Origin of the sequence: Micromonospora radicis (assembly GCF_003583405.1) — a bacterium.
GTDB classification, from domain to species: domain Bacteria; phylum Actinomycetota; class Actinomycetes; order Mycobacteriales; family Micromonosporaceae; genus Micromonospora; species Micromonospora radicis.
In genome coordinates, this window is sequence record NZ_QXEC01000015.1 from 56,249 (window position 1) to 112,135 (window position 55,887).

Here is a 55,887-nt window from a genome sequence, read left to right on the forward strand (position 1 = left end):
GAACGACTTCCTGTGGCCGTACGCGGTCCTCAACGACCCGGAGAATCCCACCGTGCAGCTCTCCCTGCGGGCCCTGTCCGACGGCTACTACCAGGACATGTCCCAGGTGTTCACCGGTACGGCCATCGCCACGCTGCCGCTGTTGCTGGTGTTCGTACTGTTCGGACGGCAGATCATCGGCGGAATCATGGAAGGTGCGGTCAAGTCATGAGCGAGCGAATCATCGGGGTGCCGGCATGAGCGAGCGTTTACGGTTTCCGGAGAACTTCCTCTGGGGGGCCGCTACGGCCGCTTACCAGATCGAGGGGGCGGCCCGCGACGACGGACGCGGCGAGTCGATCTGGGACAACTTCAGCCGCACCCCGGGCAAGGTGCACGCCGGGCACACCGGCGACGTCGCCTGCGACCACTACCACCGCTACGCCGAGGACGTGGCGATGATGGCGGAGCTGGGGCTGCAGGCGTACCGCTTCTCGGTGTCCTGGCCCCGCATCCAGCCCGACGGCAGCGGCCCGGTCAACCCGCGTGGCCTGGACTTCTACGACCGGTTGACGGACGCGCTGCTGGGCCGTGGGATCGACCCGATCGTCACCCTGTACCACTGGGACCTGCCGCAGACGTTGCAGGACCGGGGCGGTTGGACCGCCCGGGAGACCGCCGAACACTTCGCCACCTACGCCGCCGCGGTGTACGCCCGTCTCGGTGACCGGGTCGGCACCTGGACCACGCTCAACGAGCCGTGGTGCTCGGCGTACCTGGGTTACGGCAACGGGGTGCACGCCCCGGGGGTGCAGGATCCGGGCGCCGCCTTCAGTGCCGTACACCATCTGCTGCTCGCGCACGGCCTGGCCACGCAGGCGCTACGGGCCGGCGGAGCCGGGCGGGTCGGCATCACCCTCAACCCCGCCGACGTACGCCCCGCCGACACGGACAGCGCGGCGGACGCCGCCGCGGTACGCCTGGTCGACGGCCTGCACAACCGGATCTTCCTGGATCCGCTGCTGGTCGGCGGCTACCCCGACGACGTCCGCGAGCACGTCGCCCGGCTGGTCGAGCCGGCGTTCGTGCAGGACGGCGACGAGAAGATCATCGCGGCGCCGATCGACCTGCTCGGGATCAACTACTACGCGCCGACCTACGTCGCCGGGCGACCGGACGGCGCCGGTGGCGGCGGCGCGTACCCGGGCACGGCGGGAGCGGTGGAGTTCCTGCCACCGGTGGGTCCGCTGACCGACATGGGTTGGATGATCGAACCGGCCGGGCTGACCCGGTTGCTGGAGCGGATCGCCAACGACTACCCGCCGGTGCCGTTGTTGATCACCGAGAACGGGGCGGCGTTCCCGGACAAGGGCACCCCGGACGCGACCAGCCCGACCCAGGACGACGACCGGATCGCCTACCTCGACGGTCACCTGCGTGCGGCACACGAGGCCATCGCCCGGGGCGTCGACCTGCGCGGCTATCTCGTATGGTCATTGCTGGACAACTTCGAGTGGGCCGAGGGGTACCGGAAGCGATTCGGAATCGTGCACGTCGACTACCTCACCCAGCGGCGTACACCGAAGTCCAGCGCCCGGTGGTACCAGGAGGTGATCTCCCGGAACGGGCTGTGACGAGGTGGTGGTAGTGCCGATGACGGGGGCGCAACGGCCCACACTGGAAGCGGTGGCGCGACGGGCCGGGGTGTCCCGGGCCACCGTCTCCCGGGTGGTGAACGGTTCGACCACGGTCGCCGAGCCGATCCGGGCGGCGGTCCGCGAGGCGGTGGCCGAGCTGGGGTACGTGCCGAACCTGGCCGCGCGCACCCTGGTCACCCAACGGACCGACTCGATCGCCCTGGTGATGCCGGAGGAGGCCACCCGGGTCTTCTCCGACGACCAGGTCTTCCCCGGCATCATCCGGGGCGCCGCACAGGAACTGGAGGCCGCCGACAAGCAGCTGGTGCTGATGCTGGCCGGCTCGCCGGCCGGGCACGAGCGGGTCGAGCGGTACACCACCGGCCGCCACGTCGACGGGGTGCTCTTCGCCTCGCTGCACGGCGCCGACCCGCTGCCCGCCAAGCTGGCCGCGTTGGGCATCCCGGTGGTGTGCAGCGGCCGACCGCTCGACGGCGCGGACGTGCCGTACGTCGACGTCGACCAGGTCGGCGGGGTCACCCGGGCGGTCCGGCACCTGATCGACGGCGGGCGCCGCCGGATCGCCACCATCGCCGGACCACAGGACATGGTCGCCGGGATCGAGCGGTTGGCCGGCTACCGGGAGACGGTGGCCGCCGCCGGGCTGCCGGAGTTGGTGGCGATCGGCGACTTCACCCGGGAGTCCGGCGCGGCGGCGATGCGTGAACTGCTCGCCGCCCATCCCGACCTGGACGCCGTCTTCGCCGCGTCGGACCTGATGGCGCACGCCGCCCTGCGTACGCTCCGCGAGGCGGGACGGCGGGTGCCGGCGGACGTCGCGGTGATCGGCTTCGACGACATCGAGACCGCCGCGTACACCGACCCGCCGCTGACCACCGTGCGGCAGCCGATAGTCGAGCTGGGCCGGCAGGGCACCCGCCTGCTGCTGCGGCTGGCCGCCGGGGAGGACGTCGAGCCAGCGCTGATCCTGCCCACCGAGCTGATCATCCGCGAGTCCGCCTGAGGGTGCCTGTCCAGCACCCGAGGGTGGGTGGATCTGTTGTCGTTGGGACGACAACAGATCCACCCACCGCACGGTTCAATCGATTCATGCGGATGCCCCGAGATGACGCCGACCCGTCGCAGTGGTTGCTGTTCGAGCAGGCGGCGATCGTCACCTGGGCGCAGGCCACCGCCGAACTGAGCCCGTCGCGGGTACGCCACCTGCTGGCCACCGCGCGATGGAGCCGGGTGTGCCGGGGCATCCTCCGGGCCGAACCGCCCGGCGGGCCGTACTCCCGGACACAGGCATGGTGGGTGGCGGTGCTCGCGGCCGGGGAGGGCGCGCTCCTCGCCGGGCTGGCGGCGGCGACAGCGGGCGGGCTGCGCGGCACCTATCGTTACGACACCGTCGACGTGCTGATCCCGCACGATCGGCAGCGCGCCGACCTGCTGCGCCGGCTACCACTCGGCCTGCCCGCGGTCCGGGTACGCCGGGCTCGGCACCTGCCCGACACCGACCGCCAGCGGGGCCGCCCCGACCGTACGTCGATGGCACGATCCCTGGTGGACGCGGCGCAGTGGGTGCGTACCGACGACGAGGCGCAACTGATCCTCGCGGCCGGCTGCCAACAGCGGCGGACGACCCCGGCGGAGATCGGGGCGGTGTTGGACAGGATGCCCCAGGCCCGCCGGGGCGCCCTGATCCGGGAGACGCTGCACGACATCGCGGGCGGCGCGGAGGCGCTCTCCGAGATCGACCTGGTCCGGTTGTGCCGTCGCCACGGGCTGCCGCCGCCGCAGGGACAACATCGGCGGCGGGACACCGACGGGCGGGTGCGTTACCTGGATGCCTACTGGCCGCGCTGGCGGCTGCATGTGGAGGTCGACGGCGGGCACCACATGGAAGCCCGGCACTGGGCCGCTGACCTGCACCGACAGAACAAGATCTGGATCGAGGGCGACCGCATCCTCCGCTTCACCGCGTTCGACGTCCGACACCGCCCGGCCGAGGTGGCAACCCAGCTCCGCGCGGCCCTGAAGGCCGCCGGCTGGCAGGGCTGAGCTGGGGTACGCGCACGCCGCCCCCGGGGCGGCCAGGGATCCGGCTCGTCTCTGATGCCCGGCCCGCCGCCTCTCAGCGGTCGCCGTGCGACCGCCATCGCCCGCCTCACCCGGGCCCGTGCCTCTTTCCCCGCCACCACGCCCCAGCGACGCGCCACCGGAGGCCCGCTTCCCTGCGGGCCGCCGATTTGGCAAGGCCGCCGGGTGAGGTGGGGAGAGTTGTTGTCGCTGGGACGACAACAACTCTCCCCACCTTCCGCGATAACCAGAGGCGGAGCCGGCGGTGGACCGGCTAGCCTCCGCCGGATGCCTGAACCACAGTTCCTCCTGCGCCAGGCCCGCCCCGACGATGCCCCGGCGGTGGTGGCGCTGCGGCGACTCGTCTTCCCGTTCCTGCTGCGGGGCGTCGCGTCCACCCGGCAGTTGATCGCCACACCGCCGCCGGGTCTGCACTGGACCGGCTTCGTCGCCGAGGTCGACGGGCAGATCGTGGGCTGGGTGTGCGCGTCCCGCAACGAGCACACCGCCGAGGCGGTCGGCGAGGTGTCGCTGCTGCACGTACATCCCGACCAGCGGCGACGCGGGATCGGCGGCGCGCTGCTGGCCGAGGCGCTGACGCACCTCGCCCCGCTCGACCTGACCCGGCTGCACGGGCGTGCGCTGCCCGAGGCGCTGCCGTTCGCCCGTCGGCACGGCTTCGCCCCGAGCCGCCGGGAGCACTACTCGGCCCTGGACCTGCGCACGCTGCCACCGCTGCCGACGCCTCCCGACGGTGTGCGGCTGGTCCCGCTGGCGGGCGTCGACCCGCGCCACGTGCACCGGGTGGACGTACTGGCCAGTGCCGACGAGCCGGGCGACGTCGTGTCCGGCGCGATCGGCTACGCCGACTGGCTCGCCACCACCTGGGACAACGTCGGCCTGGACCGGGCCGCCAGCACCGGCGCCGAGGTCGACGGTGAGCTGGTCGCGATCAGCCTGGTGAAGCGGGACGGTACGCGGATGTGGTCCGACTACACCGGCACCGTGCCGCAGCACCGGGGACGCGGGCTGGCCCGGCTGGTCAAGCTGGCTGCGCTGCATCGCGCGGCGGAGGACGGCGTCACCACCGCGTACACCGGGAACGATGCGGCGAACGCGCCGATGCTGGCGGTCAACACCCGGCTCGGCTACCGACAGGTCGCGACCCAGTGGTCCTGCGTCCGAGAGTTGCGCACAGCAGCCCGCTGACGCCCGCCCGGGGCGTCAGCCGGTGGCGTGGACGCGCTCGGCGGTGGCGTACGTGTCGGCGCCGAACAGCACCAGCCGAGCCTCGGTGACGGTCGCCGGGGTGGCGGCGCGCAGCACGGCCAGCGCCTGCCGGACGGCATCGTCGACCGGCCAGCCGTAGATCCCGGCGGAGATCAGCGGGAAGGCGACGGTGGCGGCACCCAGTTCGTCGGCGACGGCCAGGCTGTTGGCGTAGCAGTCGCGCAGCAGCGGTGCACGGTCCTCGGTGGCCGACCAGACCGGGCCGACGGTGTGCACCACCCAGCGGGCCGGCAGGTCACCGGCGGTAGTCGCCACCGCCTGCCCGGTCGGCAGACCCCGGCCGTACCGGGACGCCCGCAGCGCCCGGCATTCGGCGAGGATGGCCGGGCCGCCCCGGCGGTGGATCGCGCCGTCGACTCCCCCGCCGCCCAGCAGCGACGAGTTCGCGGCGTTCACCACCACGTCCACCCGCGCCGCGGTGATGTCCCCCTCGACCAGGGTGATGTCCATGTCACGCCGCCGTGATGGGTTGGCCGAGGGAGCGGCGGGCCAGCAGCGCGGCACCGGCCACCGCCGCCGGCATCAGCAGGACGGCACCGAGCGGGATCAGGAAGCAGACGAAGACGGCCACGCCGAAGCCGAGCGCGGTGGGCCGATCGGCCTTCAACACGGCCCGGCGGTCCCGCAATCCCTTGCCCCGACGGTAGAACGGCGCGCCGACCAGCTCCACGGCGAGCAGCCAGCCGCCGACGGCCGCACCGATCACCGGCACGACGGTCTGCCCGACGATCGGGATGAAGCCGGCCGCGAAGAGCGGAATGCCGACCAGCACCGCCAGGGCCACCAGGCGGACCGAGTCGACGACGCTGCGGCGTAGCGAGGGCCAGAACGGCACCTCGACCGCGTCGGGCGCGCCGCCGTACCGCTGCTCCACCCGCTCGGAGATCTTCTCGTAGAAGGGGTCGCCGACGACCAGGGTGACGGCCGTGAAGGTGAGCACGGTGAGCAGGCCGCCGAGGCCGAGGAAGGCCAGCGCGGCGATCACCCGGACCGCGCCGCGGGTGGTCGCCGGCCAGTCGTCGGCGAAGGGTGTCACCGCGGCGGCCAGGTCACCGACGAAGAAGACCAGGGTGGCGTACGCGGCGAGAAAGATCCCGCCGGAGATCAGCGCCGGCACCACGCCGAGCAGCATCAGGCCGGGATTGCGTACGTACAGACCGATGCCGCGCAGCAGCAACGCGGCACCACCGGCGAACCGCCGTGCGGCACTCGTGGCGGTGCCGGGGATCCCGGAAACGTTCACACCGCCGAGCCTAGTGCGGCGCCCGCGACCGTCGGCGACCGTGGCGCGGTGCGGTGCGGTGCGGTGCGGTGTCCCGATACGGCCGGAACCCGGTGCGGCCGGAACCGGTGCGGCCCGGGCCGGATCAACCGGTTGACGGATCCCTGGGGTCAACCGCAGCCGATGAAGATCACCAACAGCCGGTCGATTCGCCGTCGGCCCGGCGCCGCGACGCTGGCGGGGTACCCGAGAACGCGACGGCGAAAGGCGACGGCATGCCGGTCATCGAGGTGACCAACCTGCACAAGCGGTACGGCCGGACGGTGGCGGTGGACGACGTGTCGTTCGACGTCGCGGCCGGCGAGATCTTCGGGGTGCTCGGCCCGAACGGCGCCGGCAAGACCACCACGGTGGAGATCGTCGCCGGGCTGCGCGTCCCCGACGGGGGCGAGGTGTCGGTCCTCGGGCTGGACCCTCGCCGGGACGCCGCCCGCCTCCGCCAGTCGGTCGGGGTGCAACTTCAGGAGAGCCAGTTGCCGGACCGGCTCCGGGTCGCCGAGGCGCTGGAGTTGTACGCGTCGTTCTACCGCGATCCGGCCGACCCGGCCCAGCTGATCGAGGAGCTGGGGCTCGGCGAGAAGCGGAAGACCCCGTACGACAAGCTCTCCGGCGGCCAGAAGCAGCGGCTCTCCATCGCGCTGGCGCTGGTCGGCAATCCGAGGATCGCCATCCTGGACGAGTTGACCACCGGGCTGGACCCGCAGGCCCGCCGGGACACCTGGGGGTTGGTCGAGCGGGTCCGGGAGCGCGGGGTGACCATCCTGCTGGTCACCCACTTCATGGAGGAGGCCGAGCGGCTCTGCGACCGGCTCGCCGTGATCGACAGGGGGCGGGTGGTGGCCCTGGACAGTCCGGCCGGGCTGGTCGCGGCCGTGGCGCCGGAGCAGCGGATCCGGTTCCGGCCGTCGGCACCGTTGGACGATCGGCTGCTCGGCGACCTGCCGCAGGTGACCGGGGTGAGTCGCAGCGGCACCCAGGTCGTGGTGACCGGCACCGGGGACGTGCTGCACGCGGTCACCTCGGTCCTCGCCCGCAACCAGATCATCGCCGCCGACCTACGACTGGAGCAGGGCACGCTCGACGACGCGTTCGTCGAGCTGACCGGGCACCGGCTGGCCGACTGAGGAGAACCACCATGTACGCCTTCGGCCAGATCCTCAAGACTGAGGCGAAGCTCTACCTGCGCGACCGCTCGACACTGGTGCTCACCGTGGCCCTGCCCACCCTGATCCTGGTGGTGCTCGGGTCGATCCCGGCACTGCGCGAACCGAGCCCGGACTTCGGCGGCCGGTCCTTCGTCGCCTACTTCACCCCGTCCCTGTTGGTCGTCACGCTGGCGATGATCGGCGTGAACGCGCTACCCACCGTGCTGGCCACCTACCGGGAACGCGGCATCCTGCGCCGGCTGGCCACCACCCCGGCCAGCCCGCTGGCCCTGCTGGTCGCGCAACTTGTCCTGGCCCTGGCCGGCATCCTGGCCAGCGCGGTGCTGCTCGCCGTGGTGGCTCGGGTGGCGTTCGGCGTACCGCTGCCGCAACACCCGCTCGGGTTCGGCGCGGCCCTGCTCCTCGGCACGGTGGCGCTGCTCGCGGTGGGACTGCTGGTGGCGGCGGTCGCCCCGACGGCCAAGGCCGCCCAGTCGCTGGCCATCCCGGTGTTCATGGTGGTCATGTTCTTCGGTGGGGCGTACCTGCCGAGGTTCCTGCTGCCCGACTTCCTGGCCACCGTCGGCGGGTACACGCCGCCGGGGGTGCAGGCCCTGCTGGACGCCTGGACCGGCACCGCACCGCAGCCGCTACACCTGGGGATAATGGCGGTGGTCGCGGTGACCGCCGGGGCCGGTGCGGCGAAACTGTTCCGCTGGGAGTAGGCGGGGATCCGATGAGCTGCGACCGCGAGGGCGAAGATCCACTGTCCACCTGGAAGGCCCGGGAGGCGGCGCTCTACCGGGTACTGCCGTACGGCGGGCTGGCCGTGGGCACCCTGCTGACCCTCGTCACACCGGCGCCCCGTGGCCTTCCGCTGCCGGTCACCCTGCTCCTCGTCGCGGCGGCCGGCGGCTGGGTCGCCTGGTTCATCACCCTGCATCCCGGCTGGCAGAGCCGTCGTCCCCGGATGGCGGTCTACTACGCCGGACTGCTCGCGTTCGGCGCGGTGCTGGTGGTCGCCAGCCCGTGGTACGGCTACTTCGCCTGGATCGGCTACCTGCACGCCTTCCCGGTGCTGTCCTGGCGGTGGCGGATCGCCGGGGTGGCCGTCACCGCCGTGCTGGTCGCCACCGCGCAGGGCGGGGGCACCTCCGCCGCCAGGTCCGACTGGCAGCTCTGGCTGGTGCTGGTGCTGTTCAACATGATCGTCGCCGGTGCGGTGGTCTGGTTCAGCATCGTCGCCGAGCGGGAGGACACGAAGCGCAAGCGGTTGGTGGCAGAACTCGCCGCCGCCAACCACCGGCTCACCGAGGCCGCCCGGGAGAACGAGGGGCTGCACGCGCAACTCGTCACCCAGGCCCGGGAGGCGGGCGTGCTGGACGAGCGGCAGCGGATGGCCCGGGAGATCCACGACACCCTGGCCCAGGGGCTGACCGGCATCATCACCCAACTGGAGGCGGCCGAGCAGGCCCGGGACCGGTCCGCCGACTGGCACCGGCACGTGGACAACGCGCTGGCCCTGGCCCGGGAGAGCCTCACCGAGGCCCGCCGCTCGGTGCGCGCCGTCCGCCCGGAACCGTTGGAGACCGCCCGGCTGCCCGACGCGCTCGCCGAGCTGGGCGGTCGCTGGTCGGCCGTGCACGGGGTACGGGCCGAGGTCAGCACCACCGGTACGCCCCGCCCGCTGCATCCGGAGATCGAGGTGACCCTGCTCCGGGCCGCCCAGGAGGCGCTGGCCAACGTGGCCCGACACGCGGCGGCGACCCGGGTCGGGCTTACCCTGTCGTACATGTCGGACGAGGTCACCCTCGACGTCCGCGACGACGGTACGGGCTTCGACGCGGTCAACGGGCCACCGTCGCGGGAACCCGACGGCGGCTACGGGCTGACCGCCATGCGGCAGCGGGTCGACCGGGTCGGCGGTCGCCTGGACGTGGAGTCCGAACCGGGCGCCGGCACCGCGATCTCGGCCTCGGTGCCGGCGCTGCCCGGAGGTGCCGGTTGACCCCGCCGGTGCGCCTGCTGATCGTCGACGACCATCCGGTGGTCCGGGACGGGCTGCGCGGCATGTTCACCGGCGACCCCGGGTTCGAGGTGGTCGGCGCGGCGGCGGACGGCGCCGAGGCGCTGGTGCTGGTCGCCAACACCAGCCCCGACGTGGTGCTGATGGACCTGCGGATGCCGGGGATGGACGGGGTCACCGCGATCGGCCGGCTGGTCGGCTCGGGCAGCCCGGCGAAGGTGCTGGTGCTGACCACGTACGACACCGATGCGGACGTGCTGCCGGCGATCGAGGCCGGCGCCACCGGCTACCTGCTCAAGGACGCGCCCCGCGAGGAACTGGTCCGGGCGGTACGCGCCGCCGCCCGGGGCGAGTCGGTACTCTCCCCCGCCGTGGCCGGCCGGCTGATGGGTCGGCTGCGGGCACCACACCAGCCGGCCGAGGAACCGCTCAGCCAGCGTGAACTGGAGGTGCTCACCCTGGTGGCCCGCGGTTCGTCGAACCGGGAGGCGGCCGCCCGGCTCTTCATCAGCGAGGCCACGGTCAAGACCCACCTGCTGCACGTGTACGCCAAGCTCGGCGTCAACGACCGGGCCGCGGCCGTGGCCGCCGCGTACGACCGGGGCCTGCTCACCCCCGGCGGGCGGTGAGGTGCGGGCGTCCCGGTTGATCTCGATGCTGCTGTTGTTGCAGGCGCGGGAGGTGATGACCGCGGCGGAGCTGGCCCGGGAACTGGAGGTCTCCGAGCGGACCGTCTACCGGGACGTCGTGGCGCTCTCCGCCGCCGGGGTGCCGGTCTACGCCGACCGGGGCCGGGCCGGCGGCTACCGGCTGCTCGGCGGCTACCGGACCCGGCTGACCGGGATGACCCGGGACGATGCGGAGGCGCTCTTCCTCGCCGGGCTGCCCGGCCCGGCCGGGGACATGGGACTCGCCGACGCGGTGGCGGCGGCGGAACTCAAGCTGCTCGCGGCGTTGCCGCCGGGCCTGCGCGACGCGCCCACCCGCACCGGACAGCGGTTCCACCTGGACGTGCCGGGCTGGTACGCGCAGCGCAGGCCACCGCCGTGGCTGGCCGAGCTGGCCGGGGCGGTCTGGCGGGACCGGGTGGTGACGCTGCGGTACCGCCGCCGCGACGACGAGGTCAGCCGCCGGGTCAGCCCGTACGGCCTGGTGTTGAAGAGCGGGATCTGGTACCTCGTCGGCCGGGTCGACGACGAGCTGCGCACCTACCGGGTGGACCGGGTCGTCGGGGTCGAGCCGCACGACGAGAGCTTCGACCGGGAGCCCGACTTCGACCTCGCCGCGTACTGGCAGGCGCAGGCCGAGTCGTTCCTGCGCGGCATGCTGCGGGCCGAGGTGCGGCTCCGGCTGAGCCCCGTCGGCCTGCGTCGGCTGCGACACCACGCCGACATCCCGTTCGGGTACGCCGAGGCGGTCGCCGCGGCCGGCGAACCCGACGGGCAGGGCTGGGTGACGACCCGGCTGCCCGTCGAGTCCGTCGACGTGGCGTACAGCCAGCTACTCGGGCTGGGCCCGGAGGTGGAGGTGCTCGACCCGCCCGACCTGCGGGTCCGGCTGGCCGACGCCGCGTCCCGCACCGCCGCGCTCTACCGCGGGCGCCCGGCGGGTGCCGTCCCGGCCGGAGTGGACGGCCCACCCGACCGGGAGGGTCAGCGGTAGCCGGTGACGTCGGCGGGCCGGCCGGCGTCGACCACCTCCGCGAGGTACCGGAAGGCGTCCGGCCGGCTGCCGTCGAGGTCGGTGAAGCCGTACACCTTCGCCAACTCACCGGCGGAGACCGAGCGACCACTCCAGCGGGACCGGTCGGGGTCGGCGGCGAGCGCGGCGACCGCCCGGCCGACGAACGCCGGGGTCTCCGAGATGAGGAAGTGCGGATCCTTGGCGGCCCCGTCGCGCCAGTTGGCCTCGGTGACCCCGAAGTGCTCCAGCATCGCCTCCGAACGCAGCCAGCCGGGGGTGAGCGCGACGGCGGTGCCGGCGTACGGCTTCAGCTCGTGTGCCCAGCTGAAGGCGAGCCGGTTGACCGACGTCTTGGCCAGGTCGTAGAAGACCGACAGCCGGTAGTTGTCCTCGTTGTACACCTTCGTGCCGTCACCGATCTCGACCACCAGGCCGCCCGGCCGACGGATCAGCAGCGGCAACGCGAAGTGACTGGTGATCACATGGGTGTCGACCGCCAGCCGCAACGTCCGGAAGCCGGCGTCCAGCGGCTGTTCCCAGACCGGCTTCTCCCAGGTGATCAACGGATCGGCGCCCCACACGTCGTTGACCAACACGTCGAGTTGCCCCTGTTCGGCGTCGATCCGGGCGACCAGCGCACGCACCTCGTCGGGGACCAGGTGGTCGACCCGGACCGCGATGCCGGTACCACCGGCGGCGGTGACCAGCTCGGCGGTCTCCTCGATGGTCTCCGGCCGGTCCAGCTCGGAGCGACTGGCTCGGCTGCTGCGGCCGGTCGCGTACACGGTGGCGCCCGCGGCGCCGAGTTGCACGGCGATCTGCCGGCCGGCGCCCCGGGTGGCCCCGGCGACCAGCGCCACCTTCCCTGTCAGCGGTTTCGTCATGGCAGCCACGCTGCCAGCAATACCTGACAACCGAGGTCAGGTTTCGGCGGTCAGCCGTTGAGGAACTCGGAGATCCGTCCGCGCAGGTCGGCGCGTTCCGTCCAGAGCACACCGGGGCGGGCGTACCGGTGCAGGGTCGCCCCGGGCAACGCGGCGGCGAGCTGCTCGGCGACCGACACCGGATGCAGGTCGTCGCCCTCACAGGCGATCACCAGGGCCGGCGCGGTCACCGCCGCGAGCCGACCGGCGTCCGGCACCGGCGCCTGTCCGGGCAGGTCGGCCAGCCCGGCGGCGAGGCCGTCGCGCAGCAGGTGGTCGAGGCGCTGGCGCAGGTACGCCCAGCCGGCCGGGGTGTTGCGTACGGCCGGCGGCAGCTCGACCGAGACCACCTCGGCCACCGCCGCCGCGTCCCCGCTCTCCACCGCCGTCAGCAGCTCGGTCAGCCGAGCCTGGGCGACCGGCCCCCGGGGCTGGTCGAGGGCGGCGGGCAGGAAGAAGACGAGCCGTTCGAACCGCTCCGGGCTCTCGACGAGCAGCCGGCACAGCGCACCGGCGCCGAGGCTGGCGCCGAAGGCCCGGGTCGCACCGCTGAGGTCGGCCACCGCCCGCAGGTCCCGGGCCAGGTCCAGATAGCTCCACCGGCCGTCGGGCGCCGCCGATCGGCCGTGGCCGCGGAACTGGAAGAAGACCTTCCGCCCGTCGACGCCGCTGCCGAAGGGGCGGGTGGTGGCGATGCCGTTGCCCAGCCCGTGCGCGAACACGGTGACCGGGTCACCGGTGCCGGTGACCAGCCGCTCCAGCCGTACCCCGTGCGGGGTGGCGACGAGTTCGGTCTCCGGTTCGGGCAGCGGGGGTCGGCCGCTGCGCGGACCGCCCGGGCCGGGGCCCCAGGTCCGGGGTCCGCCGTCCGGTGGTGGTGGCCAGCGGAAGGCCCTCACCACGATCCTCTGCTGTCGCCCAGGTCGCGTAGGCCGACCCGGACGTCGAGCAGATAGATCAGCGCCGCCGCGATACCGATCAGTCCGAAGATGCTGAGCGTGCTCTGGGTGAGCAGGGTCAACAGCAGGGTGACCCCGAGGATGGCGATCCAGCCACCCTTCGGCAGCGTGCCGATGGCGGGGAAGGCGTCGGAGCGCTGCGTGATGGCGTGCACGAGGGCGACCCCCTGCACGATCAGGGCGAAGACGAACAGGATCAGGTCGATCACGAAGCGGACATCGAAGACGAAGATCGGCGCGGCGTTTGCCATGACGGCAAGCTTATGTCGGCAACCCCGGTTCCGTCCGACAGGACGGTGACCGGGGTCGCCGACGGTGGGTCACTCGGCGGCCGGACGGCTGCGCTTGGTGGCCCGGGGCAGCTTCGTCGACGGGCTGTCGGTCCGCTTGGTCGCCGGCTGCCGGGTGGTCGCCTTGGCGCGGGTGGCCTTCTTCGCGGCCTTGGCCGCAGCCGGCTTGGCCTCCGCGATCTCGGCCACCTCCGCCGGGCTCGGCACCTCGGCCCGCTCGCCAGCAGGCGCCACAGTGGCCTCGCTCGGCGTCACGGTCGCCTCGGTGCCGCTCGGCGCCACGGTGGCCTCGGTGGCCGCGATGTCGGCGTTCACCGTGTCGGCGGCCTCCAGCACACCGGCGCCGACCAGCCGCTCACCCCGGGTGACCAACTTGCCGTACGCGGCCAGCGCCCGCTCCTGCGCGGCCTGGGCACCGGCGACGACCACGGCGGCGTTGCGCAGCGCCAGGCCCCGCAGCCGATCCAGGTCGGCGGCGGCACGAAGCTTGTCGAGGTCGGCGGCCTCGCGCAGCTTGTCGAGGTCCGCCGCGGCACGAAGCTTGTCGAGGTCGGCAGCCTCGCGCACCCTGTCGAGGTCGGCGTTGCGCCGCAGCGACTCGGCCGTGAGGTTGGCGTGGCGCAGCGTGTCGTTGGCCTTCTGGCGCAGCTCGAAGCCGGTGACGACGGCCTTGCCGCCGAGTTCGTTGACGACCCGGCCGCCGTCGTTGACGACCCGGTCGCGCAGCTCACCGACCACGGTGGGCAGTTTGCGCAGCTGCTCCAGGGCCAGCTCACCGGCACCGGCGGCGGCGTAGATCGGAGCGGGGATGCGGTTGGTCTTCGGCTGGGTCATCGGTTCTCCTCTTCGGCCACGGTGGCGGCCTTGCGGACCACCTTGCGGGCGGTCTTCTTGGCTGGGGTGCGGGTCGGCGCCGGGGCCGCACCCGCCTCGGTCACGGCGACCGACTCGAGGACGGCCTCGGTCGGGGTGCCCTCCGGGGTGGTGGGCCCGGTGGCGGCCAGGTTGGCCACGTCCGGCGCGGTCCCGGGCGTGCTGACGGCGCCGGTGGTCTCGGGTGCGCTGACGTCACCGCCGGCCTCGGTGCCGGACCTGGTTGCCGCGCTGTCGCTCGCGGCCTCGGCGGCGGCGGTCGCCTCGGCGAGCCGGGCGTTCTCCCGGCGGAACGTCTCGTAGATCTGGGTGAGGGACTGCTTCTGGGCCATCGTCAGGTCGGTGTCGACCGCGATGGCGGCCAGCACCCCCTGGCCCTCCTTGTCGTCGAGCAGCCCGGCCCGCAGGTACATCGCCGGGGTGGAGACCCGCAGCGCGCTGGCGAGCTGCTGGAGCACCTCGGCACTGGGCCGACGCAATCCCCGCTCGATCTGGCTGAGGTAGGGGTTGCTCACCCCTGCCTGGTCGGCGAGCTGCCGCAGGGAGATCTTCGCGTTCCGCCGCAGGTCACGAATGAACCCGCCGACGTCGGGAAGGTCTTTGGGAGTGGCCATGACTCCACGCTAGCTCGACTTGCTAGCAGCTGCAAGCAAAGTGCTAGCCAGAGTTAGCAGGGTCTCACCTGCCCGGTTGCGCGCCACTCACGCCCGGCCGTACGGTCCTGCGGTGACCAAGATCGAAGTAAACGGGGCACTGCTGGCGTACGACGAGATGGGCCACGGATCGCCGATCGTCCTGTTGCATGCCGGCATCGCCGACCGCCGGATGTGGCGGGAGCAGATCGACGCGCTGGCCACCCGACACCGGGTGATCGCCCTGGATCTGCGCGGCTACGGCGAGTCCGAGTTGCCGCCCACCGGCTTCGCCCACCACGACGACGTGGCCGCCCTGCTCGACGCCCTCGACCTGCCCCGGGCCGCCCTGGTCGGCTGCTCGTTCGGCGGAGCGGTGGCGATCGACACGGCGCTGGCCCACCCGGACCGGGTGAGCGCACTGGCCCTGCTCGGCACCGCGGTGTCCGGTCACGAGTGGTCCGAGCAGACCAACGACCTGTGGGAGATCCTGGTCGGAGACGTCGAGCCGGAGGACTTCGCCGCCACCGCCGCCGGTGAGGTGCGGTTCTGGGTGGTTGGCCCGGAGCGCACCCCGGAGCAGGTCGACCCGGGCCTGATCGCCTTCGCCACCGCCATGGACGAGCGCGCCCTCGCCGCCGAGTTGGCGCTCAGCGCGGTGGACGTCGCCGAACTGGACCCGCCGGCCGTCGGCCGGCTCGGCGAGCTGAGCATGCCGGTGCTGGTCGGCGCGGGCGCGGCGGACGTACCCGACATCCGGCAGTTGGCCGACCGGATCGCCGCCGAGGCGCCCCGGGCCGTCCGGCTGCCCGACGTGCCGGACGCCGCGCACCTGCTGCCGCTGGAACGCCCCGCACCGGTGAACGCGGCCCTGCTCGACTTCCTGCCCTGACCGATCCCCACAACCGCCCGGACCCGCCCGGATTCAGCGGACCCGACGGCGAGGTCCGACCCCTGGCAGGTCCGGCGGCCGGGTTCACCAGAGCGGACGTACCGCGCCGACGGGCAGGCCGCCGCCGAAGAGCGGCACCTCCGCGAACTCCGCCAGCACCGGCGCGTCGACCCCGAGCCGGCGCAGGGCGGAGACCAGCACCGGCAGCCGGGCTCGGCCGGCGCCGTCGTCGATCTTCAGGGCCACCGCGCCGCCATCGGGCAGCGCGGTGGCGATCACGCCCTCCGCGCCCACCTTCGCCAGCAGTTCCGGTACGCCGCGCATCAGCCGGGTGTCGTCGGCCTCGGTCCCGCCGACGATCTCCGGGTACGCCCGCATCGCGTCGGCCACCGTCCTCGGCACCGTACCGAGGTCGGCCCGCACCAGCCGCAGGTACGCCCCGGCCAGCGCCGTCAACGACACCGCAAGCACCGGGGCGCCGCAACCGTCGACTCCGACCGCCGCCGCCGGCTCACCGGCGAACTCCTCGACCGTCTCGTGTAGGCGCTGCTGCAACGGATGCTCCGGCCGCCAGTACCCGTCCGTGGACCACCCGGCGGACCGGCAGGTCAGCAGCATCCCGGCGTGCTTGCCGGAACAGTTCATCTGGATCCGGGTGGGTCCGCCGCCGGCCCGCAGCACCGTCACCCGGGCCTGCTCGCCGACCGGCAGTTCCGGCGGGCAGCGCAGGTCCTCCTCGGTGAATCCGCCGTCGGCGAGCAGCCGCGCGACCCGGGCCAGATGGAACTCCTCCCCGGCGTGGCTGGCCGACACCAGGGCCAGGTCGGCGGGATCGGCCAACGGCAGCCCGGCCCGGACCATCCCGATCGCCTGCATCGGCTTGTTCGACGAGCGGGGGAAGACCGGCGAACTCACGTCACCGGCGGCGGCCACCACCGCGCCCGCGGCGTCGAGCACCACCACCGACCCGCGGTGCACGCCCTCGACGAAGCCGGACCGGACCACCTCGGCGAGCGGCACGCCGCCCTCGTACGTCTTTCTCACGGGTGGACGGTACCGACGCGACCGGCGGGACGGCTGCCGGGGTGAGCAGGGACTCCACCTCCGGGTGTACGGAGCTGTCTCCCGCCGCGCCCTTACAGGCCGAGCAGCTCGCGGGCCTCGGCGGGATTCAGCGGTGGACGCTGGGCGAGCTGCGCGAAGCCGACCGCCCGAGCGACCAGCTGCATGTTCGACTCCACCGGCCGGCCCTTGGCGTACGTCACCGTGTCCTCCATCCCGACCCGCAGGTGACCGCCCGTCGACAACGAGGCCAGCAGCACCGGGATGGTGCTCCGGCCGATGCCGGTGGCCGAGAAGGTGGTGCCCGTCGGCAGGTCACGGAGCATCTGCTGGGCCGCGACGAGGGTCGCCGCGGTGCCGGGCATCCCGCCGGGCACACCCATCACGAAGTCCACGTGCACGTGGCCGCCGTGCGGCAGGCCGTACCGGCCGAGCAGCCGTTGCAGGGCGGTGAGGTGACCGAGGTCGAAGATCTCGTACTCCGGCACGATGCCGCGGTCCTGCATCCGGGAGTGCAGGTCGACGATGAACTCCCAGCGGTTGAGGAAGACGTCGTCGCCGAAGTTGACCGTGCCCATCGTGCACGAGGCCATGTCCGGCTGCGCGTCGAGCACGGCCAGCCGGTCGGCCTCCGGGTCGGTGACCGCGCCACCGGTGGAGAGCTGCACGATCAGGTCGGTGCTCTCCCGCAGCGCCGCCACCGTCTCCCGCAGCCGCCCCTGGTCGAGGGTGGGCCGGGCGGCGACGTCGCGGATGTGGACATGGATGACGGAGGCGCCGAGCGCCTCGCACTCCTTGGCGGTGAGCAGCAGCTCGTCAAGGGTGACCGGCAGCGCCGGCACCTCGGTCTTGGCCGACTCCGCGCCGGTGGGGGCAACCGTGATCAACGTCCCTGTTGTCATGCCGGCGATCCTAGAGCGCCTGCTCGGAGCAGGAATGTCAAGAGGGTGCCCGTCCTCTACCGCAGGCGTTGAGAGGTGCCCTTCCTTACGCGTCGATGGCGGCGGTGCTGTCGGCGACCCGGAGGGTGGCGTCGTCGGGCACCGAACGCTTGACCACGGCGAGCGCGATCTGCCCCAGTTCGTGGTGCAGCACCGCGGTGCCGACGAACCCGACCGTGCGGCCGTCGAGGGTGATCGGGGTGCCGGCGGCTGGCAACTGGTCGGTGGTCACCCCGTCCAGGTGCAGCAGCACCAGCCGGCGTGGCGGCCGGCCCAGGTTGTGCACCCGGGCGACCGTCTCCTGACCTCGGTAGCAGCCCTTGTCCAGGTGCACGGCCGGGGCGATCAGGTCCACCTCGGCGGGGATCGTGCGGTGGTCGGTGTCCACCCCCACCCGGGCTCGCCGGGCGGCCACCCGCACCGCCTCGTACGCCCAGAGCCCGGCCGGCGGCACGCCGCGCTCGCGCAGCCGGGCCACCACCTGGTCCAGCTCCGCCCGGGGTACCAGCAGGTCCACCCCCAGCGGGCCGCGTCGGGCCCAACCGCCGGTCGGCAACGGTTTGACGTCGTAGCGGGTGGTCGGGTGCGGGGGCAGCTCACCGGAGCGGAACTTGGCACCGGGCACGCCGGTGACGTCCGGTTCGGCCAGCGGGGGTACGTCGAGCGCGGCGACCGCCGCGGGCGCCTTCGGTCCGACCAGCGACAGCACCGCCCAGTCGGCGGTGGCGTCGCGCGGCTCGACCTGGCTGAAGAACCGCATCTTCTCCAGGTAGCCCAACAGGCCCTCGGTGGCGCCCGGCTCGGTGTCCAGCCAGGTGGTGTCGCCGTCCTCGGTGACCATGGCGTGCTGTTCGACGTGGCCGTTCGGCGAGAGCACCAGCAGCTCGCTGCCCTGCCACGGGCCCAGCCCGGACAGGTGCTGGGTGGTCAGGGTGTGCAGCCAGGAGATCCGTTCCGCACCCGGCACCGCCACCACGCCCCGGTGGGAGCGGTCCACCAGACCGACCTCGGTGTCCAGCAGGCGCTGTTCCCGCATCGGGTCGCCGTAGTGCGCGGCCACCCCCCGTACCCCGGCCGCCGCGTGGGCCGGCTCCGGCTGGTCGCGGCTGGCCTCGTCGATGCTCTCCACGGCCACCGCGCCCGCGACGTCGATCATCCCTGCTCCCCGTTCCCGCAACGTGCGCACTGACCGAAGAAGGAGACGTGGCCGATGTCCACCCGGAAACCCCGCTCGCTGGCCAACTGGTCGGCCAGTGGGCGCAGCAGCTCGGGATCCATCTCGTCAATCGCGCCGCAGTCCCGGCAGACGAGGTGGACGTGCTGGTCCGCACCGGCGGCGTGATAGGTCGGCGACCCGTGCGACAGGTGGGTGTGGGTGACCAGGCCGAGCCGTTCCAGCAGCTCCAGCGTGCGGTAGATGGTGGTGATGTTGACCCCGGCGGCGACCTCGCGGACCGCCGTGTGCACCTGCTCCGGGGTGGCGTGCCCGAGGTCCAGCACCGCCTGCAAGATCAGCTGACGCTGCGCCGTCAGCCGCAGCCCACGGGAGCGGAGCAGTTCCGCAAGGGATGACTCGGACACCCTCCGATCATAGTTCGGCCATCTCGGCGGCTCTCGGCCCACGGGTGACCCGCTATCGTCGACAGCCATGGAAGCCACCCGGATCGGCGTGCTGGGTCGGGGCCTGCTACCGCTCGGCGAGCCGGTGCTCCGCGGCGACGACCTCGGCGTGCTCCGCGGCGACGGGCTGTTCGAGACGATGCACCTGCGTGGTGGGCGGCCGTGGCTGCGCGAGGCGCACCTGGCCCGGCTGCGGGTCGGTGCGGCGGCCGTGGAGCTGACCCTGCCCGGCGACGCGGCCCTGGTCGAACTGCTGGACACCGTCGCCGCCGGCTGGCCACCCGAGGTGGAGGGCGCGCTCCGGCTGGTCTGCACCCGAGGCCCCGAGGGCGGCGGCCCACCCACCGTCTACGCCACCCTCGCGCCGGTACCGCCCACCGCCCGGCAGGCCCGCCGCGACGGCGTCCGGGTGGCCACCCTCTCGCTGGGGGTGCCCGCCGACGCCCGCCCCGAACTGGGCTGGCTCCCGGCGGGCATCAAGTCGACGTCGTACGGGGCGAGCACGGCGGCCCGCCGCTGGGCCACCCGCGCCGGGGTGGACGACGTGCTCTGGGTCTCCTCCGACGGGTACGCATTGGAGGGGCCGACCGCCAACGTGGTCTGGCTGACCGGTGACACGCTCTGCACGGTGCCGGCCCGCCGCACCGGCATCCTGCCCGGCACCACCGTGGCCTGGCTGCTCGCCAACGCCGCCACGGCGGGCTGTCGGGCCGCCGAGCGCATGACCACCCCCGCCGAACTCCGGAACGCCGACGGGGTCTGGCTCACCTCGTCGGTACGCGGCCTGGTGGAGGTGCGCACCATCGACGGCGAGCAGCTGCCCCGCAGCCCGCGTACGCCGGGACTGCGGGAACTGCTCGGCTTTCCACTGCCCTGACGATCAGCCCCGCGTCCGGATCAACCGCGCGTCCGGATCAGCCGCCGACCCGGATCAGCCGGGCGGACAGGTGCGGAGAGAGCGGCTGGCCCACCGCGGCCATGTCCTGCGCGTACAGCAGGGCACCTTCGACGATGCCGAAGAGGCGGTGCCCGGCGGTGACCTCCTTGGCGGTGGCGGTCCGCACCACGGCGTCGCTGACGAACTCGATCTGGGTGCCCTTGCGCCGACCGATGTGCAGCTCCATCACCCCGGTCGGGACGGTCAGCAGCGCCTCCAGCTCGTCGGTGACCCGGTCACCGTCGAACACCGGCCGCCACCAGCCGACCTCCCGGCCGGCCGGGCGCACCGGACGGCTCTGCTCGTCGAGGAGCCACGCCCGCGACTCGTAGTGCAGGAACGGCCGGCCGTCGTGGCTGATCCGGATCTCCTGCGCGAAGTCGAAGTCCTCGATGGTGGGGAAGCCACCCCGGCCGCGTCCCCGCCACACCCCGACGTACGGCAACAGGCCGTCCAGGGCGGCATGCAGCTTCGGCCCCACCCGCAGGTCGTGGCTCTCCTCGAACGGGTACGGGTCGACCGGGGGCGCGTTCAACCACGGCGGCGGTGCCAGCGGGTTGTTGTCGTCCGACACCGGCTCAGTCACGTTGATGTTTACCTCTCGATATGCGGACCGCCAGGTAGATCAGGCCACCGGCGAGCGCGCCCAGGCCGGCGACCAGCAGGCTGACGAACCCGATCTCGGTGACCATCCGGTTCATCCTATGCTGGACGGCATGGCCCGCACTCTCGTCGTCAAGGCCACCGCCGGAGCCGACGCGCCCGAGCGCTGCGCCCAGGCGTTCACCGTGGCGGCCACGGCAGCCGCCGCTGGCGTGCACGTCTCGCTCTGGTTGACCGGTGAGTCGACCTGGTTCGCCCTGCCCGGGCGGGCTCAGGACTTCGAGCTGCCGCACTCGGCGCCGCTGGCCGAGCTGCTGCACGTGATCCTCACCACCGGCACGGTGACGGCCTGCACCCAGTGCGCGGCCCGCCGCGACATCGGTTCCGACGACGTGATCCCGGGCGTACGGATCGCTGGTGCGGCGGTCTTCGTGGAGGAGACGATGGCCGAGGGTGCCCAGGCGCTCGTCTACTGAGTGCGTTACCTGAGTCACCGAACAGGGACCGGCAAGGCGGCGGAACTCGCCCGACAAGTCGGACCTATGCCTACGATTCGGATGTGACCGAGGCGACCGAGCAGTTCTTTGCTTCCTTGCCGGCGCGCGCACCGGAGATCCTGCACGGCCCCGTCGCCGGGACGCTGCGGATCGACATCTCCGACGGTCACAGCACCACCCACTGGCTGGCCCGGATCCGGCCGGGCGAGATCGAGATCGGCCAGGGCTCCGAGGGTGCCGACGCCGTCTGGTACTGCGGCGTCGACCTCTTCGACAGGTTGGTGACCGGCCGGAGCCAGGCGATGGCCGCCCTGTTCCGCAACGAGAGCACGTTCACCGGGAACGTGCTGCTGTTCCTCGCCTTCCGCCGCTTCTTCCCGCCACCGCCGGGCACCCGGGATCCGCGCGAGGTGGCCCGCGAGCACGTCAGGCGCGTGCGGTGAAGGAACTGATCAGCATCCTCGACGGCAACACCTTCCTGGTCAGCGATCGCCACGGGGACATCGAGCCGTCCATGGACTTCCCCACCGGCCTCTTCACCTTCGACACCCGCTTCCTCTCCACCTGGTTGTTGCTGCTCGACGGCGAACGGCTGCACGCCCTCTCCCTCGACGACTCCGAGTCCTACCGGACCCGCTACTTCCTGGTGCCGGGCGAACCCACCCACTTCCTCGACACCAAGGTCTCGGTGATCCGCAGCCGGGGCATCGGCGGCGGCTTCGACGAGGAACTGACCGTGCTCAACCACTCCGGGCAGGAGCTGAGCTGCACCGTCCGGATCGAGATGGCCGCCGACTTCGCCGACCTGTTCGAGATCAAGGACGTCCAGCGCAAGCAGGGCCAGCACACCGCCAAGGTCGAGGAGAACACGCTGCGGATGACGTACCGCCGCCAGGCGTTCCACCGGGAGACGGTGGTGCGCAGCAGCGCCGCCGCCACGGTCGACAAGCGGGGCATGACCTTCCAGATCGAGGTCAGCCCGCACGGCGAGTGGACCACCCGGCTGAGCATCTCCACCGTCATCTACGGCGCCCGCGGGGAGGACGCCCGCGCCCAGCTGCCACTCACCGGCACCCGGACGATGGCGGCGATCGAGGCGGAGCACGCGGAGTTCGTCGCGAAGGCACCGAAGCTCGGCTGCGACTGCCAACCGTTGGCCGGGGCGTACCGGCGCAGCCTGGACGACCTGGCCGCGCTGCGGTACGAGTCGATCTCGCTCGGCGTCCGGCTGCTCGCCGCCGGGCTGCCCTGGTTCATGACGCTGTTCGGCCGGGACAGCATCATCACCTCGTTGCAGGTGCTGCCGTTCCTGCCGGAACTGATCCCGCCGACGTTGACGGTCCTGGCCGGCCTACAGGGTGTGCGGTTGGACGACTTCCGCGACGAGGAGCCCGGGAAGATCCTGCACGAGCTGCGCTACGGCGAGGCCGCCGGCTTCGAGGAACAGCCGCACTCGCCCTACTACGGCTCGGCCGACTCCACCGCCCTGTTCGTGGTCCTGCTCGACGAGTACGAGCGGTGGACCGGCGACGTCGCACTCGTCAAGCAGTTGGAGTTCGCCGCCCGGTCGGCGCTGACCTGGATCGACACCTACGGCGACCTGCTCGGCACCGGGTACGTCTGGTACCAGACCCGCAACCCACGCAACGGTCTGGAGAACCAGTGCTGGAAGGACTCCTGGGACGCCATCTCCTACTCCGACGGCCGACTGCCGACCTTCCCCCGGGCCACCTGCGAACTGCAGGGCTACGCGTACGACGCGAAGCTGCGCGGCGCCCGGTTGGCCCGGCTGTACTGGAACGACCCGGCGTACGCCGACCGGCTGGAACGGGAGGCCGCCGAGCTGAAGGAGCGGTTCAACCGGGACTTCTGGCTGCCGGACAAGGAGTACTACGCGCTGGCCCTGGACGCCGACGGCACCCCCGTGGACGCGCTCAGCTCCAACCTGGGGCACCTGCTCTGGAGCGGCATCGTGGACGAGTCGCGGGCCCGGCGGGTCGCCGAACATCTGCTGGGGCCCCGGCTCTACTCCGGCTGGGGGGTCCGCACCCTCGCCGACGACCAGGGCCGGTACAACCCGATCGGCTATCACGTCGGCACGGTCTGGCCGTTCGACAACTCGATCATCGCGTGGGGGTTGTGGAAGTACGGCTTCCGGCAGGAGGCCGGGCAGATCTGCGAGTCGATGCTGGCCGCGTCCCGCTACTTCGAGGGCCGGCTGCCGGAGGCGTTCGCCGGGTACGAGCGGGAACTCACCGAGTACCCGGTGCAGTACCCGACCGCGTGCAGCCCGCAGGCCTGGTCGGCGGGCACCCCGCTACTGCTGCTGCGGGTGTTGCTGGGGCTCGAGCCACAGGGCGAGCACCTGATCATCGATCCGTACGTGCCGTCCGGGATGGGCCGGGTGGAGCTGCTGGACATCCCCGGCCGGTGGGGCCGGGTGGACGCGCTGGGCCGCAGCCGCACCCCGGCGGACGAGGTGGAACCGCGGTAGGTCAGCCCGGGCAACCGGTGGTCGCGGCGAGCGTCACCCCGTCCGGGCCCAGCTCGGCCAGCACCGCCACGCCGTCGCGTCGATAGGCGTACGTCTCGGGGGTCTCCACCACCGGTGTGCCGCCGGCCAGCGGCGCGAGCGCGGCCGTCGGCGATCCGGCCGGCACCACGTCGGCGGACCGGACCGTACGGCTCACCCCGCCGCCCGGGCAGGTCGCGGTCACCAGCTCCGTCGGCTCGACGGTCGGTGCGCCCAACGCCCGCAGCGCCTCGGCCAGCGCCCGGGCTTCGGCGCCCGCGGCACCCGGCGCCGGGGCGGCCGGTTCCCCGTCGACCGGCCGGCAGCCCGTCTCGGCGGTCAGCCGGATCCGGCCGTCACCGACCTGGCGCCCCTGCACGGTGACGAACTCGCCCGCGTCGGCACGCAGCCGGGGGCCGTCGGAGGTGACCCGGACGCCGGCCCGCCAGGCGGCCGGCAACCCGTCGGAGACCTGTTCGAGCAGCGCCCGTTCCTCGCCACCGGCGACCGCCAGGTCGACCTGACGGCGCAGCGTCGCCCCGGTGGCGAAGGGCGTGATCCGGCAGCCCCGTTCGATCTCGGGTGGCGCCAGCGCGGGCACCGCACCGGCGGCCGCGGCGACCAGCTCGCCGATCGCCGCGTCGACCACCGGCACCGCCTGGGCCAGGGTGCGTTGCTCGCGGACGGTCGGCGGGTCGTTGCGCGCCGAGTACCAGGTCAGGCCGGCGAGCAGCACCGCCCAGGCCACGGTCAGCGCGACCAGCCAACGCGGCCAGCCGGAGCCGGCGTCGGGTGGCTGGGGACCGGCGGGCGGGGCGTACCCCGGTTGGACTGCACTGCTCACCGGGCCATGGTGTCACGCGCGGGACACCCACCCACCGCCCCCGCCCGGCGTCAGGCTTGCTGGTCGCCGCCACCGGCCGGACGGCGGGCGTCGGGGGCCTCGGGCGGCGCGGTCAGCCGGTAGCCGACACCCCGGACGGTCTGCACCTGCGGCCCGTCGGGCAGGGTGCGGAGCTTGCGCCGGAGCCGCTTGACCGCCGAGTGCAGGATCGCCGTGTCGCCGAGGTAGGCGCCGCCCCAGACGGCGGCGAAGAGCCGCTCGTAACTCCACAGCGTGATCGGCGAGCTGGCCAACCGGGCGAGCAACTCGCGCTCGGTACGGGTCAGCCCCAGCGGTACGCCCCGCCAGGTGACCCAGTGCCCGGCCCGGTCGACCACGAGGTCGTCCCATCCGCCCGGCCGGTCCGCCGGAGTCGCACCGGTGTCGCCGGGCTCCGCGGGCGGCGCGGGGAACATCGCCCGCAGTTGGGCGAGGTCGGCGCAGATCACCACCGGTCCCACCCCGTCGAGCCGCTGCATCACCCGCTGCCGAACGGTGGCGTCGGAGCTGACGCAGACCAGAATCGGTATCTCACCATCCGACACGTTGCCTCCCCGAGAGCCCGTGCTGACCTGCGACTTCCCATCCATCGACAACGACATTCGCCGATGGGATCGGCAACTCAGCCTAACCGTCAGGATTGCGCCTCGTCACTGACCGAGTACTGACCGACGCAGTCCATTGATCACCGATCGTCGGCGCAAGAGCATGACTCTCAGCGGGCGGGCACCGCCATCAGCCACCCACATCGTCCGACCGCTCCGCGTGTCACGGCCTGACACGCGGATGCCCGGCCCCGAATCGATCGGGACCGACGACGTGGGGAGGAAACTTGTTCACACGACCATCGGTACGGTCCGCACGCCGACGCGCGGTGGCGTTACTGACCGTCGCGATGCTGGGTGTCACCGCCCAGCCCGCGTTCGCCGCACCGGCTCCACAGCCCGCCCCGCACCGGGCCGCCGTCGACCCGGTACTGCTCGACCGGCTGGCCGCCGCCGGAACCACCACGTTCCTGGTCTACCTGCGGGAGACCGCACCGCTGGCCGAGGCCGGCCGGGTACGCGACACCGACGACCGGGCCCGTACGGTGCATCGCCTGCTGACCAGCACCGCCACCCGTACCCAGCGCGACCTGCGGGCGGTGCTCGACGAGCGGAAGGCACCGCACACCGCGTACTGGATCGCCAACGCGGTACGGGTCGAGGGCGACCAGGCGCTGCTCGACGAGATCGCCCGCCGGCCCGAGGTGGCCCGGATCGCGCCGACTCGCAGCTATCCCCTGCTGCTGCCCACCTCGGTCGAGGCCACCCGGGCGCGTACCGCCGCCGTCGAGTGGGGACTGGCCAACATCGACGCACCCCGGGTGTGGGACGAGTTCGGCGACCGCGGTGAGGGCATCGTGGTGGCCAACATCGACAGCGGCGTGCAGTACGACCACCCGGCGCTGGTCGCCTCCTACCGGGGCAACGTCGGCGGTGGCTTCGACCACGCGTACAACTGGTTCGACCCGGCCGGCGTGTGCGGCGGCACCGCCCCCTGCGACAACAACGACCATGGCACGCACACCATGGGCACGATGGTCGGCGACGACGGTGCCGGGAACCAGATCGGGGTGGCACCCGGCGCGAAGTGGATCGCGGCCAAGGGCTGCGAGGCGCGGACCTGCTCGGACGCCTCGCTGCTCGCCGCCGGCCAGTGGGTGCTGGCGCCGACCGACGTCAACGGCCAGAACCCCCGGCCGGACCTGCGCCCCGACATCGTGAACAACTCCTGGGGCGGTGACGGCGGCGACCCCTGGTACCAGCAGACCATCGCCGCCTGGCGGGCCGCCGGCATGTTCCCGGTCTTCTCCGCCGGCAACGACGGCCCGGCCTGTGGCAGCGCCGGCTCCCCCGGCGACAACGCGAACGCGTACGCCGTCGGGGCCTACGACGTGAACAACGCCATCGCCAGCTTCTCCGGTCGCGGCTCCGGCACCGACCTGATCAAGCCGAACATCGCGGCACCCGGCAGCAACGTCCGCTCCAGCGTCCGCAACGGCGGGTACGCCTCGGCCAGCGGCACCTCGATGGCCGCTCCGCACGTGGCCGGCACGGTGGCGCTGGTCTGGGCCGCCGCACCGAGCCTGCGCGGGGACATCGCCGCCACCGAGGAGCTGCTGGACCGCACCGCCCGAGACGTGGACGCCACCGCGTGCGGCGGCACCCCGGCCGACAACAACGTCTTCGGCGAGGGCCGCCTCGACGCGTACGCCGCGGTGCGGGACGCACCCCGCGGACCGGTCGGCCGGATCAGCGGCGTGGTGACCGACGCCGGTGCCGGCGACCCGGTCGCGGGCGCGACGGTGGCCGACGGCAGCCGCACCGTCACCACCGGAGCCGACGGGCGGTACGCGCTGAGCGTGCCGGCCGGCGAGAGCACCCTGACGGTGCGGGCGTACGGCTACGCCGACCAGTCGGCGACCGTCACCGTCGCCGAGGGCGACGCCGTGACCCGGAACTTCGCCCTGACCGCGAACCCGACGGTCACCGTGAAGGGCAAGGTCACCGACGGCTCCGGGCACGGCTGGCCGCTGTACGCGAAGATCGACGTGGCGGGGCGGCCCGGTGCCCCGGTCTTCACCGACCCGGCCACCGGACGCTACTCCGTCACCGTGCCGGGTGGCACCTCGTACCGGCTCACCGTCACCGCGCGGTACCCCGGCTACCGGACGGTCACCCGCGACGTGCCGGTGGCCGGTGCCGACGTCACGGCCAACGTGGTCGTACCCGTCGACCCGGGCTGCACCGCGGCCGGCTACACCGGACAGTTCGGCACTCCGCTGCTCGCCCAGAGCTTCGACGGTACGGGCACCCCACCGGGCTGGACGGTGACCAACCGCACCGCCTCCGGCGGCTGGGTCTTCGACGACCCCCGCTCGCGGGGCAACCTGACCGGCGGCTCCGGCGGATTCGCCATCATCGACAGCGACGCTCTCGGCAGCGGCAACACCCAGGACACCGATCTGATCACCGCACCGCTGGACCTGTCCGGTTCGGCCGCGCCGGTGCTGCGGTTCCGCAGTGACTGGCGGGCGGTCGGGATCACCGACACCGCCGACGTGGACGTCTCCACCGACGCCGGGGCCACCTGGACCAACGTCTGGCACCAGACGGCCAGCCGGCGCGGCCCGCGGGTCGAGGAGGTGCCGCTGAACCCGGCGGCGAACGCCGAGTCCGCGCTGGTCCGCTTCCGCTTCAAGGGCACCTTCGCCTGGTGGTGGCAGGTGGACGACGTGGCGGTGGTGAACCGGGAGTGCGCCCCGGTACCGGGCGGTCTGGTGGTCGGCACCACCACCGATCGCAACACCGGTGCCGCGGTCAACGGGGTGACCGTGGTCAGCGACGACCGACCGGAGGAACGGGCGGTGTCGGCGGCCACCCCGGAGGACGGTGCCGAGCCGGACGGCTTCTACTGGCTCTTCTCCACCCTGACCGGCACCCGTGGGTTCACCGCCGGCCGAACGCCGTACCAGCCGGCCGGCAAGGACGTGGCGGTGAGCGCCGACGGGGTGAAGCGGGCGAACTTCGCCCTCGGCGCCGGCCGGTTGACGGTCAGCCCGCCGACGATCGAGGCGCATCAGCCGTACGGCAGCACCCGAACCACCCGGGTCACGATCCGCAACACCGGCAGCGCGCCGGCCGCCGTCGACCTGCTGGAACGCTCGGGCCAGTTCGAGCTGCTCAAACAGGGCGGCGCGGCGCTGCGGGAGCAGAAGATGAAGGGGATCAGCAAGGCACGCACCGGAGTCGCGTACGGCTCGGCGGCACCGCAGGTCGGCACCACCACCGCCACCACCACCGCCGACGAGGCGTGGAGTGAGATCGCCAGGCTGCCGGCGTCGATCTACGACAACGCGGCGGCCTGGCTGGACGGCAAGGTCTACTCGGTCGGCGGCGGCGGCGGTACCGGCACCGAGCGCCGGGCCTGGGCGTACGACCCGGGGGCCGACGCCTGGGCCGCCCTGCCCGACCTGCCGACGGCACGCTCCAAGCCGGCTGCGGCGGCGGTCGGCGACAAGCTCTACGTGATCGGTGGCTGGGGTGCCGACGACGGTACGGTCGCCACGGTCGACGTCTTCGACCCGGCCACCGGCGGGTGGAGCACCGTGCCGGGTGCGACGAACCCGGCACCGGTCGCGGCGGCCGGCGCGGCGGTGCTCGACGGGAAGGTGTACCTGGTGGGCGGCTGTGCCGACGCCACCTGCACCGACAGCGACAAGCTGGTGGTGTTCGACCCGGGCAGCGCAACGTTCCGCACCGCCGCCAGCTACCCGCACCCGGTGTCCTGGCTGTCCTGCGGTGGGATCGGCGCGGCGGTCTACTGCGCCGGCGGTACGGGCAGCACCGAGTACACCGACGCCTACCGGTACGACCCGGCGGCGGACGCCTGGAGTCCGTTGCCGAGCATGCCGCTGGAGCTGTGGGGCTCGCAGTACGCGGCCGCCGGTGGGCTGCTGGTGCTGGCCGGCGGGGTGACCGCCGGGTCGACGGCGGTCAGCAACCGCAGTGTCGCCTTCGACCCGGCCACCGGTGCCTGGCGTGACCTGCCCAACGCCAAGTTCCCCCGGTACCGCGGCGCCGCCGCCTGCGGCGCGTACAAGATCGGTGGTTCGCCCAGTTCCTTCGTCGGCAGCGCGGACAGTGAGCGGCTCGGTGGGCTGGAACTCTGCGCGGCCGAGGCGGACCTGCCCTGGCTGGCAACCTCCCCGAGCACCTTCACCCTGGCACCGGGCGCCGCCCAGACGGTGACCGTCACGCTCACCGCCACCGCGGAGGCGGGTGTCGCCCAGCCCGGCCGGTACGCCGGCGAGCTGGCGATCGCCTCGGACACCCCCTACCCGGTCACTCCGGTCTCGGTGGAGACGAACGTGTCGCCGCCGGCCAGCTGGGGCAAGATCCAAGGCACCGTCACCGGCACCACCTGCGGCGGCGTCACGGTCGGCATACCGGCGACCGTCCGGGTGAACCTGATCTCGGCGGGCACCGGCACCACCCTGACCGCCGACGCCAACGGCAGGTACACCTGGTGGTTGCCGCGCGGCCGGTACGAGGTGATCGTGGCCAAGGACGGCTGGGTGCCGCAGGTACAGCGGCACCGGATCGAGGCGGGCATCGTCGGCACCCTCGACTTCGCGCTCGATCCGGCCTCCAACTGCACCCGCGCCACCGGCATCTGACCCGGTCCCAGTGGTGGCCGCCGGTCCCGACCCGACCGGCGGCCACCACCACCCGAATCGCGACTGTCGCTAAGACGACAGCAGCGTCGCCATCCGAACCACCCAATCGATCACCATAAGTGAGGACACTTATGCGATCTGTCGAATTCGTCGCAGGGAGGCGATAGGGTGACCCGGACAGCGACTTCGCCGTCAGCGAGAGGGGCAACGATGGGCACGGCCATCGTCAAGACTCCCGAAGAGTTGCGAGAATGGCGTGACCGCCTCCTTGAACGCGTTCACATGTCCAAGGAGACGCTGTACGACCTGGGCCGGAACTTCGAGCTGCGCCCCGACGAACGCGGCGTCTACGAGCTGGTCCGCTCCATCGACTACCTGCTCGGCGATGACGAGAGCTGACGGCGGCACCCACACCGACCTGGTCAGACTGGCAAGCGAGTTCGCGGACAACATCACCACACGGGTTCACAGTGTGGTGATGACCGAGAAGTCGCTTTCGGCGCTGCTGCTTCCGGACCGCAACGGCAGCAGTCGGATCATGGTCGGCATCGTCGAGGGAGACAACTTCGGAACCTTCCCGCTACGCATCGGCGGCCGACACCGACTGGATCTATTGATCAAGTTCAACTGCTGCCTCGACTCGACAGGCAGACATCTGGCAACAGACGCCTCCTGGTTTCATGTCACAGCAAAAGGCGACAAGGCACCCCTCTTCCGTTACGAATACGTACGGCCCTTTCAGCAAGGCGTACCTTCGGCGCACCTACACGTACACGGGCACCGGGATGAGTTTGCATTCGCGATGCAGGTCGGCGACCGCGGGCGACCGAAAGCACGCAAGCGACGGCACGAGGTACCGCGCTTGGCGAAGTTCCACTTCCCCCTCGGCGGCCATCGCTTCCGACCGTGCGTCGAGGATGCGCTTCAGGCGGTGGTCGAAGAGTTCTGCGTCGAGACCAACGATGGATGGCAGGACGCAATAGCCGAAGGACGCGAGCAGTGGCGTCAGCTTCAGCTACTCTCGGCGGTCCGCGACGCGCCGGCGATCGCCGCCAAGGCACTCGAAGATCTTGAGTACAAGGTCGTTCCGCCGACATCCGCCCCTGCGCTCAACGCGAGCAGGCTGCGGGCGTACTGAGACAAGCGCCCTGGCGCACGGCTCGGCGCGGTCGGGGCCGACGAGCCGGAGACGCTCGCATCCTCGACCGGCTTCGCACGCCGTCGTGGCAGCGCCGATCATTCTTCGGCCACAGCTGATCCGACGGGCGCAGAACCGGCTAACAGCACCAGTCGCGGCTACCCGGCCAGCCGCGCTGCGCTCATCCGCGTGCGCGGTTGGCCGCAGCGGTACTCGGCGGTAGGCCGAACGGCTCGATCTGATCACCAGCCTTGGTGAACCACCAATCATCACTTAGCGTCATCAGCACGCCTCAACGCAAGCGGCGCTCACATCCCCTCCTGCCTGCGGATTGGCCCGCCATGCCCGAAGTGCTGCTGACTGCGTCGATTACTGTAAGTTGCGTCGTGCTGCTCCTCATCCTCGGCTCGTTCGGATACGGCTTTCTCCGCCCCGAGGCCGCCGACCGTCCCCGCCACGCGGTCCGACCACCCCGCTACGGGCCGGTACGCCCGGAGCAGGTGGCCATCCTGATCGCCTGCCGCGACGGCGCCGCCACCATCGCCGCGACGGTACGCGCCGCCCGGGCCACCGGTAGCGACGTCTACCTGGTCTCCGACGCCTCCACCGACGGTACGGCCGGGCTCGCCGAGTCGGCCGGGGCCAGCGTCCTGTCCCTGGCCCACAACGTCGGCAAGCCGGCCGCCCTGCACGCCGCGTACGCGAACTTCGACCTCGGTACGCGCTACCGTGCGGTGGCCATCCTCGACGACGACGTGGTGATCGCCCCCGACTTCGTCACCACCGCGCTGGCCAAGCTGGACGACGAGGTCGCCATCGTGGTGGGCCACAACGTCACCTGGTGGCCCCCGCAGCGACGGTGGAACCCGTGGCTGGCCAAGCGGGCGTACAGCTACTGGATGTACCAGGCGGTGATCCGCCGGATCCAGAGCCACTTCAACGTGATGAACTGCATCTCCGGTTCGAACTCCGTCTACCGCACCGAGTTGCTGGACGTGGTGCTGCCCCAGCAGCCGCCGTACATCGTCGACGACACCTACTGGGTGTTGGAGACCCACCGGCGCAACCTCGGCCGGGTCGTCTACGCGCCCCGCGCGCTGGCGCACCTGCAGGATCCGACCAACCTACGGGACTGGTACCGGCAGAACCTGCGCTGGATGTGGGGCACCTTCCAGGGCGTCATCGGCCACCGGGTCGGCCGGCAGGCCAGCCGCTTCGACTACGCGTACGGCCTGCTGATGCTGCACTGGCTGCTGTACGTGGCCGGCGGCCCGCTGACCCTCTGGCTACTCGCCAGCGCCGGCCCCGGGCTGCTGCCCGGACTGCTGTTCATGCTGGCCGGACAGGGGATCTGGGTGACCCTCGCGGCGTGGCGACTACGCCACCCGCAGTTGCCGCTCTTCCTCCCCGTGATCGTCGTCGCCGACCTGCTGTACCGGGTGATCCTGGTGCACGCCCTGGTGAAGGCGATCCGGCAGCCGACGGTCGACCGCTGCGTCTGGGACTCCCCGGCGCGCATCGCCGTGGGCACGACCCGGTGAGGGAGGTGAGAACATGTCCGCGCATCAGGACCTCCCACTGACCGGTGCCTCGACGGCCGCCGTCGGCCTGGTCGGCAGCATCCTGCTGGGCCTCGGTGCCCTGCTGGTGACCGTCGCCGGCTGGGGCGCCAAGACCCGCCGCAAACTCGGCTGATCCCGCCTCCGCCGGCATCCATCGGCGGGGAAACCGCAACGGTACGGCCGCCGGCACGACACCACCGGCGGCCGTCACCAACCCGCCGTCACGGCGAAGTGGCGGCGTGCCGGACGGGAGAAGTCCGCCATCCCACCGAAACCGAGTTGATCAACTTGGCGGCGGGAAGCCGGGAACGGCTCGTGGCCCGCATCCACCGCAGGGCGGGGACACGGGCCACGTGGCCGATCGGAGTGTGGGTCAGTCGGCGACCGTGAGGGTCACCTCGGTGATGCCCCGGCCGGCGGTCACCGCGACGTCCCCGTTGCCGTGCCGGGACAGCGCCCGCAGGGTCCAGGTGCCCGGCGCGGCGAAGAACCGGAACTGGCCGGCGGGAGAGGTCACCACCTCGGCGGTGAACTCACCGGTCGAGTCGAGCAGCCGGACGTACGCGCCCGGCACCGCCTCGCCCTGCCCGGAGTGGACGACGCCGGTGATGACGGTCTCCTTCTCCAGGTCGATGCCGGCGGGCAGCGGGGCGGCCTGGTCCGGGGCCGCGCAACCGGCGGCGGTGGGTGCGGTCATCTCAGGCCTCCCCCGGCTCGTCACCGAGCGCGATCGGCACGCCGATCAGCGAGCCGTACTCGGTCCAGGATCCGTCGTAGTTCTTCACGTTGCGGTGGCCGAGCAGCTCCTGGAGCACGAACCAGCTGTGCGAGGAGCGCTCGCCGATCCGGCAGTACGCGATGGTCTCCTTGCCGTCGTCCAGGCCCGCCTCGCCGTAGAGCTTGCGCAGCTCGTCGTCGGACTTGAAGGTGCCGTCCTCGTTGGCCGCCTTCGACCACGGCACGCTGATCGCGGTCGGGATGTGGCCGCCGCGCTGCGCCTGCTCCTGCGGCAGGTGGGCGGGGGCGAGCAGGCGGCCGGCGTACTCGTCGGGGCTGCGCACGTCGACCAGGTTCTTGGTGCCGATCGCGGCGACGACCTCGTCCCGGAAGGCCCGGATGCTGTTGTCCGGCTCGCTCGCGACGTACTGGGTGGCCGGTCGGGTCACCGCGTCCTTGACCAGCGGCCGGGCGTCCAGCTCCCACTTCTTGCGGCCACCGTCGAGTAGCTTGACGTCACCGTGGCCGTAGAGCTTGAAGTACCAGTACGCGTACGCGGCGAACCAGTTGTTGTTGCCGCCGTAGAGGATGACGGTGTCGTCGTTGCTGATGCCCCGCTCGGACAGCAGCGCCTCGAACTGGGACTTGTTGACGAAGTCCCGGCGGATCGGGTCCTGCAGGTCGGTCTTCCAGTCGAGCTTGATGGCACCGGCGATGTGGCCGGTGTCGTAGGCCGAGGTGTCCTCGTCGACCTCGACGAAGACGACGCCCGGGGCGTCGAGGTTCTTCTCGGCCCAGTCGGCCGAGACGAGTGCGGTGTCGCGACTCATCAGATCACTCCCTGGTGAGGATGGATGGTGAGCCAGCGCGCGGAGGTTGGTGGAGGTCGAGATGTCGCACCACGCGCGGGACCCATAGCTAGGAACGGATCACGGGTTTGTGCGACGGCGCCGCTGCCGGGCGTCCGGTGGGGTGCACCGGGATGTAGGTACGCGAACCCCGAGTGCCGATGGCCGCTAGGCGGCCCGAGACAGCCCCGCCGTCAGATGACGGAGCGACACAGGCAGGTGGCCACGCGGCACAGGTCGACCGCGCGCCGTTTGGTGAGGAGCGTCCCCATGGCAGCGAGCCTAACAGCCATCCCAGATTTCTCCACCGGGCCGACCAGCATCCGGGACGCTGATCCCGAGCTCAGCCGACCGAGTTAATCGGGACGTCCCGCGCGTCGGCGGTCACCGCGAGCCCCTCGGGTCGGGGGACGACCTCGCGGACGGTGAGCTGCAAGGGCAGTTCCGGGAGCGGCACGTCGACCGAGATGCTGCGGGCGAAGTTGTTGAGCAGGGTGCGGGCCAACGGCGCGGCGGGCAGCCCCTCGGCGTTCAGGTCGTCGAAGCGCAGCGCGATCTGGCCCTGGTCACCGACGACGATGTCGGCGGTGCCGGTCACCGTGAGCCGCTGGCCGAGGATGTCCACCGGCGCGGTGACCGCGAGCTGTCCGTCCCGCTCGCCGAGGGTCAGCCCCTCCCGGTCGAGCAGCGCCGCGAGGCTCTGGTAGCTGATGGTGGCGGTGCCGTTGACCGTCTCGGCCACCACGTCGCCCTGACCCGAGCGGAGGGTGTCCAGGGAGGCCCGCACGTTGCGGGCGTCCACGTCGAGGTTGGGCAGGGAGACCACGTCGCCCTGGACCGCGCCCTGCACGTCGCGCATCCTGATCGTGATCCGCTCGTACCGGCCGTCGATCACCTGGGTCAGGAACGGGAAGCCGCCCACCTCGACCTCCGGCGGTGCGGACTGCGCGCCCTGCCGGTTCACCTGCTCGCGGACCTCGTCGGCGATGGTACTGGCGGCCACGCTGGCCGCCACCCGGTCGGCGACCACGAGCAGCCCGGCGAGGACCAGCAGCAGCACTACGAACCCGAACAGCACCTTGCGCCCCCTACGCCGGGGTCGCGGTCCGTACGCCTGCTCGTGGTCCACGCCGCCTCCTGTGCTGTCGTACGCCGGTGTCGCCGACCCGGCGCACCGTTGGTACCCGAAGTCCGGATCACTCAACCACCGCTCGGAAACTGCGGCGGCACCCGGTCAGAGCAGTAGCCGGCACATCACGTACGCGGCCGCTGCCGCCAGCGCGAAGCCGCCGAGCGGCCCCTGCACGTGCCGGGCCGCCCACACGGTCGGCAGTTCGCCCGCCATCAGCCGGCCCGCCTCGGCGTAGCTGACGGCCAGATCGGCCAGCACCGCGACGACCGCCGCGACCAGGCCGAGGATCGCCGCCCGGGTCGGTGTGAACGGGGTGACCAGGTAGCTGCCGAGGAGGGCGCTGACCAGCGTGCCGACCATCGCACCGCCGACCACGCCCACCGCTCCCCGCGGCACCTGTGGCGCGAGCCGGGGCCAGGCGGCGACGGCGTCGGCCACCCGGGCCACGGCGAGCGCGACCCCGCTCGCGGTAAGGCAGACGGCGATGGCCTGGGTACCAGCCGGGAGCCGGCTGAGCACGAGGAGGGTGGCGAAGGCGACCACCCCGAACACGATGGTGGTCGTGGTGCGCAGCGAGTCGGTCACCCGGACCCGGTCGACCCGGCGGACCAACTGGCCGAGCACGGCGACGAGCACCCCGCCGATCGCGACGTAGAACAGCGGGCCCAACCGCGGCTCGGCGGTCCGGATGGCCACCGTGTCGGCCACCAGTGCGGCCACCGCGCCCACTCCGAGCACCACGGCCAGGGCCGGCGGCCGGGTCACCATCGTCCAGGTCAGCACGAACAGCAGCTGCACGGTGAGCACCACGGCGGTGAACGGCAGCCGGTGCCCGGGACTGGCGGAGTGCGCGCCGAGCACCAGGCCGAGGCCGAGCAGCGCGGCGAATCCGCCGATGAGGAGCGAGAGTTGGCGGCGTACCTCGACCGGAGGTTCGGTCTCCTCCTCGTCGACACCGTCGAGCGCGTCGTCGGACCGGCGCGGCGAACCGCCGCGGCGCAGCCGTCGCGGGCCACGCCGTTCGTCGGTGTCCACGGCCGGACCGGAGGGCGGCACCGTACCGTCCGCCGGGGGCGGGTCGTCGGTCCACGGGTCGCGGCCGGTCTCGGGCGAGCTGGAGGGAAACACCCACCGATCGTGCCAGACCGACCGCAAATCGCGGGTCTCCCCGTTTCCACGACGTTAAAACCTGCGCCATGATCAGGGGCAGATGGGGCAAACGGTAAATCACACCCGGGCTCGGCTGGGGCAATCGGTTACGCTCAACCCGAAACCCGCCCGTCAGCGACGCCGGGACCCACGGAAGTTCCCAGCGCACACTCGCATGGAGTGCTGCTGGTCGCGCGCGGCCGCATCGGGCCGCCGGGACGGAGGTAATCGTGGAGATCCTGCTGCTGGTGACCGCACGGGCAGGCGAACCATCCGCAGTACTGCCGGCACTGGACCTGTTGCCGCACTCGGTGCGTACCGCTCCCCGTGACGTCCGCACCCTGGTCGCCGGCCCGAGCCCGGACGCCGTGCTGGTCGACGCCCGCTCCGAGCTGAGCGAGGCCCGGGCGACCTGCCGGATGCTGCACGCCACCGGGCTGGGCGTACCGCTGGTGGCGGTGGTCACCGAGGCCGGCCTGATCGCCTTGAACGCCGACTGGGGCGTCGACGACGTCATCCTCGCCTCCGCCGGCCCGGCCGAGGTCGAGGCCCGGCTGCGGCTCGCGGTCGGCCGGCTCAGTAACGCGACCGCCGGCGCCGGCGGCTCCATCCGGGCCGGCGAGCTGATGATCGACCCGGACACCTACGCCGCGAAGCTCAAGGGCCGCCCGCTCGACCTCACCTACAAGGAGTTCGAGCTGCTGAAGTTCCTCGCCCAGCACCCGGGCCGGGTGTTCACCCGGGACCAGCTGCTGCGCGAGGTCTGGGGGTACGACTACTTCGGCGGCACCCGGACGGTCGACGTGCACGTTCGGCGGCTGCGGGCCAAGCTCGGTTCGGAGTACGAGTCGATGATCGGCACGGTGCGTCAGGTGGGCTACAAGTTCGTCGTACCGTCGTCGCGGTCGGCGCTGGCCGACTCCGCCGAGGCCGTTTCGCTGCCGGTGCGAGCCCTCACCGTCGAGGGGTAATTTCCTATATGCCCCTTTTGGGCAACTCGTGAGTCTTATGGTGACTGCCGAGTTGGCCAGCGGGAGGGGCAGCGGTGGGCGGTTACCACGGGGGCACGGTACGGGTAGTCGGCATCATCACGTTTGTGGTGTCGGCGGTGCTCGGCTCGGCGTACCTGCTCGGCCGGGGCCTGGTGCCCGATCCCCCCGGCAACGGCTCCACCGTCGTCACGGGCGCCGACCATCCGGAGTACGCCGACCAGTCGGCGCCCTCCCCGGCCGAGGCCAGCCCCAGCCACGCCCCCGACCTGCAACCGGGCGGGCCGGACCAGCCCGACGGGCAGACGCAGGATCCGAACTTCGGGCCGATGGGCACCCGGGTCAGCACCGGCACCGGCGAGGTGGCCCTCACCTTCGACGACGGGCCCAACCCGGACTACACCCCGCAGGTTCTCGCGATCCTGCGTCAATACCACGTCACGGCCACCTTCTGCGTGGTCGGCCAGAACGCCCAGGCGTACCCCTGGCTGATCCAGCAGATCGTCGCCGAAGGGCACACGCTGTGCAACCACAGCTGGGACCACGACGTGGCGCTGGGCAGCCGGTCGCCCGACCGGATCCGGGACGACCTGCTGCGCACCAACGCCGCCATTCGGGCGGCGGTGCCCGACGCGCCGATCGCCTGGTACCGGCAGCCCGGCGGCGCCTGGACCTACCCGGTCATCTCCGTCTCCCGCGAGTTGGGCATGACGCCCCTGCACTGGACGCTGGACCCGTCGGATTGGCGGGCCCCCGGCGCGACTCCGATCGCCACGGCGGTGGTCGACGGGGCGCGACCCGGATCGATCGTCCTGCTGCACGATGCCGGCGGCGACCGGCAGGGCACCGTGAACGCGCTGTACCGGATCCTGCCGGAGCTGGCCGGCACGTTCGACCTCCAGGCGCTGCCGCAGCGGGGAATGTGAGCCGGCACCTGTTCCCCCGGCCAGCGCCGATGCCGATACCGTGATGGCGATGAGCGAGCAGAACCCCCGGCCAGCGGCCGACGCGCAGCACCGGCGAGTACCGGCATGAGCAGTACGGAGCCGACCGGCGACCAGGTCAGCCGCGCGAACCGGCTCGGCCCGGCGGAGAGCGCCGACGTTCTCGCCCTGGTCCGGGCGGCCGGCGACGCGGACGGCGCGGACCCGGTCGACGAACACGTCCTGTTCCGCCTCCGCGACGAACAGGCGCCCGCGATCCACCTGCTCGCCCGCGCCGACGACGGAACGCTGACCGGGTACGCGCATCTGGACACCACCGATCCCGCGAACGGCGTCGAGGTGGCGTTGGTGGTGCACCCGGCGTACCGGCGGCGGGGCAGCGGGCGGGCGCTGGCCCGAGGCGTACTCGCCGCCGCCACCGGCCCGCTGCGCGGCTGGGCCCACGGCGACCATCCCTCGGCCGCGGCCCTGGCCGTGGACCTCGGCTTCCGCCGCGCCCGCGTGCTCTGGCAGCTGCGCCGCCCGCTCACCGCACCGTCGTCCGACCCGCGCCTGCCCGACGGGGTGACGCTGCGCGCGTTCCGACCCGGCGAGGACGACGCGGCCTGGCTGGCGTTGAACGCCCGGGCCTTCGCCGACCACCCGGAGCAGGGCCGGTGGACCGCCGACGACCTGCGGGTCCGGCTCGCCGAGCCGTGGTTCGACCCGGCGGGCTTCCTGCTCGCCGTCGAGCCGGCGACCGGTCGGCTGCTCGGCTTCCACTGGACGAAGGTGCACGAGCGCCCCGGCTCGGCCCGCATCGGCGAGGTGTACGTACTCGGCGTGGACCCCTCCGCGCACGGCGGTGGGCTCGGCCGGGCGTTGACCACGGCCGGGCTCGCGTACCTGCGGGAACGGCGTGGACTGGACCGGGTGATGCTCTACGTGGACGAGTCGAACACCGCCGCGGTGGCGCTCTACGAGCGGCTCGGTTTCGCCCGCTGGTCCGCCCACGTGAACTACCAACTCGACTGAACCGGCCGGGCCGGACGCGGGATCCGGTCCGGCCCGGTCAGGGCAGGCGGAACCGGGGCCGATCCGGGTCGGCCAGGTCGAGCCGGGGGGTGATCGGGGTGCTCGCGTCCCGGGCCGTCGCCGCGACGGCCACCGCGGGCAGGTCCGGGTAGCCGGCCACCTCGCCGAGGGTGACCAGGGTGGGCGGCAGCATCTTCAACTCCGCGGCCTCGGCCCGGGCGCAGGCGTCCGCGGGACGGATCCAGAGCGTGTGGTCGGCCTCACCGGAGACGTCCCGGGTGCGCTGCCCCTCGGGCAGCAGGGCCAGGAAGAAGTACGTGTCGAACCGGCGCGGTTCGAACTCCGGGGTCACCCAGCGGCTCCAGGGCAGCAGTAGGTCTGACCGGAGGGTGAGCCCACGTCGGGCGAGCAGTTCGGCGAAACCGGTCCGGTGCTGCTCCAGGTCGGCGCGGGCGGCCTCCCAACCGGCGTCGCTGACGTCCCCGACGATCCGGTCGGCGTCCGGGCCGGCGAGCAGCACCCCGGCCTCCTCGAAGACCTCGCGGGCCGCCGCGCAGACGACCGCCTGCGCGGCGGCCGGTCCCAGCCCGAGCCGGGCCGCCCAGACCGCCGGTTCGGGGCCCGCCCAGTCGACGTGGGTGGTGGAGTCCGACGGGTCGACCCCGCCGCCGGGGAAGGCGTACATGCCGCCGAACGCCATCGCGGCCACCCGGCGGATCAGGTACACCTCGAAGCCGGTACGGGCCGGACGCAGCAGCAGCACGGTGGCGGCCACCCGGGGCACCACGGGCGGGCCGCCGCCGGCCAGGTACCGGCGGGCGTGCTCCACCAGCGCGGGTGGCACCGGGAATCCGCGGTCGATCGTCATGCGCCGAGACTAGTGCGGGCGTGATGTCCCGAAGCCGGCCTGGTCCCGACCCGTGGGTCGACGGTACGGCGCCTTGGTGATCTTCGGTAGCGTCCACGCCATGACTCGTTGGGGCATCCTGGCCACCGGACACATCGCCGCCCGCTTCGCCGAGGACCTCCGGCTGGTGCCGGGGGCCGAACTGGTCGCGGTCGGCTCACGTACCGCCGAGACCGCCGAACGCTTCGCCGAGCGGCACGGCGCGTCCCGGGCGTACGGCTCCTGGGCGGAACTGGCCGCGGACAGCGACCTGGACGTCGTCTACGTCGCCACCCCGCACGCCGCCCACTACGAGGCGGCCCGGACCTGCCTCGCCGCCGGTCGCTCGGTGCTGCTGGAGAAGCCGTTCACCCTCGACCTGGCCACCAGTACCGAACTGGTCGACACCGCCCGCGCCGCCGGGGTCTTCCTGATGGAGGCCATGTGGATGCGCTGCAACCCGCTGATCCTGCGGGTCGGCGAGCTGATCGCGGACGGCGCGATCGGTACGGTGACCAGTCTCCGGGCCGACTTCGGCGTCGCCGGGCCGTTCCCGCCGGAGCACCGGATGCGGGCCCGGGCCCTCGGCGGTGGCGCGCTGCTGGACCTGGGGATCTATCCGGTGAGCCTGGCGCACCTGCTGCTCGGCGTACCGCAGCAGGTGCGGTCGTGGGCCAAACTCGGCCCGGAGGGTACGGATGAGAACACCGGCCTGGTCTTCGGGTACGACTCGGGGGCGGTGGCCACGCTGAGCTGCGGCATGGTGGGCGCCACCGGGCTCACCGCCTCGGTCACCGGTACCACCGGGCGGATCGACCTGCCCGAGCCGTTCTTCCGGCCGGGCTCGTTCACCCTGCACCGGGCCGACGCGGAGCCGGAGACGGTCACCGCCGAGCTGGTCGGTTCGGGCTACCAGTACGAGGCGATCGAGGTGCAGCGCTGCCTGGCCGAGGGGCTGACCGAGAGTCCCCGGGTGCCGCATTCGGCCACCCTGGAGATCATGGCGCTGCTCGACGAGATCCGCGCCCAGATCGGCGTCTCGTACCTCTGAGTCGCCGTCGTAGACAAGGACCCCCGGCACGACGCCTCGCGTCGTACCGGGGGCCGTTGCTCACCCCTCAGCCGAAGAGGGGGCGGACCACGAAGTACATCAGGGCGCCGATCGAGCCGGCGGCCGGGAACGTCAGGATCCAGGCGCCGACGATGTTGCCGGCCACCCCCCACCGCACGGCGGAGAGCCGCTTGGTGGCACCGACACCCATGATCGCCGAGGTGATCGTGTGGGTGGTCGAGATCGGGGCGCCGAGGACCAGCGCGTTGAAGTAGAGCACGCCGCTGGCCACGGTCTCGGCCGCGAAGCCCTCCGGCGGACGCAGGTCGATGATCTTCCGGCCGAGGGTACGGATGATCCGCCAACCACCGGCGTAGGTGCCCGCTGCGAGCACCGCGGCAGAGGTCCAGAACGCCCACTCCGGGATGTAGGTGGCGTCCTCCTGGTAGCCGCCGACGAAGAGGGCGAGGACCACGATGCCGATGGTCTTGGCCGCGTCCTGCATGCCGTGGCCGACCGACATGGCCGCGGCCGAGGCGGTCTGGGCCCAGCGGAAGCCCCGGTTCAGCTTGCCCGGCTGCCCGTTCCGGAAGATCCACTGAACCGCGATCATCACGATGTAGCCGAGCACGAAACCGACCATCGGCGACAGGATCATCGGAATGATCACGCTCTCGCCGATGCCGGTCCAGAGCACGGTGCCGGAGGCGGCGACGGTCGAGCCGACCAGGCCGCCGATCAGGGCATGCGAGGACGACGAGGGCAGCCCGAAGTACCAGGTGATGATGTTCCAGGTGATCGCGCCGATCACCCCGGCGAAGACGATGCCGAGGCTGGACACGCCCGGCGGCAGTTCGACCAGGCCGCTGCCGACGGTCTTGGCCACCTCGGCGCCGAAGTGGGCGCCGATGAAGTTGCCGACCGCGGCCATGGCCAGGGCGACCCGGGGTGTGAGCGCCCGGGTGGAGATGCTGGTCGCGATCGCGTTGGCGGCGTCGTGGAAGCCGTTGGTGTAGTCGAACACCAGGGCCACCCCGATCACCGCCAACACGGCGATGAGCTCGGGACTCACAGGATCAGGACTCCTTGACCGCGATGGTCTCGACGGTGTTGGCCACGTGCTCGAAGGCGTCGCAGGCGGCTTCCAACTCGTCGGCGACCTCCTTCATCTTCAGCACGGTCAACGCGTCGTACTCACCGGAGAAGAGCCGGACCAGCAGCATCCGGTACGCCTGGTCGCCGTCGTTCTCCAGCCGGTTGATCTCGATCCAGTAGTCCTCGAGATCCTTCATCGACTTCAGCCGGGGCATCGCCTCGGCGGTCAGTCGCGCCTGCTGGTCCAACACGTGCACCAGCTCGTGCATCTCGCGGGGCAGCGACGGCAGCTTGGTCAGCCCGTAGAGGTAGAGCAGGTTGCCCACCGCCTCCAGGTGGTCCATCACGTCGTCCAGCAGCGAGCCGAGACGGTAGATGTCCTCCCGGTCGAAGGGGGTGACGAAGGTCGAGTTGATCTTCTTGAACAGGTCGTGGGTGATCTGGTCGCTGTCGTGTTCGACCTCGGTCAGCCGCTCACTGATCGACTGCACCTCGACGTCGGGCAGGGCGAGCTCGTTCAGCAGCTCGGTACCCCGGACCAGGTTCTGCGCGGCCCTGGTGAAGAGCTCGTAGAAGGCGCCCTCGTTGGGGCGGAAGGAAAACCTCACAGCACGGACCTCGTCGTGTCGGTGGAAGGGGTGTCAGCGCGCTGTCCGGCGCCCTGCTGAGGGAATGCTAGGGAACCCCCGGACCGACGATTCGGCGGCCCACCCCTGGCCAGGTGTCATTCACCGCTCGTTCAACTTCTGTTCACCTTCACCGGCCCCGCTGTCCCCAGCAGTCGCTCTCGTTCCCGGGCGATGTCGAAATCGGCCGGTGGATACCCGAGAGCGAGAGTGTCGAACGTCTCACGCAGCAGGTGCGCCACCGCCCAGTCCCGGTACCACTTGCGGTCCGCCGGCACCACGTACCAGGGCGCGACGTCCGTGCCGGAGCGACCGAGCAGGTCACCGTACGCGACCTGGTAGTCGTCCCAGCGGGCACGGGCGTCGACGTCGGACGGGTGGTACTTCCAGTGCTTCGTCGGGTCGTCCAGCCGGGCCAGCAACCGCCGGGCCTGCTCACCGTACGAGATGTGCAGGAAGACCTTGACCAGCCGCACCCCGGCGCCGGTCAGCTCCCGCTCGAAGTCCTCGATCTCGGCGTACCGGGGCCGCCAGACCTGCTCCGGCGCCTCGGCCTGCACCCGGGGCACCAGGATGTCCTCGTAGTGCGAACGGTTGAAGACACCGAGGCAGCCCGGCGGCGGGAGGGCGCGCCGGATCCGCCACAGGAAGTGGTGCTCCAGTTCCTCGGCGCTCGGCGGACCGAACGACCGGATGTGCACGCCGAGCGGGTTCATCGCGCCGACCACCCGCTTGATCGTCCCGTCCTTGCCGCCGCAGTCCATCGCCTGGAGCACCAACAACACCCGCTGCCCGGCCGTCGGGTCGGCCTTCGCCCCGGCGAACAGCATCTCCTGTTGGCGGGCCAACCCGGCACCGACCAGTTCCACCTGCCGGCGCGCCCAGCCCTTGCGCTGCGGCCCGGTCAGCCGCGCGTCCGGGAGTCCGGGGGTGGACCGGGGGTCGACCGCCGCGAGGTCGACCGCCGCCCCGGGCGCCACCCTCAGCAGCTCGCGTACCGGGCCGCCGACCGGCTGAGCAACCTCCCCAGGGCCGCCGACCGGCGACACCCGAGCCTGTCCAGCGTCGTGCTCCATCGGTGCATCATCACCCGCCACGCGCCGCCGCGCTGGACTCGGCGCCCGGGACGGCGCGAACGGCCGGATCAGACCACCGGCCCGGTTCAGACCACCAGGGCGAGCCACTTGCGGTACGAGGTGGCGAAGGGTTCGGTGCCGTCGCCGAGCGCACCGAGCAGCCAGCGCGCCGCCGCCTCGGCCTCGACCACCAGATCGTCCGGGTAGCCGTACCGGGCCCGGTGCTCGGCGAACTCGTCCTCGTCCCGCAACTCGACCAGCCCGGTCTCCCGACGACGAACCACGTCCAGATCCAGGTCGATCAGGTGCACGGTGTCCGCACCCTCCCACCGGGCCGGGCTGGCGATGTCGCAGTAGACCTCGCTGGTGCGCGGCGGAGGGTTGAACATGCCGGTCCACCAGGCGTGGTGTGGCACCAGCAACACGAAGGGGATCTGCTCCACCGAAGGCCGTCCGTGGTAGACGGAGCTGGTGCCGGCCGGTACACCGAGCCAGACACCGAGGTCGTCCTCGGCCAGCCGACGGGCCGGGTAGTCGCGGTGGGCGCTGCCGTCGTACTTGCGGTAGATCACACGGACCACGTCGCTCGGCATGAGTCGCACCCTAGCCGATTCCGCCCATCCGCCGCCGTCAGGAAGTTACCGGACGGCGGGGACGGTATCTCGCGGTGTCACCGCAACACGGCCGATCGGTGCGGCCGGCGTCGGCCCCGGCGGGTACCGTGCCACGGTGACCCCGCCCCGCAGCGCCACCGGCTCCACCCCGACCCGCGCCAAGGTCCGGCGGCGGGGTGACCGGCCCAGCGGAGCCGAGCTGTTGGGCGCCGCGGTCGGTGCGGTTCCCGGCGGCGCCGAGCGCCCCGGCCAGCAGCAGATGGCCACGGCGATCGAGGAGTGCGTGGCCGCCCGCGAGCACCTGCTGGTGCAGGCGGGCACCGGCACCGGCAAGTCGCTGGCGTACCTCGCCCCGGCGCTCACCGTCGACGGGCCGGTGGTGGTCTCCACCGCCACCCTGGCGTTGCAGTCGCAGCTGGTCGAGCACGACCTGCCCCGGCTGGCCGACGCCGTCGAGCCGCTGCTCGGGCGGCGACCGACGTTCGCTGTGCTCAAGGGCCGGCACCACTACCTGTGCCTGGCCCGGTTGGAGAACTCCTCGGAGGACGAACCGACCGACACCCTCTTCGACGCACCGGCCGAGCGGCCCGGTGGCGGCACCCGGTGGCTCGGCGAGGCGGGCCGGCTCGGCAAGCAGATCCAACGCCTGCGGGACTGGGCGCTGGAGACCGACACCGGTGACCGCGACGAGCTGGATCCGGGCGTCGACGACCAGGCCTGGCGGTTGGTCTCGATGCCCGCCCGGGAGTGCGTGGGCGCGGCCCGCTGCCCGTACGGCGCGGAGTGCTTCGCGGAGGCGTCCCGGGCGCGGGCCCGCGAGGCGGACATCGTGGTGACCAACCACAGCCTGCTCGCGGTCGACATGCTCGCCGGGCGGCACATCGTCCCGCCGCACAAGCTGCTCGTCGTGGACGAGGCGCACGAACTGGCCGACCGGGTCTCCTCGGCGGCACAGGCGGAACTCACCCCGGAGTTGATCGACCGGTCCGCCCGCCGGGCCCGGCCGTTGCTGCGCCCGGAGACGGCCGAGGCGCTGACCGCGGCCGGTGACGCCCTCGCGGTCGGGCTGGCCGAGGCCCCCGTCGGGCGGATCACCAGTGGCCTGCCCGCTCCGTTGCGGGAGTCGTGCACGCTGCTCGACGCCGCGACCCGCGCGGCGCTGGACGGCATCGGCGACATCAAGGCCGACGATCCCGACCCGGTCCGCAAGCAGCAGGCCAAGGCGGTCCTCGACGAACTCTCCAGCACCGCCCAGCGGCTGTTGGAGGAGGCGGAGCACGACGTGGCCTGGGTGGACCGCAACGACGCCAGCGGGCGACGGGCCCTGGTGGTGGCACCGCTCTCGGTCGCCGGCACCCTCGCCACCCACCTGTACGACGAGCGGACGGTGGTCGCCACCTCGGCCACCCTGGCGCTGGGCGGCCGCTTCGACACGGTGGCCCGGGCCCTGGGCCTGGAGGCGCCGACGCCCACCCCGCCGTCGCCGGCCGCCGCCGCCCTCGCCGCCGCCAGCGAGCGGCCCGGCCGAGCCGTCGGTGGTGACGCCCCCGCCGCGACCGCCGGCGCCGACCACGGTGTCCGGGCCGGCGAGTCCGGGCCGGGTTGGCGTTCCCTGGACGTCGGTTCCCCGTTCGACTACCCGCGCCAGGGCATCCTCTACGTGGCCGCGCACCTGCCCCGTCCCAGCGTCTCCGGGCTGCCCGACGCGGCCGGCGAGGAACTGCTCGAACTGGTCACCGCGCTCGGCGGTCGTACCCTCGGGTTGTTCTCCTCCCGGCGGGCCGCCACCCAGGCCGCCGAGCTGTTGCGGGCGCGCACCGACCTGCCCGTTCTCCTGCAGGGCGAGGAGGCGCTGCCGCTGCTGGTACGCCGCTTCCGCGAGGACCGGTCGAGCTGCCTGTTCGGCGTGATGTCCCTGTGGCAGGGGGTGGACGTGCCGGGCGACTCCTGCCAGCTCGTCGTCATCGACCGGCTGCCCTTCCCGCGGCCGGACGAGCCACTCGCCGCCGCGCGGGCCGCGGCCGTCGACGCGAACGGCGGCTCGGGGTTCGCCGCCGTCAGCGTGCCCATCGCCGCGGTCCGGCTGGCCCAGGGCGTCGGCCGCCTGATCCGCGCCACCGGTGACCGTGGTGTGGTGGCCGTGCTCGACTCCCGGCTGGAGTCCGCCCGCGGCTACGGCCCCTTCCTGCGCCGCTCGCTCCCACCGTTCTGGTACACCACCCGTCCCGAGGTGGTCCGGGGTGCGCTGACCCGGCTCGCCGACACCTGAGGCGCACCGTCCCTGCTCGCGGGCACCGGTCGGTCGTCGCCCCGGGCGGCGGGGTGGGTCAGGGGGCGCGCGAGGCTACGACGACCGCGTCGGGTGGGGTGTCCGGCACGGTGCGGGCGGCAAGCCGACGCACCGCGGTGTTCAGCACCGCGATCAGTGGGACGGCGACCAACGCGCCGGTGATCCCGGCGAGCACCACACCGGCCGCCAGACCGATGATCACGGCGAGCGGGTGGATGGCCACCGCCCGGCCCATGATCAGCGGTTGCAGGATGTGCCCCTCGACCTGCTGCACCCCGATCACCACACCGAGGATGATCAATGCGGTCACCGGACCGCTGTCGACGAGCGCCACCAGTACGGCCACGCCGCCGGAGAGCGTCGCACCGACGATCGGGATGAACGCGCCGAGGAAGACCAGGGCGGCGAGCGGGAAGGCGAACGGGATATCGAAGATGACCAGGAAGATGCCGATGCCCACCGCGTCGATGAACGCGACCAGCACCGTCGCCCGTACGTAGGCGACCAGGGTGGCCCAGGAGGCGCGGCCGGCGTCGTCGACCTTCCACCGCGCGGCCACCGGCAGCAACCGGACCAGGAACCGCCAGATCATGTTGCCGTCACGCAGGAAGAAGAACGCCGCGAAGAGCACCAGCACCGTGCCGGTCAGAACCTCGGCCAGGGTCGTCGCGGTGGAGAGGGCGCCGCTGGTGAACCTCTCGTTGTTGTTGTTGACCCACTGCTGTGCCTCTTCGAGGTAGCGGTTGAGGTCGTTGTCCGACAGGTGCAGCGGGCCGGTCTGCAGCCAGTCCTGGATCTGCTGGATGCCCTGGGTCGACTTGGCGGCCAGTTCCGGCACGCCCTTGATGAACTCGTTCACCACCAGGGTGAGCGTGCCGATGACCGCGGCCAGGCCACCGACCAGCACCACAGCGGTCGCCAGCGATCGCGGCAGCCGGGCCCGCAGCAGCCAGCCCACGGCCGGCGCCAGCAGGGCCGAGAGCAGCAGCGCCACGGCGAGCGGGATGACCACGATGCTGATCGTGCTGACCAGCTTGACCAGGGCCCAGAACACCACCCCGACGACGATCAGCCGCCACGACCAGGCGGCGGCGATGCGCAGCGCGTGCGGCACGTCGGCGTCGTCGCGGCTGCTGGTCGAGTTGTGCAGGGCGGTCGGAGGCTCCGCGCCGACCACCGTCGCGCCGGGTGGCGCCGCCGGTCCCGGTGACACCGGCGAGGCCGCCCTGGCCGGCTCGGGTACGTCGGCCGGGGTGTCCCGCCCGGCGCGGGCCGACTCCCGTCCCGACTCGTACGCGCGACGCAGCCGCCGGCGTATCCGCTCGAATCGGCTCAAGGGCACCTCCCGGCGAGATTGGGCCCGCGTACTGCGTCAGGTCGGACAGGATACGCCCGGAGCGCTCGACGCTGGGGCCGCTTCCGCCATACATTGCCCCGCCGGGTGCTCCGGTGAACCGGTGACCACCGGCGGAAGGCCGGAAACGACACGGTAGCGTCTGCGGCGTGACAGCCGACGAGAATCTTGACGCCGGCCTGCCCATCCGGCTGCTACACGACCGTGTCCTGGTCCGGATGGAGGGCAGCGACGGTGAGCGCCGTTCCACCGCCGGCATCGTGATCCCGGCCACGGCCGCCGTGGGCAAGCGCCTCGCCTGGGCCACCGCGGTGGGAGTCGGGCCGAACGTACGCTCCATCGTCTCCGGCGACCGGGTGCTCTTCGACCCCGACGATCGCTCCGAGGTCGAGTTGCACGGCCGGGGATTCGTGCTGCTGCGCGAACGCGACGTACACGCGGTGGCCGCCGAGCGGGTCGAGGAGGACGCCACCGGGCTGTACCTGTGAGCCCGACGCGCCGCCGTCCCCTCCCGTACGGTCACACCTTCCCGCGCTGACGCCGTCGGCGTCGTTTGCCGCGCTCCCCGACGGGAAGCCAGCCGCACCACCGGCCCTGGGGAGGGACGATGCCGGTATTCGTGAAGAAGGTGCTGGCCTGGGGAAGCCTCGCGTTCCTGATCTACTTCATGGCGTTCCGGCCGGAGGGCGCGGCGCAGCTGTTCAAGGGGATCGGGACGGCCCTGATGATGATGGCCCAGGGCCTCGGCGACTTCCTCACCAGCCTGATGACCTGAGCGGCCGCGCCCGCTCCTCGGTGACGGGCCCCGCCCCGAGCCGCGGGGCGCGGCGTGACCGGTCAGTGTCGTGGTGGCCAGGGGGCCGCCGGGCCGGGGCCGTACCAGCCGGGACCGTGACCGGCGTGGTACGCCGGGGGCGGGGGCGCGGGTGGTGGGGCGAGGACGACCGGGATCGGCACCACGGGCTCGTCGGGCGCCTCGACCGCGCGCTGCGACCCGTCCGGGAAGCGCAGGTGGTAGCGCTGCCCGTCCCAGACACCGACCGGGGTCTGCGGGTCGCGGCCGACGAAGAACGACCGGTACGCGCTGATCGAGCGCAGCAGTTCCTGTTCCTCCCGGGCCGTCCGTTCCCGGTCGACCGGCCGGCGGTCCAGGCCGCGCTGCGCGCCGTCGCGCAGCAGTGCGAGCCGGGTCGCCGCGAACTGGTAACCCCGCATCGCCCGTAGCCCGGCGTCACCGGCGACCCGCCGGGCCCAGACCCGGGCCGCGTGCCGTCGGCCGAGACTGCTGAGCGCGGCCACCTCCGGCGGGGTGAGCCAGCCGGCCCGCACGTAGTCCGGCAGGATCCGCTCGGTGAGACGCCCCTCCCAGGCCCGCAGCCACACCGCCAGGCTGACCACGCCGAAGAAGATCGGCACCATCACGCCGACGAACCCGAAGAGCGAGATCAGGATCTCGCCGGTGGCCTGGGTCAGCGTCGGGATCAGGTTCCACGCCCCGTGCAGCATCATCGCCAGCAGCAGACCGGCGATCGGGGCGAGCACCCGGACCCGACGGTCGGCCGTCCGCGCGGCGATGCCCAGGCCCACACCGGTCATCGCGGTGAACAACGGATGGGCGAACCCGAACAGCAGGATCCGGACGATGAAGATGGCGATCACCTGCTGCGCGCCGGTGGCCGGGCCGTACTGCTCGACGCCCGAGGCGTAGCCGTACCCGCCGAGGTAGAGGATGTTCTCCACCATCGCGAAACCGATCGCGGACAACCCGCAGTAGACCAGGCCGTCGGTGATGCCCGACCACTCCCGGCGCCGGAAGAGCAGCAGCAGGATCGGGCCGAGTGCCTTGGTCAGTTCCTCGATGAAGGGCGCCACCAGTACCGCGGTGAGCGCCTCGGGCAGGCCCTGGGAGTCGAACCACTTGGCGGCGGTCTCGTTGACCGTCAGCGACGCCGCGGTGGAGACGAAGGCACCCCAGGCGAAGCAGAAGATCAGGTACTTCAACGGTTCGGGTTCGTACCGGTCGAGCCAGAGGAAGCAGGCCACCAACACCGGGACCGGCAGGATCGCGGCGGCGGTGCCGATCAGCAGCGCCTCGGGGCCGAGGTTGATGCCGAGCGTGAAGAGCATGAAGATCGCGCAGGCGGCGATCAGCAGGATCACCCCGACGAGCACCAGGGCCCGCAGCCAGCTGAGCCGGCGGCGCGGCATGCCGGGCCCGGCGGGCGGCGCGGCGGGCACGGGAGGCGACGGCGGCAGCGTTCCGCCGGGCGGGGTGTCGGCCATGCGGTCAGCGTAGTCATCTCCGGCACGGCGGGCCGGGCGCATCGACCGCACCGGCCGCCACCTGCGATGTTCAGCCGACCGGGGGCGCGGTCGGCGGTTTCGCCGCCGGTTCCGGTCCGGCCGGCGCGCCGGGCCGGTCCAACTCGCCGAACGACTGCCGAACCAGCCGGTTCGCCTCCTCCTGGCTGATTCCGGAGGCCACCATGAGGTCGCTCGCGGTGGTACGCACCTGGGCCACCACCACGCTGCCGGAGAACCCCACCCCCTCCGCGTACGCCCGACCGGCCTCGCTGACCGCGCGCAGTGCGCGTTCCCGGGCCTGCTCGGGCTCCTCGCCCTGGGCGAACTCCCGTTTCAACAGCCGTACCGCCTCGGCGAGATGGGCCACCGCGTCCGGCATGGGCGCCGGCACCGGCTCGTCGTCCTCGACCAGGGTGACGCCACGCCGGATCAACGTGCCGCTGTTGCGCATCGCCCGGTCGATCGGGTCGGCCGCCTCCGCGTAGTGGGTGAGTTCGCTGCGCCGGTGCCAGCGGGCCGGGGAGAGCAGCGCGGTCTCCTTGGCGCCCTCGATCGCCTCGGTGAGGGTGGCCAGTTCCTCCTTGTTGTTGCGCAGTCGGTCCAGCGCCGTCTGGATCTTCTCCCGGTCCCGTTCGCGCAGTCCGTCGGCGGTGACGTCGAGTTGCTCGGCGAGCAGGTCCAGGGCGGGGCGGGCGGCCCGGTTGAGCACCCGCAGCGGGTTGAGCGGCAACAGGATCGCGGTGACCAGCAGCGCGATGCTGCCGCCGACGAACGCGTCGACGAACCGCGGGATCTCCAGATGCTCCACCGAGGGACTGAGGGTCACGATCAGCACCGCGGTCGCCGCGGCCTGGATGACGATGGCGACGCTGCCACCGGCGAAGATGGTCAGCAGGATGGCGGAGGTGACGACCAGCCCGAGCTGCCAGGGGCCGGTGCCGAGGAGGTAGACCAGGAGGTCGCCGACGGCCACCCCGACCGCCACGCCGATGATCAGTTCCACGGTACGGCGGAAGCGCTGCCCGACCGAGACGGCGAGGGTGCCCACGGCGGAGATCGGGGCGAAGACCGGCTGCGGGTTGCCGAGTATCTCGTGCGCGGCCACCCAGGACAGGCCAGCCGCGAGACCCGCCTGCACGGCGAGGCCGAGCGCCATCCGGACCCGGTGGAGCCGGTCGTGCAGGGTGGCCTTGCTCCGCTGGTGCAGTTGTGCCACCGTCTCGGCGATCCGCGCCGTGTCCACGTCAGACAGGCCTTCTCGGTCACGACGCAGCCAGCCAAGTCGTCGGTCCCGGGCCACCGCCATGGCCGCGACTACCCACCACGGCCCGGGACATTCCTCCCACACCGGTCGCGGGTGCGGCAGACTGGCCGGGTGGCGGAGCTGATCGAACGGTGGCGGGCAGCCGCCCGATCCGCCGGGGCCAGTGACCCGGTGGCGGTCGGGGCCGCCGGGGCCGACCTGCTCGAACGGTGGCGGGAACCGCACCGGCACTACCACACCGTGGCCCACCTGACCGCCGTGCTGGACATCGTCGACCGGTACGCCTCGTCGGCGCCGCAGCCGGATCTGGTCCGGCTCGCGGCCTGGTGCCACGACGCGGTGTACGACCCGCGAGCGGCGGGCGACCGGAACGAACGCGACAGCGCGGCGCTCGCCGAGGTGCTGCTCACCCGTGCCGGGCTGCCCGACGCCGAGGTGGCCGAGGTACGCCGGCTGGTCCTGCTCACCGCCGGCCATCAGGTCCCGACGGCGGACGGCGACGGGGTGCTGCTCTGCGACGCCGACCTGGCCGTGCTGGCCGCGCCCGAGCCGACGTACGACGGCTACGCGGCCGCGATCCGGCGGGAGTACGCCCACGTGCCGGAGCCCGACTACCGGATCGGCCGGGCCCGGGTGCTCACCGGCCTGCTCGCCCTCCCCCACCTGTTCCGGCTGCCCACCCTGGCCGCCCGCTGGGAGCCGCGCGCCCGCGCCAACCTGGCCCGTGAGCTGGCCACCCTCACCGGCCCGGCGGGATCGGCCCGGCCGTGAGGTCGAGGGCCGCCGTCCCGTCCGGCTGACCGGCGCGGGGCGGGGTCACCCGGTGGAGGTGCTTGGGGCGGCGGAGACCGGCGGCGCGCAGCAGCCGGACCAGGTCACGGCTGGACAGCACCTGAGCGCCCAACCAGACCGCCATGGCGAACCGGTCGGCCGGGATGTCGTAGTGGTCGCGGTCGAAGCCACGCCGGGGCGCGCCCAGCGTCTCGGCGAAGACGTGCAGTTCGGCGAGGGAGACGTCGCTGATCAGGTGCGACCAGAGGCGGCCCCGCGCCGGCCAGGCCGGCCGGTCGACGTAGATCACGGCAGTCACGGTACCCGGACGCCCGCGCGGTTGATGATCACCGGGGACCGGTCGTAGCCTCGGCGACATGGCCGCCTCCCCGCTCCTCGACGACCTGCGCGCCGCCCTCGGGCCGGACGCGGTGCTCACCGATCCGGACCTGCTTCGCGGACACGAGCGGGACGAGGCCGACCTCTGTGTCTCCGGCACCCCGCTGGTGGTCACCCGGCCACGCAGCACCGAGGAGGTGGCCGCCGTGGTCCGGGCGGCCGGCCGGTACGGCGTACCGGTGGTGCCGCAGGGGGCGCGGACCGGGCTGGCCGGTGCGGCGAACGCGGTCGACGGCGCGGTGGTGCTGAGCACCGTGGCGATGGACGCGATCCTGGAGATCGACCCGGTGAGCCGGATCGCGGTGGTCCAACCCGGCGTGGTGAACGCGGCGCTCAGCGCGGCGGTGGCCGAGCGGGGTCTGTGGTACCCGCCGGACCCGGGCTCCTGGGAGTCGTCCACCATCGGCGGCAACGTGGCCACCAACGCCGGTGGCATGTGCTGCGTGAAGTACGGCGTCACCACCGAGTACGTGCTCGGTCTGGAGGTGGTGCTGGCCTCCGGCGAGGTGCTGCGCACCGGCCGGCGCACCGCCAAGGGCGTGGCCGGTTACGACCTCACCCGACTCTTCGTCGGCTCCGAGGGCACCCTCGGCGTGGTCACCGAGGTGACCGTGGCGCTGCGGCCCGCACCGGCGGCCTCCCTGACCCTGGTCGCCGTGTTCGGCGCCACCGCCGCGGCCGGCGAGGCGGTGGCCCGGATCGCCGCCCAGGGCCTCTCCCCCAGCCTGCTCGAACTGCTCGACCGCACGCACCTGGTGGCGATCGAGGCGTACCGGCCGATGGGCCTGCGGACCGACGCCGAGGCGCTGCTGCTGGCCGCCGCCGACACCGGCCCCCGGGCCGCCGAGGACCTGGCCGAACTGGCCGCCGTCTGCACCGCGGCCGGCGCCGAGGAGGTGTACGCGGCCACCGACGCGGTGGAGGCCGCCGCGCTGTTGCAGGCCCGCCGGCTGGCGCATCCGGCGATGGAGAAGTACGCCGCGGACACCTACCCAGGCGGCAACGGCGGTCTGATCATCGACGATCTGGCGGTGCCCCGGGGCGCGCTGGCCGAGTTGCTCGACGGGGTGGCCCGGATCGCGGCCGAGTGCGCCGTGCCGATCGGCGTGGTCGGTCATGCCGGCGACGGCAACCTGCACCCCAACATCGTGGTGGACCGGAGCGACCCGGCCAGTCTGGCACGCGGCCGGCGGGCCTTCGACGAGATCATGCGGCTCGGCCTGGCGCTCGGCGGCACCTGCACCGGCGAGCACGGCGTCGGCCTGCTCAAGCGGGACTGGCTGGCCCGCGAGATCGGGCCGGTGGGCGTGCGGGTGCACCAGGCGATCAAGGCGGCGCTGGACCCCAGCGGCTTGCTCAATCCCGGCAAGGTGCTGTGAGCCCGGCGCGCCCCAGCTAGGACAGCGTCAGTTCGGCGGGCGTGTTCTGAGTGAGCAGCAGGAGGATCTGCTCGGCCACCGGCGGACGTTCCTCACCCGGGCAGTCCTGCGAGCTGATCAGACCGGCGGTCGTCAGCAGGCTGGAGGTCAGCGCACCGACACAGGTGATCTTGTAGCCACGGGCCTCGTCGGTCTCCTTCGCCAGGGCCGGGTCGGCCAGCAGGCTCTGCAACCGCCCGTGGTTCTCCTCGCTGAGCGACCCGGTCGAGGTGACCCCGTCGCCCGCGCAGTCGACGCACTCCCAGCGCCCGTCCGGCTCCACGTTCAGGGTGCGCAGCGGCCCGTCCGTGCCCTCGTTCTGCAACAGACTGACCCGGTAGCGGGTGGTCGGGGCGGCGCCGGGCCGACCGTCGTCCGATGTGTCCGGCCGGGCCGCCGCTTCGTCCTGCTGGCCGAAGGGGGCGCACCCGTTGAGGGTGACCGCCAACAGGGTGGCAGCGGACAGGGAAGCGAACCGTGACCAGGAAAGCGCCATCACGCGCGGAACTTACCTTACCGTAGGTAGCGCGCGGAACCCGCCGGACGGACATCCATCGGCGCCCAGCTCCGATCTGGACGCCTCACCGCGGGAGCCCGGCGTCGTCGGCGCCCCGGTCCGCGGGGTAGCCGCGCACGTCCGGCGCGCCCAGGCGGGCCGCGTCGGCGGTGGCGTCGTCCGGCATCAGCTGGGACTGCCGCTCGGCCTCGACGCGGGCCTGGTAATGGGTCACCTCGCGGGCCCGCCGGGCAGCGTCCCAGCCGAGCACCGCACCCATCAGCTCGGCCGTGTGCTCGGCCGACTCCAGGCCGCGGTGGGTGGTCTCGAACGAGATCCGGGTACGGCGGGTGAGCACGTCCTCCAGGTGCAACGCCCCCTCGGCCCGGGCCGCGTACGTCACCTCGGCGGCAAGGTACTCGGGCGCCCCGGCCAGCGGGGAGGCCAGCAGCGGGTCGGCGTCGATCAGGGCGAGCAGGTCCAGGGTCAGGCTGCCGTACCGCTCCAGCAGGTGCTCCACCACGCCGACCGGCAACCCGTGCCGGCGGGCCAGATCGGCCCGGTCCCGCCACATCGCCGCGTACCCGTCCGCGCCGAGCAGCGGCAGGTCGGCCGTGCGCGACGGCCGCTGCCCACCGAGCCGACGCACCGCCCGGTCGACCACGTCGGCCGCCATCACCCGGTACGTCGTGTACTTGCCGCCGGCCACCAGCAGCAGGCCGAGCATCGGCTCGATGACCGCGTGTTCCCGGGACAGCTTGGAGGTGGAGTCCGCCTCGCC

General features: G+C 72.6%; 58 protein-coding genes and 2 pseudogenes (2 of these 60 only partly in view). 29 read left to right on the top strand and 31 right to left on the bottom strand.

From position 1 onward, the window contains the following. The 5 genes from D2L64_RS16690 to D2L64_RS16710 form a co-directional block, all read left to right on the top strand. Positions 1–211, top strand: the end of a protein-coding gene (locus D2L64_RS16690; RefSeq protein ID WP_119577576.1) for a carbohydrate ABC transporter permease. The gene continues 623 nt to the left of window position 1, outside the view; the window shows 211 of its 834 coding nt (coding positions 624–834); the start codon falls outside the window, past its left edge; the stop codon is at positions 209–211. A gap of 25 nt (positions 212–236) precedes the next feature. Next, positions 237–1,613 carry a GH1 family beta-glucosidase gene (locus D2L64_RS16695; RefSeq protein WP_119577578.1) on the top strand — a complete coding sequence of 459 codons (1,377 nt, stop codon included), beginning with the start codon at positions 237–239 and terminating at the stop codon, positions 1,611–1,613. 19 nt (positions 1,614–1,632) lie between these two features. Further along, entirely contained in the window at positions 1,633–2,640 is a 1,008-nt protein-coding gene (locus tag D2L64_RS16700) for a LacI family DNA-binding transcriptional regulator (RefSeq protein ID WP_119577580.1), read from the top strand. Between the two features lie 86 nt (positions 2,641–2,726). Then, positions 2,727–3,680 (top strand): endonuclease domain-containing protein, encoded by a 954-nt coding sequence (locus D2L64_RS16705; RefSeq protein ID WP_119577582.1) that lies wholly within the window; start codon positions 2,727–2,729, stop codon positions 3,678–3,680. Positions 3,681–3,986: 306 nt separating this feature from the next. Next, positions 3,987–4,907, top strand: coding sequence for a GNAT family N-acetyltransferase (locus D2L64_RS16710; protein ID WP_119577584.1), 921 nt, complete (start codon positions 3,987–3,989; stop codon positions 4,905–4,907). Between the two features lie 15 nt (positions 4,908–4,922). Here D2L64_RS16710 and D2L64_RS16715 read toward each other — a convergent pair whose 3' ends face one another. Then, a complete protein-coding gene (locus D2L64_RS16715) occupies positions 4,923–5,438 on the bottom strand; it encodes an O-acetyl-ADP-ribose deacetylase (RefSeq protein ID WP_119577586.1) in 516 nt (171 codons plus the stop codon). 1 nt (position 5,439) lies between these two features. Next, positions 5,440–6,231 (bottom strand): EI24 domain-containing protein, encoded by a 792-nt coding sequence (locus D2L64_RS16720; RefSeq protein ID WP_407663120.1) that lies wholly within the window; start codon positions 6,229–6,231, stop codon positions 5,440–5,442. Positions 6,232–6,485: 254 nt separating this feature from the next. Here D2L64_RS16720 and D2L64_RS16725 point away from each other — a divergent pair, with 254 nt between their 5' ends. Genes D2L64_RS16725 through D2L64_RS16745 form a run of 5 tightly spaced genes read left to right on the top strand, consistent with a single transcriptional unit; the run spans position 6,486 to position 11,103 of the window. Further along, entirely contained in the window at positions 6,486–7,394 is a 909-nt protein-coding gene (locus D2L64_RS16725) for an ABC transporter ATP-binding protein (RefSeq protein ID WP_119577588.1), read from the top strand. A gap of 11 nt (positions 7,395–7,405) precedes the next feature. Continuing rightward, the gene (locus D2L64_RS16730) at positions 7,406–8,140 is read left to right on the top strand and encodes an ABC transporter permease (RefSeq protein ID WP_119577590.1); all 735 of its coding nucleotides are present in this window, start codon (positions 7,406–7,408) and stop codon (positions 8,138–8,140) included. A gap of 11 nt (positions 8,141–8,151) precedes the next feature. Further along, a complete protein-coding gene (locus D2L64_RS16735) occupies positions 8,152–9,423 on the top strand; it encodes a sensor histidine kinase (RefSeq protein WP_119577592.1) in 1,272 nt (423 codons plus the stop codon). Further along, positions 9,420–10,070 carry a response regulator gene (locus D2L64_RS16740; RefSeq protein WP_119577594.1) on the top strand — a complete coding sequence of 217 codons (651 nt, stop codon included), beginning with the start codon at positions 9,420–9,422 and terminating at the stop codon, positions 10,068–10,070. Before D2L64_RS16735 ends, D2L64_RS16740 begins: the two co-directional genes overlap by 4 nt. 25 nt (positions 10,071–10,095) lie before the next feature. Next, the gene (locus D2L64_RS16745) at positions 10,096–11,103 is read left to right on the top strand and encodes a helix-turn-helix transcriptional regulator (protein ID WP_199714582.1); all 1,008 of its coding nucleotides are present in this window, start codon (positions 10,096–10,098) and stop codon (positions 11,101–11,103) included. Here D2L64_RS16745 and D2L64_RS16750 read toward each other — a convergent pair. The 5 genes from D2L64_RS16750 to D2L64_RS16770 form a co-directional block, all read right to left on the bottom strand. Further along, positions 11,094–12,008 carry an SDR family oxidoreductase gene (locus D2L64_RS16750; protein WP_119577598.1) on the bottom strand — a complete coding sequence of 305 codons (915 nt, stop codon included), beginning with the start codon at positions 12,006–12,008 and terminating at the stop codon, positions 11,094–11,096. The two genes, D2L64_RS16745 and D2L64_RS16750, sit on opposite strands and share 10 nt — an antisense overlap. Positions 12,009–12,058: 50 nt before the next feature. After that, positions 12,059–12,946, bottom strand: a complete 888-nt coding sequence (locus tag D2L64_RS16755; RefSeq protein WP_119577600.1) for an alpha/beta fold hydrolase — start codon at positions 12,944–12,946, stop codon at positions 12,059–12,061. Next, positions 12,943–13,257: a DUF2516 family protein gene (locus D2L64_RS16760; protein ID WP_119577602.1), complete on the bottom strand. Its 315-nt coding sequence runs from the start codon at positions 13,255–13,257 to the stop codon at positions 12,943–12,945. The genes D2L64_RS16755 and D2L64_RS16760 overlap by 4 nt, the downstream gene beginning before the upstream one ends. 69 nt (positions 13,258–13,326) lie before the next feature. Then, complete coding sequence (locus tag D2L64_RS16765) at positions 13,327–14,130, bottom strand: hypothetical protein (protein WP_119577604.1); 804 nt, start codon at positions 14,128–14,130, stop codon at positions 13,327–13,329. Continuing rightward, positions 14,127–14,783: a helix-turn-helix domain-containing protein gene (locus D2L64_RS16770; protein ID WP_119577606.1), complete on the bottom strand. Its 657-nt coding sequence runs from the start codon at positions 14,781–14,783 to the stop codon at positions 14,127–14,129. The genes D2L64_RS16765 and D2L64_RS16770 overlap by 4 nt, the downstream gene beginning before the upstream one ends. 112 nt (positions 14,784–14,895) lie before the next feature. On the opposite strand from D2L64_RS16770, the gene D2L64_RS16775 reads away from it, so the two are divergent. Further along, complete coding sequence (locus D2L64_RS16775; protein WP_233558992.1) at positions 14,896–15,693, top strand: alpha/beta fold hydrolase; 798 nt, start codon at positions 14,896–14,898, stop codon at positions 15,691–15,693. Between the two features lie 84 nt (positions 15,694–15,777). Here the strand turns inward: D2L64_RS16775 and D2L64_RS16780 are convergent, their stop codons facing one another. From D2L64_RS16780 to D2L64_RS16795, 4 genes are all read right to left on the bottom strand, one after another. Then, positions 15,778–16,737, bottom strand: coding sequence for an asparaginase (locus tag D2L64_RS16780; RefSeq protein WP_119577608.1), 960 nt, complete (start codon positions 16,735–16,737; stop codon positions 15,778–15,780). Positions 16,738–16,829: 92 nt separating this feature from the next. Then, positions 16,830–17,657 (bottom strand): BKACE family enzyme, encoded by an 828-nt coding sequence (locus tag D2L64_RS16785; RefSeq protein WP_119577610.1) that lies wholly within the window; start codon positions 17,655–17,657, stop codon positions 16,830–16,832. Between the two features lie 85 nt (positions 17,658–17,742). After that, the gene (gene ygfZ / locus D2L64_RS16790) at positions 17,743–18,852 is read right to left on the bottom strand and encodes a CAF17-like 4Fe-4S cluster assembly/insertion protein YgfZ (RefSeq protein ID WP_119577612.1); all 1,110 of its coding nucleotides are present in this window, start codon (positions 18,850–18,852) and stop codon (positions 17,743–17,745) included. Continuing rightward, the gene (locus D2L64_RS16795; protein ID WP_119577614.1) at positions 18,849–19,277 is read right to left on the bottom strand and encodes a Fur family transcriptional regulator; all 429 of its coding nucleotides are present in this window, start codon (positions 19,275–19,277) and stop codon (positions 18,849–18,851) included. The genes ygfZ and D2L64_RS16795 overlap by 4 nt, the downstream gene beginning before the upstream one ends. Before the next feature lie 67 nt (positions 19,278–19,344). On the opposite strand from D2L64_RS16795, the gene D2L64_RS16800 reads away from it, so the two are divergent. Beyond that, on the top strand, positions 19,345–20,193 hold the full coding sequence (locus tag D2L64_RS16800; protein WP_119577616.1) for an aminotransferase class IV: 849 nt from the start codon (positions 19,345–19,347) through the stop codon (positions 20,191–20,193). Positions 20,194–20,230: 37 nt separating this feature from the next. Here the strand turns inward: D2L64_RS16800 and D2L64_RS16805 are convergent, their stop codons facing one another. Both D2L64_RS16805 and mtfM read right to left on the bottom strand, forming a co-directional pair. Then, positions 20,231–20,839 carry an FABP family protein gene (locus D2L64_RS16805; RefSeq protein WP_119577618.1) on the bottom strand — a complete coding sequence of 203 codons (609 nt, stop codon included), beginning with the start codon at positions 20,837–20,839 and terminating at the stop codon, positions 20,231–20,233. Beyond that, a complete protein-coding gene (gene mtfM / locus D2L64_RS28305; RefSeq protein WP_267898682.1) occupies positions 20,832–20,945 on the bottom strand; it encodes a small membrane protein MtfM in 114 nt (37 codons plus the stop codon). The genes D2L64_RS16805 and mtfM overlap by 8 nt, the downstream gene beginning before the upstream one ends. A gap of 12 nt (positions 20,946–20,957) precedes the next feature. Between mtfM and D2L64_RS16810 the strand changes: the two genes are divergently transcribed. The 3 genes from D2L64_RS16810 to D2L64_RS16820 all read left to right on the top strand — a co-directional run bounded on the left by D2L64_RS16810 (position 20,958) and on the right by D2L64_RS16820 (position 23,847). After that, positions 20,958–21,332 carry a DsrE family protein gene (locus tag D2L64_RS16810; protein ID WP_119577620.1) on the top strand — a complete coding sequence of 125 codons (375 nt, stop codon included), beginning with the start codon at positions 20,958–20,960 and terminating at the stop codon, positions 21,330–21,332. A gap of 83 nt (positions 21,333–21,415) precedes the next feature. Beyond that, positions 21,416–21,796, top strand: a complete 381-nt coding sequence (locus tag D2L64_RS16815) for an SCP2 sterol-binding domain-containing protein (protein WP_119577622.1) — start codon at positions 21,416–21,418, stop codon at positions 21,794–21,796. Beyond that, positions 21,793–23,847: an amylo-alpha-1,6-glucosidase gene (locus D2L64_RS16820; protein ID WP_119577624.1), complete on the top strand. Its 2,055-nt coding sequence runs from the start codon at positions 21,793–21,795 to the stop codon at positions 23,845–23,847. The genes D2L64_RS16815 and D2L64_RS16820 overlap by 4 nt, the downstream gene beginning before the upstream one ends. A gap of 1 nt (position 23,848) precedes the next feature. On the opposite strand, the gene D2L64_RS16825 is transcribed toward D2L64_RS16820, so the two are convergent. Together D2L64_RS16825 and D2L64_RS16830 are read right to left on the bottom strand one after the other, a co-directional pair. After that, on the bottom strand, positions 23,849–24,709 hold the full coding sequence (locus D2L64_RS16825; RefSeq protein ID WP_119577626.1) for a hypothetical protein: 861 nt from the start codon (positions 24,707–24,709) through the stop codon (positions 23,849–23,851). Positions 24,710–24,759: 50 nt separating this feature from the next. Beyond that, on the bottom strand, positions 24,760–25,293 hold the full coding sequence (locus D2L64_RS16830; RefSeq protein WP_119577628.1) for a winged helix-turn-helix domain-containing protein: 534 nt from the start codon (positions 25,291–25,293) through the stop codon (positions 24,760–24,762). Between the two features lie 287 nt (positions 25,294–25,580). Here D2L64_RS16830 and D2L64_RS16835 point away from each other — a divergent pair, with 287 nt between their 5' ends. The 4 genes from D2L64_RS16835 to D2L64_RS27595 all read left to right on the top strand — a co-directional run bounded on the left by D2L64_RS16835 (position 25,581) and on the right by D2L64_RS27595 (position 32,802). Then, positions 25,581–29,969, top strand: coding sequence for a S8 family serine peptidase (locus D2L64_RS16835; protein ID WP_407663121.1), 4,389 nt, complete (start codon positions 25,581–25,583; stop codon positions 29,967–29,969). Between the two features lie 385 nt (positions 29,970–30,354). Further along, positions 30,355–31,107 (top strand): hypothetical protein, encoded by a 753-nt coding sequence (locus tag D2L64_RS27090; protein ID WP_147376249.1) that lies wholly within the window; start codon positions 30,355–30,357, stop codon positions 31,105–31,107. Positions 31,108–31,493: 386 nt separating this feature from the next. Next, positions 31,494–32,648 carry a glycosyltransferase gene (locus D2L64_RS16845; protein ID WP_233558993.1) on the top strand — a complete coding sequence of 385 codons (1,155 nt, stop codon included), beginning with the start codon at positions 31,494–31,496 and terminating at the stop codon, positions 32,646–32,648. A gap of 13 nt (positions 32,649–32,661) precedes the next feature. Beyond that, a complete protein-coding gene (locus tag D2L64_RS27595) occupies positions 32,662–32,802 on the top strand; it encodes a hypothetical protein (protein ID WP_199714575.1) in 141 nt (46 codons plus the stop codon). A gap of 240 nt (positions 32,803–33,042) precedes the next feature. Here the strand turns inward: D2L64_RS27595 and D2L64_RS16850 are convergent, their stop codons facing one another. The 5 genes from D2L64_RS16850 to D2L64_RS16865 all read right to left on the bottom strand — a co-directional run bounded on the left by D2L64_RS16850 (position 33,043) and on the right by D2L64_RS16865 (position 36,494). Further along, a complete protein-coding gene (locus D2L64_RS16850; protein ID WP_119577634.1) occupies positions 33,043–33,366 on the bottom strand; it encodes a DUF1416 domain-containing protein in 324 nt (107 codons plus the stop codon). Between the two features lies 1 nt (position 33,367). Next, on the bottom strand, positions 33,368–34,216 hold the full coding sequence (locus D2L64_RS16855) for a sulfurtransferase (RefSeq protein WP_119577636.1): 849 nt from the start codon (positions 34,214–34,216) through the stop codon (positions 33,368–33,370). Positions 34,217–34,428: 212 nt separating this feature from the next. Further along, positions 34,429–34,557: an Ms5788A family Cys-rich leader peptide gene (locus D2L64_RS28400; protein ID WP_325049912.1), complete on the bottom strand. Its 129-nt coding sequence runs from the start codon at positions 34,555–34,557 to the stop codon at positions 34,429–34,431. 20 nt (positions 34,558–34,577) lie between these two features. After that, positions 34,578–35,363 (bottom strand): LmeA family phospholipid-binding protein, encoded by a 786-nt coding sequence (locus tag D2L64_RS16860; RefSeq protein ID WP_119577638.1) that lies wholly within the window; start codon positions 35,361–35,363, stop codon positions 34,578–34,580. Positions 35,364–35,468: 105 nt separating this feature from the next. Further along, on the bottom strand, positions 35,469–36,494 hold the full coding sequence (locus D2L64_RS16865; protein WP_119577746.1) for a hypothetical protein: 1,026 nt from the start codon (positions 36,492–36,494) through the stop codon (positions 35,469–35,471). Between the two features lie 251 nt (positions 36,495–36,745). Between D2L64_RS16865 and D2L64_RS16870 the strand changes: the two genes are divergently transcribed. The 3 genes from D2L64_RS16870 to mshD all read left to right on the top strand — a co-directional run bounded on the left by D2L64_RS16870 (position 36,746) and on the right by mshD (position 39,462). Continuing rightward, positions 36,746–37,486, top strand: coding sequence for a winged helix-turn-helix transcriptional regulator (locus tag D2L64_RS16870; protein WP_119577640.1), 741 nt, complete (start codon positions 36,746–36,748; stop codon positions 37,484–37,486). Between the two features lie 74 nt (positions 37,487–37,560). Further along, positions 37,561–38,430 carry a polysaccharide deacetylase family protein gene (locus tag D2L64_RS16875; protein ID WP_119577642.1) on the top strand — a complete coding sequence of 290 codons (870 nt, stop codon included), beginning with the start codon at positions 37,561–37,563 and terminating at the stop codon, positions 38,428–38,430. Positions 38,431–38,535: 105 nt separating this feature from the next. Then, positions 38,536–39,462 carry a mycothiol synthase gene (gene mshD / locus D2L64_RS16880; RefSeq protein WP_119577644.1) on the top strand — a complete coding sequence of 309 codons (927 nt, stop codon included), beginning with the start codon at positions 38,536–38,538 and terminating at the stop codon, positions 39,460–39,462. Positions 39,463–39,499: 37 nt separating this feature from the next. Here the strand turns inward: mshD and D2L64_RS16885 are convergent, their stop codons facing one another. Further along, positions 39,500–40,330 (bottom strand): NUDIX hydrolase, encoded by an 831-nt coding sequence (locus D2L64_RS16885; protein WP_119577646.1) that lies wholly within the window; start codon positions 40,328–40,330, stop codon positions 39,500–39,502. A gap of 100 nt (positions 40,331–40,430) precedes the next feature. Here D2L64_RS16885 and D2L64_RS16890 point away from each other — a divergent pair, with 100 nt between their 5' ends. Further along, positions 40,431–41,399 carry a Gfo/Idh/MocA family protein gene (locus D2L64_RS16890; protein ID WP_119577748.1) on the top strand — a complete coding sequence of 323 codons (969 nt, stop codon included), beginning with the start codon at positions 40,431–40,433 and terminating at the stop codon, positions 41,397–41,399. A gap of 67 nt (positions 41,400–41,466) precedes the next feature. Here D2L64_RS16890 and D2L64_RS16895 read toward each other — a convergent pair whose 3' ends face one another. The 4 genes from D2L64_RS16895 to D2L64_RS16910 form a co-directional block, all read right to left on the bottom strand. Then, complete coding sequence (locus D2L64_RS16895; RefSeq protein ID WP_119577648.1) at positions 41,467–42,471, bottom strand: inorganic phosphate transporter; 1,005 nt, start codon at positions 42,469–42,471, stop codon at positions 41,467–41,469. 4 nt (positions 42,472–42,475) lie between these two features. Further along, positions 42,476–43,102 carry a DUF47 domain-containing protein gene (locus D2L64_RS16900; protein ID WP_119577650.1) on the bottom strand — a complete coding sequence of 209 codons (627 nt, stop codon included), beginning with the start codon at positions 43,100–43,102 and terminating at the stop codon, positions 42,476–42,478. Positions 43,103–43,233: 131 nt separating this feature from the next. Then, positions 43,234–44,196: a PPK2 family polyphosphate kinase gene (locus D2L64_RS16905; RefSeq protein ID WP_119577652.1), complete on the bottom strand. Its 963-nt coding sequence runs from the start codon at positions 44,194–44,196 to the stop codon at positions 43,234–43,236. A gap of 86 nt (positions 44,197–44,282) precedes the next feature. Further along, positions 44,283–44,789: a DUF402 domain-containing protein gene (locus D2L64_RS16910; RefSeq protein WP_119577653.1), complete on the bottom strand. Its 507-nt coding sequence runs from the start codon at positions 44,787–44,789 to the stop codon at positions 44,283–44,285. 136 nt (positions 44,790–44,925) lie between these two features. On the opposite strand from D2L64_RS16910, the pseudogene D2L64_RS28530 reads away from it, so the two are divergent. Next, a pseudogene (locus tag D2L64_RS28530) lies at positions 44,926–46,293 on the top strand (ATP-dependent DNA helicase); the annotation flags it as partial. Positions 46,294–46,401: 108 nt separating this feature from the next. Continuing rightward, positions 46,402–47,079 (top strand): annotated as a pseudogene (locus tag D2L64_RS28535) (ATP-dependent DNA helicase); the annotation flags it as partial. Between the two features lie 58 nt (positions 47,080–47,137). Here D2L64_RS28535 and D2L64_RS16920 read toward each other — a convergent pair. Then, on the bottom strand, positions 47,138–48,436 hold the full coding sequence (locus D2L64_RS16920; protein WP_233558994.1) for an AI-2E family transporter: 1,299 nt from the start codon (positions 48,434–48,436) through the stop codon (positions 47,138–47,140). Between the two features lie 167 nt (positions 48,437–48,603). Here D2L64_RS16920 and D2L64_RS16925 point away from each other — a divergent pair, with 167 nt between their 5' ends. Then, positions 48,604–48,942, top strand: a complete 339-nt coding sequence (locus D2L64_RS16925) for a GroES family chaperonin (protein WP_119577659.1) — start codon at positions 48,604–48,606, stop codon at positions 48,940–48,942. A gap of 119 nt (positions 48,943–49,061) precedes the next feature. Next, complete coding sequence (locus tag D2L64_RS27600; protein WP_199714576.1) at positions 49,062–49,229, top strand: hypothetical protein; 168 nt, start codon at positions 49,062–49,064, stop codon at positions 49,227–49,229. A gap of 62 nt (positions 49,230–49,291) precedes the next feature. On the opposite strand, the gene D2L64_RS16930 is transcribed toward D2L64_RS27600, so the two are convergent. Then, entirely contained in the window at positions 49,292–50,779 is a 1,488-nt protein-coding gene (locus D2L64_RS16930; protein WP_119577661.1) for a PrsW family intramembrane metalloprotease, read from the bottom strand. Between the two features lie 28 nt (positions 50,780–50,807). Then, positions 50,808–52,064, bottom strand: a complete 1,257-nt coding sequence (locus D2L64_RS16935; protein WP_119577750.1) for an FUSC family protein — start codon at positions 52,062–52,064, stop codon at positions 50,808–50,810. Between the two features lie 69 nt (positions 52,065–52,133). Between D2L64_RS16935 and D2L64_RS27605 the strand changes: the two genes are divergently transcribed. Then, positions 52,134–52,793, top strand: coding sequence for an HD domain-containing protein (locus tag D2L64_RS27605; RefSeq protein WP_199714577.1), 660 nt, complete (start codon positions 52,134–52,136; stop codon positions 52,791–52,793). On the opposite strand, the gene D2L64_RS16940 is transcribed toward D2L64_RS27605, so the two are convergent. Next, on the bottom strand, positions 52,762–53,103 hold the full coding sequence (locus D2L64_RS16940; RefSeq protein ID WP_199714578.1) for a DUF4031 domain-containing protein: 342 nt from the start codon (positions 53,101–53,103) through the stop codon (positions 52,762–52,764). The genes D2L64_RS27605 and D2L64_RS16940 overlap by 32 nt on opposite strands. Before the next feature lie 67 nt (positions 53,104–53,170). Here D2L64_RS16940 and D2L64_RS16945 point away from each other — a divergent pair, with 67 nt between their 5' ends. Then, entirely contained in the window at positions 53,171–54,571 is a 1,401-nt protein-coding gene (locus D2L64_RS16945) for an FAD-binding oxidoreductase (protein ID WP_119577663.1), read from the top strand. Between the two features lie 16 nt (positions 54,572–54,587). Here D2L64_RS16945 and D2L64_RS16950 read toward each other — a convergent pair whose 3' ends face one another. Then, complete coding sequence (locus D2L64_RS16950; protein ID WP_199714584.1) at positions 54,588–55,106, bottom strand: hypothetical protein; 519 nt, start codon at positions 55,104–55,106, stop codon at positions 54,588–54,590. A gap of 85 nt (positions 55,107–55,191) precedes the next feature. Continuing rightward, a protein-coding gene (locus D2L64_RS16955) for a glycerol-3-phosphate dehydrogenase/oxidase (protein WP_119577752.1) crosses the window boundary here: on the bottom strand, positions 55,192–55,887 show its end. It continues 1,122 nt past the right edge of the window; only the last 696 of its 1,818 coding nucleotides appear in the window; its start codon lies beyond the right edge, outside the window; its stop codon occupies positions 55,192–55,194.

Excerpts from the sequence above, each read along its gene's own strand:
- D2L64_RS16695 (WP_119577578.1), top strand. The coding sequence starts at position 237 with ATGAGCGAGCGTTTACGGTTTCCGGAGAACTTCCTCTGGGGGGCCGCT.
- D2L64_RS16700 (WP_119577580.1), top strand. The coding sequence starts at position 1,633 with ATGACGGGGGCGCAACGGCCCACACTGGAAGCGGTGGCGCGACGGGCC.
- D2L64_RS16705 (WP_119577582.1), top strand. The coding sequence starts at position 2,727 with ATGCGGATGCCCCGAGATGACGCCGACCCGTCGCAGTGGTTGCTGTTC.
- D2L64_RS16710 (WP_119577584.1), top strand. The coding sequence starts at position 3,987 with ATGCCTGAACCACAGTTCCTCCTGCGCCAGGCCCGCCCCGACGATGCC.
- D2L64_RS16715 (WP_119577586.1), bottom strand. The coding sequence starts at position 5,438 with ATGGACATCACCCTGGTCGAGGGGGACATCACCGCGGCGCGGGTGGAC.
- D2L64_RS16725 (WP_119577588.1), top strand. The coding sequence starts at position 6,486 with ATGCCGGTCATCGAGGTGACCAACCTGCACAAGCGGTACGGCCGGACG.
- D2L64_RS16730 (WP_119577590.1), top strand. The coding sequence starts at position 7,406 with ATGTACGCCTTCGGCCAGATCCTCAAGACTGAGGCGAAGCTCTACCTG.
- D2L64_RS16735 (WP_119577592.1), top strand. The coding sequence starts at position 8,152 with ATGAGCTGCGACCGCGAGGGCGAAGATCCACTGTCCACCTGGAAGGCC.
- D2L64_RS16745 (WP_199714582.1), top strand. The coding sequence starts at position 10,096 with ATGCTGCTGTTGTTGCAGGCGCGGGAGGTGATGACCGCGGCGGAGCTG.
- D2L64_RS16750 (WP_119577598.1), bottom strand. The coding sequence starts at position 12,008 with ATGACGAAACCGCTGACAGGGAAGGTGGCGCTGGTCGCCGGGGCCACC.
- D2L64_RS16760 (WP_119577602.1), bottom strand. The coding sequence starts at position 13,257 with ATGGCAAACGCCGCGCCGATCTTCGTCTTCGATGTCCGCTTCGTGATC.
- D2L64_RS16765 (WP_119577604.1), bottom strand. The coding sequence starts at position 14,130 with ATGACCCAGCCGAAGACCAACCGCATCCCCGCTCCGATCTACGCCGCC.
- D2L64_RS16770 (WP_119577606.1), bottom strand. The coding sequence starts at position 14,783 with ATGGCCACTCCCAAAGACCTTCCCGACGTCGGCGGGTTCATTCGTGAC.
- D2L64_RS16785 (WP_119577610.1), bottom strand. The coding sequence starts at position 17,657 with ATGACAACAGGGACGTTGATCACGGTTGCCCCCACCGGCGCGGAGTCG.
- ygfZ (WP_119577612.1), bottom strand. The coding sequence starts at position 18,852 with ATGATCGACGTCGCGGGCGCGGTGGCCGTGGAGAGCATCGACGAGGCC.
- D2L64_RS16800 (WP_119577616.1), top strand. The coding sequence starts at position 19,345 with ATGGAAGCCACCCGGATCGGCGTGCTGGGTCGGGGCCTGCTACCGCTC.
- mtfM (WP_267898682.1), bottom strand. The coding sequence starts at position 20,945 with ATGGTCACCGAGATCGGGTTCGTCAGCCTGCTGGTCGCCGGCCTGGGC.
- D2L64_RS16810 (WP_119577620.1), top strand. The coding sequence starts at position 20,958 with ATGCTGGACGGCATGGCCCGCACTCTCGTCGTCAAGGCCACCGCCGGA.
- D2L64_RS27090 (WP_147376249.1), top strand. The coding sequence starts at position 30,355 with ATGACGAGAGCTGACGGCGGCACCCACACCGACCTGGTCAGACTGGCA.
- D2L64_RS27595 (WP_199714575.1), top strand. The coding sequence starts at position 32,662 with ATGTCCGCGCATCAGGACCTCCCACTGACCGGTGCCTCGACGGCCGCC.
- D2L64_RS16850 (WP_119577634.1), bottom strand. The coding sequence starts at position 33,366 with ATGACCGCACCCACCGCCGCCGGTTGCGCGGCCCCGGACCAGGCCGCC.
- D2L64_RS16855 (WP_119577636.1), bottom strand. The coding sequence starts at position 34,216 with ATGAGTCGCGACACCGCACTCGTCTCGGCCGACTGGGCCGAGAAGAAC.
- D2L64_RS28400 (WP_325049912.1), bottom strand. The coding sequence starts at position 34,557 with ATGCTGGTCGGCCCGGTGGAGAAATCTGGGATGGCTGTTAGGCTCGCT.
- mshD (WP_119577644.1), top strand. The coding sequence starts at position 38,536 with ATGAGCAGTACGGAGCCGACCGGCGACCAGGTCAGCCGCGCGAACCGG.
- D2L64_RS16885 (WP_119577646.1), bottom strand. The coding sequence starts at position 40,330 with ATGACGATCGACCGCGGATTCCCGGTGCCACCCGCGCTGGTGGAGCAC.
- D2L64_RS16890 (WP_119577748.1), top strand. The coding sequence starts at position 40,431 with ATGACTCGTTGGGGCATCCTGGCCACCGGACACATCGCCGCCCGCTTC.
- D2L64_RS16905 (WP_119577652.1), bottom strand. The coding sequence starts at position 44,196 with ATGGAGCACGACGCTGGACAGGCTCGGGTGTCGCCGGTCGGCGGCCCT.
- D2L64_RS16910 (WP_119577653.1), bottom strand. The coding sequence starts at position 44,789 with ATGCCGAGCGACGTGGTCCGTGTGATCTACCGCAAGTACGACGGCAGC.
- D2L64_RS27600 (WP_199714576.1), top strand. The coding sequence starts at position 49,062 with ATGCCGGTATTCGTGAAGAAGGTGCTGGCCTGGGGAAGCCTCGCGTTC.
- D2L64_RS16930 (WP_119577661.1), bottom strand. The coding sequence starts at position 50,779 with ATGCGCCCGGCCCGCCGTGCCGGAGATGACTACGCTGACCGCATGGCC.
- D2L64_RS16935 (WP_119577750.1), bottom strand. The coding sequence starts at position 52,064 with ATGGCGGTGGCCCGGGACCGACGACTTGGCTGGCTGCGTCGTGACCGA.
- D2L64_RS16945 (WP_119577663.1), top strand. The coding sequence starts at position 53,171 with ATGGCCGCCTCCCCGCTCCTCGACGACCTGCGCGCCGCCCTCGGGCCG.
- D2L64_RS16950 (WP_199714584.1), bottom strand. The coding sequence starts at position 55,106 with ATGGCGCTTTCCTGGTCACGGTTCGCTTCCCTGTCCGCTGCCACCCTG.